We start from the raw sequence: 57,671 nt of genomic DNA, 5'->3' as shown, positions 1-57,671 counted from the left end.
GGCTCCACGTTCCGCGCGCGCAGGTGGTCGGCGATGAAGTTGCGGCAGTAGCGCAGGTCTTCCGGCGCGGCGAGGGGCGTTCCCTCGAGGTCGGCGATGCGGATGGACGTCGCGGCGGCCAGCGGATGGCTCTCCGTCACGGCCACGTGCAGCGGGAACGCCAGCAGCTTGACGCACGAGAGGCCCGGCTTGCCGGTGCGTCCCACGATGACGGCGGCGTCCACCACGCCCTCTTCGAGCGCGCCGAGGCAGGCGCCGCTGGAGTGGTAGGTCGTGGAAAGCTCGATACGCGGATGCGCTTTCGCGAACGCCGCGAAGTTGTGGGCGTGAATGACGTTGCCGCGGCAGGGCGAGCACGCCACGGCCAGCGAGATGCGGCCCTCGTCGGCTTCGACGCGCTCCTGATGGCGCGCAAGCGTTTCCAGGTCCAGCAGACACGACAACGCTTCCGATGCGCGTGCTGCGAACATGCGGCCGAAGTCGGTCGGCTTCACGCTGCGCCCCGATTTCTCGCACAGGTGCACGTGCAGCTCCCGCTCCAAGTCGCCCACCGATTTCGAGACGGCCTGAGGCGTGACGAACAGCTCCTTCGCAGCCATGGAGAAGCTTCCGTATTGCACGGTGGTCACGAAATATTCCAATTGGCTGATATTCATGACTGCGGCTCTTTCGGCGAAGGATCGTGGTTGTGCAGTAATCGTCACGACAGACAATTTATCATAAAACGTTAAATCTGTGGTGACGGCTTCGACGTTTTACGCCGACTGAATGCCCAGATCGACCGCTAATACGCGAAATGTAACGGCCACATTACATGATGGGGTGCTGTGGTATTTGAAAAGCCCCCTAGCAGCGAGGTTTGATTGAATGATAGTATTCCTTGGTGTACGGGGGAGGAACGGCCCCTACCATGCATGTCCGGGGGCGGCGCGATCACACGACGAGGAGCTGGTATGAGATTCACCGAAGAGGTAGTTCTGTTCGACTTCGCGGGAATCCCGATGGTGGGCTGCCTCGATACGGGCTACGCGATCGGCCTGACCGAGCAGGGCGGCGCGGTTTGCGCGCGCATGCTTGAGGAGGACGTTCCCGAGGACGAGGTGATCGCGGTGGATCCTGCGCTGCTCGAGCACCTGACGCGCGGCGGCTTCTTCCAGCGCGTCATGGCCGAGCCGCGCGCGGTTTCGGCGTACCTGCACGTCACGCAGCGCTGCAACCTCACGTGCGCGGGCTGCTACTCGCTCGACGAGCACCGCAACCGCTTGGCCGACGCGCCCCTGTCCGACATGAAGCGCGCGGTGGAAGGGCTTGCCGCCGCCGGATTGTCGCAGCTGATCATCTCGGGCGGCGAGCCGTTCCTGCGCGACGACCTCCCCGACATCGTGGAGCACGCGAAGCGCGCCTGCGGCATCGGCTCGGTCACCGTGCTGTCGAACGGCACGCGCATGACCGAGGAGGCGCTTGAGCGCCTGGCGCCGAACGTCGACTGCGTGTCGGTGTCGTTCGACGGCTGCTCGGCCGCCGCGCCGGCGTACATTCGCAGCGAGCAGCGCTTCGACGAGCTGGTGGAGGCCGTGCGCATGGTGCAGCGCGCCGGCATCCCCGCGCATATCATCCCCACGGTGCATGCGAAGAACGTGGACGATCTGGCTTCCTACGTGCAGCTTTCCCGCGATTTGGGCGCATCGCTCAACTTCAGCCTGCTCACGTGCGAGCCGAACGACGAGGTGCTGGGCGGCCTGCTGCCCGGCGAGTCCGAGCTGCGCATGCTCGGTCGCGCGCTGCTGACGCTCGACAACGGCAAGCCCCTTCCCGCGATGGACGCGCCCGTGGGCGTGAACCTCACGGTGAAGCGCAACTGCGGCGCCGGCTGCAAGTCGCTCAGCGTGGACGCCGACGGCACCGTCTACCCGTGCCACATGCTGCATCGTCCCGAGCTCGCCATGGGCAACGCGTTCACGGGCTCCGTGCTCGATGCGCTGCAAACCGACGTGTCCCGCATGTTCCAGGCGCTCGACGCCGCGCGGTTCGAGGACTGCGGAACGTGCCGTTACCTGCGAATCTGCGGGGGAGGCTGCCGAGCCCGCTCGCTGTTCGAATCAGGCACCCTGGAGGCGAAAGACTCCTACTGCCTGATGACCCAGGAATTCTACGACGTCCTGGGAAAAGCCATGTCCGAATCCCTAAAGCAAAGGAGGTGAAAGAATGCTGTTCTATAGCGAAGCGGAAACGCTGTCTGTTTGCTATCCTATCGGATTCAATGGTTCTTGTTTCGCGGTTGGGTTCTAAGCCGGCCGCAAACATTGTACTTACGTTCATCAAAGACCCCTTTCGTTAGATAATGAAAGGGGTCTTTGCGATACTATGATTTCAACTGGTAAGGTATTAGCTAGAGGGATGGAGACGCGAATGCTTGATGCGGAAACGGAAGCGACGGGATGCTTGCTCGTTAAAACCCGAAAAATATGTCGCTTTATCAGTTATGCAATGGTTGCTGTATTCGGCGTTCTTTGTATCTGGTGGTTGGTATCGATTGGCGTCATGATCTGCTCGTTGCTAAATCCTGGTTTTTCTGACAATCCCGTTAACGGGCTTACATTGGTTAACTACGTGCTTTGCGGTATTGCGATGGCGGCGATATGCGTTACCCTCATCAGAGTTTTCTCCGACACTTCTAAAGGGCAATCTCCTTTTACCATGCTGCATGTTCGGAGGCTAAGGCTGGTCGCGATCGCATTGCTGGCTTATGCTGTTTTGGAGTTTGGAATGACGTGCAGTGCGACTTTCATGAAACAAGGATGGATGGATGCTTCCGTAGGGGGCGCTTCCCCGACTTTGAATCTCTTCCCTTTGGTAGCTGCTGCGGTCGTCTTTGCTTTCTCTTTCGTATTCAAATACGGTGTCCTTCTGCAAAAGTTCTCGGACGAAACCTTGTAGGTGGGCTCGATGCCAATCGTTCTTCATCTCGACGAGATCATGGCGGACCGGCATATCTCGTTGAACGATCTTGCTGACAAAGTGGGGATCACCAACGTGAATCTCTCGCGCATCAAAACCGGCAAAATCAGGGCGGTCCGTTTCAGCACGCTCGACATGCTGTGCGAAGTGCTCAAATGCCAGCCGGGGGACATCCTCAAGCACGTCTCCGCCGCCGAGGCCGACGCCATGTTTCTCGACGACGAAGGCGAGCTGTAAGTCCCGTTCGTGTGAATTTTTCAAATCGGGAGCAATTGCCATTTGACAAACGGTCGCAATACAGGCAAAATATTGCCTCGCGCGAAAGCGTATTACTCCGTGGGGATGTAGCTCAGCTGGGAGAGCACCACGTTCGCAACGTGGGGGTCGAGGGTTCGAATCCCTTCATCTCCACCACGGAACCTTGATCGGGGGCGAAGCTACAGGCTTCGCCCCCGATTTTTATGTTTGAACATCCTGAATCTATCTAAGCATGCAAGAAAATTGAATACGTATTGCCATTTGTCATTGTGTCGCATTGGATATATATAAGGGACCTGCAAGAGGGGGTCGCAACCTGTCATCCGAAGAACCGGCTGACTCAAGGCGTGCTTCGAATCTAACTGATATACTCAGCGCATTAATTGGATTTTGAATGATGGGATGCATAATGAGGGTAAAGACGATAAGTGTTACAAATTTTCGATTGCTTGAAAATGTATCCATTTCTCTCGACCCGTCAAATACGCTTATTGTCGGGAGAAACAACACAGGGAAGACTTCCTTGACGGAGCTAATTAGGCGCATCTCGCACGTTGGATCATCTTTTCGCCTAGAGGACTTCAGCTTAAAAGCAATCGATGGCTTTTGGGCAGCGTATGTAAAGTTCCTAGAAGGGTTTGATGAAAACGTTGTAAGGTCCTTCGTTCCCTATATTGGCATGAAGATGGAAATTGACTACGCAGAGGACGATTTCTATGGACTTTTAAGTGAGCTGATCATTGACCTGGACCCAGATAATTTTACTGCAGTGTTGGATGTGTCCTATCGCTTGGAAAACGGTTCATTGGATCGGTTTTTTGGAGCTTTTGAGGAAGATGCATCCGCTTATGGAGGTGTCGCAAGCAAAGCTTTTTGCCGTACTCTTGCGGAACAAATTCCAAAACGGTTTGTATTGACCGGGGAAGCTGTTGATCCAACGGCGGGTTCGACAAACCGACGGAGCGTCGATATGGATTTCGTAAGAAAGCTGCTAATGTGTAGCTTTATAACGGCGCAGCGCGGACTTGATGATTCAACGCTCAAGGAAAAAGACGTATTGGGGAAAGTTCTACTCGCCCTTTTTTCGTCGATCCAAAAAGATGAAGTTCTTCCGAGCGATCAGCAGGCGAGGGAGGACATTGCAGAGACTATAGATTCGATTCAGGGAATGATAGATGCGAGCTATAATGATCAAGTTAGTGGCCTGCTTCCAGCTTTATCGTTATTTGGTTACCCTGGATTAAGCGACCCAGGGATTCATACTGAAACTACTATCGACCCAAGTAGTTTTTTGAAGGCTCATACTAGAATATGTTATGCAAAATCGGATTGTGAGGGGATTAGCCTTCCTGAAACGTACAGTGGTCTGGGAACGCGAAATCTACTTTACATTCTTTTTCAGTTGTATCGCTATTTTAAGGACTACGCCGCGTCGCAGCCTCGTCCACTAATTCACCTAGTCTTTATCGAGGAGCCTGAAGCGCACCTTCATCCTCAAATGCAGGAAATTTTTATAAGACAGATTGTCAAGATAGCTGATGAGTTTAAAACGACATTTGAAATAAAAGAATGGCCAGTTCAATTTATTGTCACGACGCATTCAACGCACATTGCTAATGCTGCACATTTCGACACCATTCGATACTTTATCCACAAAGACTCAAATGGATCTGGAACGAGAGTAAAAGATCTGAGTACGGGCTTGGGTGGTCCAGATGCCGAAGCAGATCGAGATTTTCTGCAGAAATATCTAACACTAACCCGATGCGATCTTTTCTTTGCTGACAAGGCAATTTTAGTAGAAGGACAGTCGGAGCACCTCTTGCTGCCTCGAATGCTGGCAATGATTGATGAATGTGCCGGTAGCCGTTTGTCTGCTGAATACATATCGATAGTCGAGGTCGGCGGCGCATATGTTCATAAATTCTTTTCTCTTCTAGATTTTCTTGAATTGAAAACTCTTGTAATAACAGACTTAGATTCAGTAAAGACCATGATTGGAAGCGATGGAGAAAAATCTAAGCAGAAATGCCAAGTTTCCGAAGGCGAAGATACAAGTAATGAGGGGCTAAAAAAATGGTTCTCTATTGACGGTGAGCCTCAATGCACCTTTGCTCAAATTTGGGGCAAAGGGGCAGATGAGAAAACGACAGGATATCGAAGGATAGCATTTCAGATTCCAGAAGAGGGGACAACGTGGTGTGCTAGGAGTTTTGAAGATGCATTCATTCTTGCAAATCCAGGGTTGTTCGATCTTTCTTCGGAGGACGACGATCTGGAAAGAAAAGCTTTCGAGAAAGCGAATAAGTCAAGTATGAAAAAGTTAGACTTTGCCATACGCTACGCAGTCCTCGAATCCACTTGGGAGATTCCAATTTATATAAAAGAAGGCCTTAAGTGGCTATGCAGCAATTCTACTGTAGGCACGTTGGGTGAAGGTGAAGTTGATGGTTGAAGTTGATTCGGGTACTCACGAAATTGTTGACGAAGCTTACATCCGGGCGAAAAAGTGTATAGACGAATGTAAGTCTTTCGTATTCGAAGCAGGAGCCGGATCGGGCAAAACCTATTCTCTCGTGCAATGCTTGAAGTATATCATCAACGATAAAGCAATCTCCCTGCTCGATAAAGGGCAAAGAATCGCATGCATAACATATACGAATGTTGCAAAAAACGAGATTGAAGATAGGACGGATTCCCATCCCTGCGTTTACGCTAGCACGATCCACAGCTTCTGCTGGTCCCTCATGTGCGGCTTCCAGTCGGAGATGCGAACCTTGCTTCCGTCTATTGGGAAATGGGCGGAACGTATCGAGGAATTTGAAGGTGGATTCTCAAACCAGGCTATTTTGTATGATTTAGGTTGGCCGAGTATAGACGAAAATCTGATCACCCTACATCATGACGATGTCCTTGCGCTTGCAAAAGCTTTGCTAGAGAAACAAAAATTTCAAAGGGTAGTTTATTCGAAATACCCAATTATTTTTATCGATGAATATCAAGACACAGATCAGGGTTTTATGGAAGCGATTCTTTCAGTCATAGAGACGACCGAAAACGCAATACTTCTTGGACTGTTCGGTGATCATTGGCAGAGAATATACGGAAGCAAGACGTGTGGAAAAGTTTCGAGTCCGTCTCTTGAGGTAATTAACAAGCAATCGAATTTCCGTTCTGCTAAACCTGTTGTTGAGGTCCTTAATCGCATTCGTCCAGATTTGCTCCAGCTTCCAGAAAAAGCCGATGTATCTGGTGAAGTCAGGGTGTTCCATACAAACGGTTGGAATGGAGTTAGAAGAACTGGCTCGCATTGGAGTGGTGATTTGCCTGTCGAAGATGCCCACAATGCCCTGTCCTTTGTTAAGGAGGAATTGGCTAAAAATGGTTGGGGCCAAGAAATAAAAATATTGATGCTAACCCACAAATTATTAGCTAGCGAACAAGGTTATCTGCATCTTGCCGAAGTTTTTCCTAATTCTGAAAAGTACATTAAACGAGAAGACCCGTATATGGCCTTTTTTATTGATGTTATTGAGGCATTTTGCGATGAATACCTCGCTTTCCACTATGGAAAGGCATTCTCAATTATGGAAGCTTTCCTCATAAAAAGCCAAACATCAGAGGATAAGCGGAAGACCAAGCAGGAGGTTGACCAGCTTATTGAGATTAGAGAAGTTGGCAATATTTCTGATGTAATCGAGTTCATTGATCATGCTTATTCTTTAAAGCTTCCCCAAAGGCTGATCGAGCAGGAACGGATTTACCGAGAGATATTGGAAATTTCACTTGACGAGCGAGACGACAAGCAATCAAAAATTGCGAATAGGAGATCAGGGCTTGGTGAGGTTTCTTATAAAGAAGTAATCGAAGTTTCAAAATTTGTTAATGAATTTACTCCCTTTTCCACCAATCATGGGGTCAAGGGAGCGGAATTCACAAATGTGCTTGTGGTGATAGGGAGAGGCTGGAATCAATACAATTTTAATCAAATGCTCGAATGGATGAGCGACCAAGTTCCAACGAGCCAAGAAGCGACATTTGAGAGAAATAGGAATCTTTTTTATGTCGCTTGCTCCCGAGCCAAGAAGCGACTGTCGATACTCTTTACGCAAGAGTTAAGTGCAAACGCTATCGACACCCTCAATCGCCTTTTTGGGCATGACAATGTTTTCGATATTGCGGAATCGGGAAGAATAGGACAAGTGTAAAAGGATACATCACCACTTTAGTATCTAAACTAATGAGGATTGTTTGCGGATGGCTTGGGAGAGCACCACGTTCGCAACGTGGGGGTCGAGGGTTCGAATCCCTTCATCTCCACCACGGAACCTTGATCGGGGAGGCCAATGGCCTCCCCGATTTTTTGTGTTGGGGTATACTACGCTCTGACCTGCGATTCGATACTGAAAGTTGTCACGCGATCTGCGAAAAAGAAGCCGGAAGTTGGTTGAGCGAGCGCCGAGGCGCCCGCACTATAGGGGCATCGATCGCACAAACGAAGGATGGACCCATGAGCTTTCGCGACAACATGCAACATCTGCGCGCCACGCGCAACATGACGCAGGAGCAGCTTGCCATGCTGCTGGGCGTCAGCCGCCAATCGGTGTCGAAATGGGAGGCCGAGCGCGCATACCCGGAAATGGACAAGCTGCTGCGCATGTGCGCCCTGTTTGAATGCACGCTCGACGAGCTGGTGTGCGGCGACCTGACCGCGCGCCCGGCCGCCGAGGCGTCCAGCGTGCCGGCGGGGAAGCCGCAGGACGTGACCGGCTACGACCAGGCTATGCGCACGTTCGCGTGGAAGCTCCCGCTCGGCATCGCCGTCATCATCCTGGGCGCCGCGCTGGCGCTGTTGCTGTCCGATCCCGCGCTCATGCCGACGCTTGAGGTGCGCAACTTCGCAACTGCGCTCGTGTTCGTCGGCGCGGCCGCCGGGCTCGCGCTCATCCTTCCCGCGTCGTTCGAGCGCAGCGCGTTCCGCAAGGCGCACCCCTTCGTCGACGACTTCTACACGGCCGACCAGAAAATCCAAGCCCGAACGACCCTTTCGACGGGCCTCGTGGCAGGCATCGCCCTCGTCTTGGCGGGGATGGCTGCGACCATCGTGCTGCAAGCGGACGTGTGGCTCGCAAGCGCGGTGTTCTTCATGTGCGCTGCGGTCGGCGTGTTCGTCATCGTGCGCAGCTGCCTGCTGGGATCGCGCTGCAACCTCGCGCGCTACAACCGCAGGTCGCTCGGCGGCATGAGCGAGGAGCAGATCGAGGCCATGGGCGACGACGACCTCGCCGAGCGCGCCCGTCGTGCCAGGCGCGAGAACGGCACCTACGCGGCCGTCATGTGCGTGGCGACGGCGGTCGGCCTCGTGCTGGCATTCACGCCCGCGGCGGCCTTCTTCTTGCTGGCGTGGCCCGTCGGCGGCATCGTATGCGCCGCGATCAAGGCGTTCCGTTCCGCGCGGAGCAGCCGCTAAGGCGTCTCGCGCGCCATTTCAAACCGCTCGTCCATATGGTTCAACACAAAGCGAAGGCTCCTTCGCCCCGGTCAATGATGTCAAAATCCAAAGGAGAACGCATGGGCACTGAGAGAGAACGCATGGGCACTGAGAGAGAACGCATGGGCACGGCAGGAGAGCGTACGCGTGCCACCGTCGTCGCACACGAGGTGAAGAAATCGTTCAGCGCGGGGAGGGGGCGCAAGCGGCGGGTCGTCGACGTGCTGCGCGGCGTCAGCCTGCGCGTCGAGCCCGGCGAGATGGTCAGCATCGTGGGGCCCAGCGGCTCGGGGAAGTCGACGCTGCTGTACTGCCTGTCGGGGCTGGAATCGGCCGACGCCGGCTCCATCGAGGTGATGGGCCGACAGGTCGTGCGCGCAAACCGCACGGCGCTGTTCAAGACGCGCCGCGACCACGTGGGCTTCATCTTCCAGTCGTACAACCTCATACCCTCGCTGAGCGCGGGGGAGAACGTGTCGCTTCCCGCGCGCCTGGCGGGCCGTCCGCTCTCTGCAGACCGGACGCGCGCGGTGCTCGAAAGCGTCGGCCTGGGCGGTCGGGAGAAGAGCCGCCCCGGCGACCTGTCGGGCGGCGAGCAGCAGCGCGTGGCCATCGCCCGCGCGCTCGCGGGCGGCGCGGACGTGATCTTCGCCGACGAGCCCACCGGCGCGCTGGACTCGCGCAACGGCCGCGAGGTGCTGGGCATGCTGCGCGGCATCGCCGACGACCCGCAGCGCTCGGTGGTGATGGTGACCCACGACCTGGAAGCCGCGTCGCTGGCCGACCGCGTCCTCGTGTTGAAGGACGGTCGGGTGGTCGCGGAATTGGGGCGCTCGAGCGCGGCCCAGATATTCAATGCGTTGGAGGAGAAGGGGGAGCGGGCATGATGCGGCTCGTGTTCTCGGACTTGCGCGACCACGCCGTCACGTGGCTCGGCGCGTTCTTCGTGGCGGTAGGCTGCGGCTACATCGGCGGCTGGGCGGCGTCGATCGAGGCGACGGCGACCGCCTATCGGAACCTCCAGAATGTCAGCTCGGTGGTGATCGCGTTCTCGGTGGTCGCCGCCGTGATCGTGCTCGCGTCGGCCGCGAACCTGACCGTGTCGGTGCAGCGGCGCTCCTACGCCTTGTGGCAGCTGGCGAACGTGAAGCCGCGGCTGGTGAGCGCGGTGGTGCTCGCCCAGCTGGCCGTGGTGTCGATGGTGGGCGCCGCGTGCGGCACGCTGCTCGCAGCGGTCACGTTCGTGCCGCTGTTCCCGCTCGTGTTCGGTGCGCGCGGCGAATATGCGCAGGTGGTTCCCGAAGTGGGCGCGACGACGATGCCCGCCGTCTGGCTCGTGGTGACCGGCGTGTTCCTGCTCGGAGGGTTGAAGGGCGCCCGCAGCGCGGGCACCACGCCGCCGCTCACCGTGCTGCGCGAGCCGGAACCCAAGCGCGCGGGCATGACGTGGTTGCGTGCGCTGCTGTTCGCCGCGCTTGCCGTCTGCACCGGATGGGTCGTCTCGATCATGGCGGGATCCACCCCCGACGTGGTCATGAACTACTCGCTCTACGTGCCCATCCTCATGGTGGCGACGGTGGCGCCCCTCGCGCCCCTCGTGTTCTCGGCCGTGCTGAGGGCGTGGACGGCGCTCGTGCCGCAAGCGCGCTGGAACGCCTGGTATCTCGCGCGGCACACCGCGCGCTACGGGTTGAGCACCAGCACCTCGGTCGAGACGCCCGTCATGGTGGGCTTCGGCTTGGTTGCGGGCATCTATTCCAGCGTCAGCGTGTGGGCCGCATGGGCGCGGCTCCAAGCCGACGTCGATTTCAACGGCATCGACTTCACCACGGCTCTCCTCATGTTCGGCGGCCCCATCCTCCTGTGCGCCATCGGCGCAGCGGTGAGCGTGGTCATGACGTCGCGCTCGCGCACCCGCGACGTCGCCCTGCTCATCGCGAGCGGGGCGCGCCCCCAGACGATGCTGGGGGCCGCCGTCTGCGAGGCGCTCATCCACGCGGTCACCGCCACGCTTGTGGGCGCGGCGGCCGTGGTCGCGTCCAACGCAACCATCGCCTACGCGGTGGGGCTGCCCCTGTTCGCGAACCTCGCGTTCGGCGAGGGGCTCGTCGTCTCGCTCGCGGGCTTCGTCCTCGTCCTGACGGCGACGCTCGTTCCCACCTGCGCCGCCCTCAACAAGGAGCCCGCCGCGGTTCTCACGCTGTAGGAGTAGCCGCGCGCCCCGCGCCCCGCCGCGCGCCCCGCACCGCGCCCCTCCCCAAGCCGCGCGGCGGCGCCCCGCACCGCGCGACCCCTCCCCGCTAGAGCCCCGCCGCCTCGCGCGCCTGGTCTTTCGCGAGCGGCTTCTCCTTCAGGAGCAGCATGAGCACCGTCCCGATGATCGCCAGCGGCACCATGGCTACGAACATGGGAACGAGGGCGTCGGTGTACGCGCCGCCGATGGCGCGCTGCAGCTCGCCCGGCAGCATGTGCACGATGCCCGGCGTGATGGAGTTCGCCTCGACGCCCAGCGCCTCGAGACCGCCGAAGCTCGCCAGCTTCTCGGAGAGCGTGCTGGCCAGCCCCCTCGTGAAGATGGCGCCCGCCACCGAGGCGCCCAGCGTGGTGCCCACTTCGCGGAAGAAGTTGGTGGCGGCGGTGACCGTGCCCACCTCCGAGGCGGGGAACTCGTTCTGCACGATCAGCACGAGGATCTCGAAGCTTAGCCCCATGCCGAAGCCGAGGACCACGAGGAACCCTCCGACGATCAGCACCACCGACGTGTCCTGCGTGATGGTGGTCATCGCCACGAGGCCGGCGATGACCAGCGCGAAGCTCACGATCATGAGCTTCTTGTAGCGGCCGTTCCTGCTCACCAGGAAGCCGGACACCAGCGACGAGACGAGGTAGACCACGCTCATCGGGATCTCCATGTAGCCCGCGGTGGTGGCGTTCATGCCGTGCACGATCTGGAAGAACGTCGGCAGGTAGGTCATGGAGGCCATGAGCGCGAACATGACGAACAGACCGGCGAGGGTGGACAGCACGAACGTGCGGTTCTTGAAGATGGACAGGGGCATGAGCGGGGTCTTCGCGCGGCGCTCGGCCAGCACGAACAGCGCGGAGAACGCCGCCACTCCTATAAACAGCCCGATGATCTGGGGAGAATCCCAGTCGTAGCGCACGCCGCCCCACGAGGTTGCCAGCACGAGCGCCACCACGGCGGCCGTGATGAACACGGTGCCCCACACGTCGAACGACGCCAGCGACTCCCTGTGCTGCGGTTTGGGGAGGAAGCGGACGGCCGCGATGGCCGCCACGAGCGCGAGGGGCACGTTGATCCAGAACGCCCAGTGCCAGCTCAGGTGATCGGTGAACAGCCCGCCCAGCAACGGCCCCACCAGCATGGGCAGCACGAAGGCCACGCCCATGACGCCCATGTACTTGCCGCGGTCGCGCGCGGGGACCACGTCGGCGATGATGGCCTGCGCCAAGATCATCAGCCCGCCGCCTCCCAGTCCTTGGATGCCGCGTCCCGCGATGAGCATCCCCATGTTCGACGCCAGCGCGCATACCACCGACCCGACGGTGAACAGCGCAAGCGCGAAGATGAACAGCCCCTTGCGCCCGACGAGGTCGCCCACCTTGCCGTAGACGGGCATCACGACGGTGGCCGTCAGCACGTAGGCCGTCGTCACCCACAGCATCTGGTTCACGCCGCCCAAATCGCCCACGATGGTGGGCAGGGCGGTGGACACGATGGTCTGGTCGAGCGCTGCCGCCACCATGGCGATGACGAGGCCGACGAACACCGCCAGCACCGAGCGCTTCGGCAGGTGCGTGTAGTGCTTTCCGTGATGATGGTCGGTCGCCGCCTGCGCGTCCAACGCGTTGTCCTTGCTTCCCATGCGGCCACTCCTTTCTCGATGGTAGTCCGAAATCAGACTAATTAGTCCGGTTTCGGACTATATCAGAAGGAGCGGACCGGCGGATGCATCGGCTCGGCTTTCACAAAAGGCACACGCGCGCAGGTGCGCGGGCGGGTTCTCGTTTGCTACACTGCGTTCCATGGACCCGATGGACGCACAGGCTTCTTCCGACGCGGCTCCCGCGAAGCGGGGACGGACGCTCGCCATGATGGCGAAGTACGTCGGCGTCTCGGCAAGCCAGACGGTGGTGGAGCTGGCGGTGTTCGCGTTGCTGGGGCTGGTGCTCGACCGGCAGATCGCCAACGCGGCGGCCATTGCGTGCTCGGCCACCTATCAATTCCTCATGAACCGCTCCGTCACGTTCAAATCGTCCAGCAGCATGGGGCGCAGCGTCGCGCTGTTCGTGCTGCTGTGGCTGTGGAACCTGGCGTTCAGCAGCTTCGTGCTGGCCCATGCGCCGGCGCTCGGCGTGGACCCGCTGCTTGCGAAGCTCGGGTGCATGGCGTGCCAAGGCGTGTGGGGCTGGCTGCTTTCCCGCTACGTCATCTTCCGATAAGGCGTGCGGCAAGGCCGGCGAGGACGGCAAGGACGGATCGCGCGTTTTCTCCGCGTTTCAAAAAATCGTTGACCATAAAACTTCACATTGAGCCTGATCGCGGCGCTTTACCATTCTGACCTGCGAATAGTTAGATAGGGTTTTTCCCTAGGAGGTTGGTGGGAATCCCCCAAGAACGTTGATCCTCGCACATTTCGTTAAGAAAGGTTGTATATTTTGTGGAGGAGAGATCGTCAGTCGAAGGGAGGAGAATGTATGGCTAAGACTAAGAGGAACAAACTTGCCGTCTGGACCGCCTCCGTGTGCGCGTTTGGTATGGTCATGGGGTTGGTCGCATGCGCGCCCCAGGCAACTACAGACGACAAGACGGACCAGAAGGCAGACGAGAACAAAACGGTTCAGGTGGAAACGCCTGAGGCGGACAAGTTCGGCGTTGTCGTTGCCGAGTCGTGGAAGGACGCATATCCGGATCAGTACGCATCGTACCTGGAGAACGAGTCCAATTCGCCCGATTCCGGCAAGCACAACTACCTGGAGCTGTACCCGGCTCTGAACACCATGTACAAGGGCTACGCGTTCGCGCTGGGCTACGACGAGGCGTCGAGCCACCTGTACACGCTGCAGAGCGTGAAGGAAACCCCGCGTACCACGAAGAAGGAACAGCTCGCCGGTTGCATCACCTGCAAGACCCCGCAGTTCACCGCTCTGGCGAACGAAGAGGGCGACTCCGTGTACAAGGAGAAGTTCAATGATATGATTGGCGAGTTTGACGAGCCGATCAGTTGCTACAACTGCCACGAGAACGACCCGCAGTCGATCAGCACGCCTGGCACGTACTTCGTGAAGGCCCTGGGCAACGACGCCGGCGAGAGCTCGAGCGTACCCATGAGCGCGCAGGCATGCGGCCAGTGCCACAACGAGTATTATTTCGATGGCGAGACCAAGGTCACCTCGAACCCTTATACGGGTCTCAAGGAAATGACCCCGGACGCTATCCTGGCTTACTACGACGATATGAACTTCAAGGACTGGAACCACGCTGACACGTTCGCTCCGATGATCAAGGTTCAGCATCCCGAGTTCGAGACGAACTACGGCGGCGACCAGTCCCCCATGGCCAAGCAGGGCTACAGCTGCTCCGATTGCCACATGGGCACGGTTGAGGGCGAGAACGGCGAGTACACGTCCCACAACTGGACGAGCCCGCTCGAGAACAAGCAGCTCATCGAGAACGACTGCAGCAAGTGCCATGACGACCTGGAGAAGAAGGTCAAGGACATCCAGGCCAGCGAAGAAGAGCGCGTGACCTCGATCAGCGAGAAGATCGAGGACATGACCGGCAAGATCGCCGAGAAGTACGCCGACGAGATCGCCGCCATGAAGGCTGCCAGCGAGGCCAAGACCGACATCCCCGCTGCGTCCGAGGAGCTTGCCAAGCTGCAGACGCTCCAGCGCAACGCTCAGTTCTACTGGGATTTCGTGATGGTTGAAAACAGCGAGGGAGCGCATAACTCCAAGCTGACCGACGAGACGCTCGACAAGGCCGAGGCCGCTGTCGACGAAGCTCTGACGATGCTCGCATAGCCGACAACGACGTTCTCTCCAACGTCTTTCGAGGGATGGGGAAAGGAAGCCTGGCTTCCTTTCCCCATCTTGGGAGTTTCGACCCCTTTGCTTGAAAAATCTGCCGAAAAGGGCTTTATCACACGAAAAACGGGGGCAATCCGGGCTAATTCCCCCCAAATGGGTGATAGGTTTTTTGTCGGTTGACCGGTAGTATGCTTGTGGTAAAGTGCTTGTGTTTCCGTTTGGCACCGAAATCGATGCCAACTTGTAACGGAGACGACGGAAATACAAGACGAGAAAATCGAAAGGGGGTTAGAGAGCATGAGCGAAGAGGAAACCAAAGTGGAAGCCGCCACTGAGGCACCTGCGACTGAAGGCTCTACGACCGAGGAAGCCGCTCCCAAGAAAAAGGGAAAGAAGTGGCCCATCGTCGTGGGTGTTGTCGTGGTTGTCTTGATTGCAGCCGGTGCCGGCTTCTGGGTTTGGCACGAGCAGCCGAGCTTCTGCGCCGCCATCTGCCACACGCCGATGGACGAGTACCTTGAAACGTACGAGCAGGAAGCGGGCACGACGGGCGTCGACAAGTGGGGCAACGAAGTGAGCAACACGAACGCGATGCTGGCCGTTTCGCACAAGACTCAGGGCAAGGACTGCATGTCTTGCCATGTGCCTACGCTGAGCGAGCAGATGTCCGAGGGCTTGAACTGGGTTACCGGCAACTACGTGTATCCGCTTGAAGAGCGCGACACGGAGATGCTGACCGAGGCGCGCGGTCTTGACAGCGACGAGTTCTGCCTGAACGAGAGCTGCCACAACCTGACGCGCGACGACCTGATCAAGGCCACGAGCGACATGGAGTTCAATCCGCACCAGGCGCAGCACGGCGAGATCGAGTGCAGCGAGTGCCACAAGGCGCACCGCGCTTCCGTGATGTACTGCACGCAGTGCCACAGCGAAGCCGAAGTGCCGGAGGGCTGGCTGACCGTTGCCGAGGCCAACAAGCTTTCGACGGCGGCGTAAGCCACCAAGCACCACCGCTCGTTCGCGAGCAGAGAACTGAATAAGCAAGAGGGAGCCCGCCGAAGCGCAATCGTACGCTTGGACGGGCTCCTTTTGTCAAAGGTCCGAAGAACGAAATGGTGGCTGCACAGCTCCCGCATCGAGGCGCATCGAGCGCCGCGCATGGTGAATCTTTGAATTCCGTGCCATTGCGCTCCTCGGAACTTTGAGGTACGTGAAAATGACGGTTGGAGAGAGACAAATAAGGAGGCGAGCGTGAACGCGAAAACGAAGCGCCGCATGGTTGTGGTGACCGGGGTCATCGTCATCGTGCTGGTGGTCATTTTGGCCGTCGTGGGCGGGGCGAGTTCCGCGAAGACCGTGTCGGTGGCGGAGGCTGCAACGGGGAACTACGCGGACCAGAAAATCCAAGTGAGCGGCAACGTCGTCGAGAACTCGTTCGTGACCGAGGACAACGTGCTGACGTTCGACATTTACGATCCGAACGGGGACGCATCCCAGCAGCTTCACGTGCGCTTCGAGGGTGGCGTTTCCGCCACGTTCGGCAACGACGTGACGGCGATCTGCACGGGCAAGATCGGCCAGGACGGCGTGCTCAACGCCAGCGAGCTGGTGACGAAGTGCCCGTCCAAGTACGAGAACGCCACGGACGCGCTCACGGTCTCCCAGTTGACGGGTTATGGTGACGAGGTCGTCGACAAGCCGGTGAAGGTGTCCGGCGCGGTGAAGGAAGGCACGCTGAAGGCGGCGGGCGAGGGCGATCGCTTCGTGCTCGTCGATCCCGAAAACGGCGAAGAGCTTTCCGTGGAGTTCGACGACGCGATCTCGGACGAGGTGAAGGACGGCTCGTCGCTCGTCCTGACCGGCTCCTTGAACGCGCAGGGCAAGTTCACCGCGACCGAAGTGGCCCTCGAGGGCTAAGTCGCTCCCCATGAAATGAGGGGCGGCTTCCCGCCGCCCCCGAAAGGATAGTACATGCCAACAATAGGTTTGATCGGACTGCTCGTCGCGTTCGCCGGCGTAGCGGTATCCGTCGTGTGCCTGATTGCGGGGGCGATCCTGTCCCGCAAGAAGCCCGGCGGCGTGGGGGAAACGCTGACGTGGGGCGGCCATGTCGCCGTGCTCCTGTCCATGGCGGCCCTCACCGTATGCTGCGCCATCCTGGTGTACTGCTTCTTCTCGGGCGATATGAGCATCGAGTACGTGCTGCGCTACCACAGCGACTCCTCGAGCGACCTCGCCTGGCTCTACAAGCTGTCGGGCCTGTGGGCCGGCCGCGAAGGCTCGCTGCTGTTCTGGGCGTGGCTCATCTCGCTGTTCAACTCCGTGGTTGCCGTGCGCAACATGAAGTCGGGCCGCAAGCTTGATTCCATGGCCCTGCTCGTGTCGCAGCTCGTCATGGCCGCGTTCGTGGGCGTGCTGCTGTTCTCCGAGAGCAACATGCCGTTCACGGCCACGCCGGCCAAGTACTTTGACGGCTCGGGCAACCTGACGAGCGCCGCGTCGGTGCTCGGCATGAACACGCTGCTCGAGCACTGGGCCATGGCCATCCACCCACCCACCCTGTTCGTGGGTTACGCGGGCCTCACCATTCCGTTCGCGTACGCTATCGCCGCCATCATCGTGAACGACTCCTCCAAGGAGTGGGTCGTGCGCTCGCAGCGCTACACGCTGTTCTCCTGGTTCTTCCTGGGCGTGGGCATCGGTCTGGGCGCCATCTGGGCGTACGTCGTGCTCGGCTGGGGCGGCTACTGGGGTTGGGACCCCGTCGAGAACGCCAGCTTGCTGTCGTGGATCGTCGGCGTGGCGCTCATCCACAGCTTTACCGTGTACCGCCAGCGCGGCGCCTTCAAGCGCTGGTCGGTGATGTGCGCGTGCCTGACGTTCGCGTTCGTCATCGTGGGCACGTTCATCTCGCGCTCGGGCCTCGTGCAGTCGGTGCACGCCTTCGAGGGCGACCCGGTGTCGCTCGCGCTGTTCGGCGTGCTCATCGGCGCCTCCATCCTGGCCGGCATCGTGGGCCTCGTCGTGCGGTGGAAGAGCTTCGGCCCGGCCGGCTCCGGTGCCGACGACGTGGAGAACATGCTGTCGAAAGATGCCGCCTACTACTTCAACAACGTCATCATGGTCGTGTTCGCCGTCCTGCTGACGTACATGACCATCTCCTCGGCGCTGCCCTCGCAGCTGCCGTTCGGCGGCCAGTCGGTGTCTGCCGGCACGTACAACGCTATCGCGCGCCCGCTCGGCGTGATCTACCTGGCCATCCTCGCCGTGTGCCCGCTGCTTTCGTGGGGCCGCACCGAGGGCAAGCAGTTCTGGAAGCGCGCCCGCATCCCGGCCGTCTGTGCCGTCGTGCTGTTCGCCGTGCTCATGTTCTACTTCGTCACCTACCTGCTGCCCAGCTACAACGCCATCCTGGCGGCGGGCGGCACCGAGGCCGACGGCCTCCTGGAGCAGGGCCCGTCGTGGTACTACAACGGCGTGGCCGTGGTGGGCCTGCTGGTGGCCAGCCTGCTGTTCTTCAACTCGCTGTTCATGCTGGGCCGCGCCATCCGCGGGTACCAGAAGGGCCACGGCGGCAACGTGCTGGCGTCCGCCTGGGGCATGCTGGTGAATCGCGCGTCCACGTTCGGCGGCTTCGTCGCCCACCTGGGCATGGCCGTGATCCTCGTGGGCCTCATCGGCTCGTCCATGTACGTGACCGAGAAGACGGGGTACGTGAAGTACGACGAGGAGACCGACTCGGCTCCCGAATCGTTCGTCATCCAGGACTTCGAGCTGCGCTACACCGGCAACGTCATCGACCCGCAGCCGAACGACGACGACATCCTGTACACGGTGAACTTCGACGTGTACAAGGACGGCGAGTTCGTCGGCGCGGTGAGCCCCACCGTGCAGTTCGTCCAGTCCACGCAGCAGCAGAAGCTCGTGGCCAGCGTCATCTCGTTCCCGACCGAGGACCTGTTCGTGGTGTACCGCGGCGTGAACTCCGACGGCGACTTCTCGATGGACGTGCGCGTGAACCCGCTGATCTCGCAGGTGTGGATCGGCTTCGGCCTGCTGATGGCGGGCGTGCTCATCGCCACCGTCGGCCGACGTGGCGCGAAGCGCAAGCTGGCTGACGGCACGGAGGCGCCGAAGGGCGTCGACGCCGACGCCGTGGTGGTCGAGGTGGCCGAGAAGACCGAGAAGCTCGAACCCGCGAAAGACGAGGCGTAACCCGTCATGGAGGCCGTGGTGGAACCCGCGATCAAGACCAAGAAGCTCTCGAAGGTGTTCGGCAACCGCCGGGCCGTCGACAACGTGTCGATCGAGGTGCCGCAGGGCGCGTTCCTGTCCATCTTCGGGCCGAACGGCGCGGGCAAGACGACGCTGCTGCGCGTGCTGTCCACGCTGTCGCGGGCCACGTCGGGGGAAGCCCTGCTCATGGGCGTGGACCTGAAGGAAGATCCCGACAAGGCGCGCGACCACATCGGCCTCATCTCGCATAACTCGATGCTCTACCCCGACCTGACGGCAGAGCAGAACCTGTTGATCTACGCGCGCCTCTACGGGGTGGAGAACCCCGAGGCGCGCGTCCTCGAGCTGCTGGAGGCGGTGGAGCTCAAGCATCGCCGCCTCGACGTGGTGCGCACGTTCTCGCGCGGCATGACGCAGCGCCTGTCCATCGCCCGCGCGCTCATCCACGATCCCGGCGTCGTGTTCCTGGACGAGCCGTACTCGGGCCTCGACCCGCACGCGGTGGAGATCTTCGACGGCCTCATCGAGCAGCAGCGCGAAGACCGCACGTTTGTCATGGTGAGCCACGACCTGCAGAAGGGCTTCGCCATGTGCACGCACGCACTCGTGCTGGCGAAGGGCAAGGTGGTGGCGTTCGACGAGAAGGGCGCGTTCGACTTCGACGAGTTCGCGGCCCTGTACCGTTCGACGGTTGGCATGGGGGTGGCGTAAATGGCGGTCACGCTGAAGAAGCCCTCGACGTTCCAGCAGTACAAGACGCTGCTGCGCAAGGACCTGGAGCAGGAGTTCCGCACGAAGGAGATGCTCACGTCCATGGGCATCTACGCGCTGCTCGTGATCATCGTGTACGGCGCGGCGCTCGCGCAGACCTCGCAGACCACCGACGTGCTGCAGATGAGCGGCGGCCTCCTGTGGGCGCTCATCGTGTTCACGTCGCTGCTGGGGCTCAACCGCTCGTTCGCGCACGAGAAGGAGCAGGGCTGCCTCGAGGGCATCCTGCTCGTGCCGATGGACCGCTCGGTCGTCTTCCTGGCGAAGGCGACGTCGAACCTGCTGTTCCTGCTGGTGGTGGAAGTGATCGCCGTGCCGCTGTTCTATTTCTTCTTCCTGACCACCACCACGCCCTCGGAGAGCTTCTGGCTGCTCGTGGTGCCCCTGCTCATCGGCACCATCGGCGTGGCGGGCATCGGCACGTTGCTGTCCACCATCACCATCAACACGCGCGGCAAGGACGTCATGCTGGCCGTGCTGTTCATCCCGCTCATATTCCCGCTGCTGTACGCCTGCGTGTCTGCGACGACCGCGGCCATCGTGGGTGCGGAGGGGTATGCGGACGTGATGCTGACGTCGTTGGCGCTGGCCGGCGGCTACGACGTGATCATGATCCTCGTATCGTGGGTCCTGTATGATTTTGTGATTAGCGCTTGAGAGAAAAGGAGCGGTATGACTGAGGAAACGAAAAAGGCGCTCAAGCTTCCGGAGGCGGGCCAATGGCCCGACCGGATCGCGCCGGCGGTGCTCATTGCGGGCGCCGTGCTGTCGACGATCGGCTTCTTGCTGGCGTTCCTTTGGGCATCGCCCGTCAACGGCGCCGCGGTGAACGGCGTCGAGATGATCGGCGGCCAGATGGTGACCAACGTGCTGCTGTTGTCGCAGAAGATCTTCTACTTCCACATGCCGGTTGCCATCACGTCATTCGTGGCGCTTGCGTTCGCGGGCTACTACGCCGTGCGCTTCCTCATGACGAAGAACCGCCGATTCGACACCTGCTCGAAGATCGCGATGGAGATAGCGCTGCTGTTCGTCGCGTGCACCATGATCACGGGCGATCTGTGGACGCGGTTCGAGTGGGGCGTGTGGTGGACCTGGGATCCGCGTCTGACGACGTACCTCATCCTCATGCTCATCATCATCGCGTACTTCATCCTGCGCAACGCCATCGACGAGCCCGAGCGGCGCGCGACGTACGGGGCGGTGCTCAGCATCATCGCCCTCATCGACGTGCCGATCTGCTTCATGGTGACGCGCCTCATCCCCTCGAGCATCCATCCGGTGGTCGTGCGCGAGGGCGGCATGTCGGGCGATATGGGCATCACGCTCATGTTCTGCCTCGCCGGCATCCTCATGGTCGGGTACGCGCTGTACCGCTTCCGCTTCCGCCAGGTCCGCCTGACCGAACGCGTCGAAGCGCTGAAGGAGCAGTTGGAAGATTAAGGGTTCCGCCGCGGGCAACGCGGTTGAGCATGCGAAGGAAGGTTGATTGATATGAATTCGGTTCTCGCTGAGATATACAGCACCATCGTCCCGTCGATGCCGTTCGTCATCGGGGCGTATGCGCTCATGTGGGTGGCTATCCTGGTGTACGTGCTCATCATCATGCTGAGCTACAAAAAGGCCGAGGCGCAGATGACGGTTCTGGAAGAGGCCGTCGCGGAGCTGCAGGCGAAGCAGTAGCATGGCGACGGGCTTTTCGCTCGTGCTACAATAGCTGAACGCAATGAACGAGGCGCCGCTTTTGCGGCGCTTCGCGTACGTTATCGAGAAAGGTTCGTCGTATGAAGGCTCTCATTCCCGCTGCCGGCCTCGGCACGCGCTTCCTGCCCGCCACGAAAGCGCAGCCGAAGGAAATGCTGCTCGTGGTGGATCGTCCGGCCATCCAGTACGTGGTGGAGGAGGGCCTCGCGTCGGACGCCGACGAGGTGGTCATCATCAACAGCCGCGAGAAGAGGGCCATCGAGGATCACTTCACGCCGAACCCGGAGCTCGTGGAGCTGCTGCGGGCGCGCGGGAAGGACTCGTACGCCGACGCGGTGGAGCGCGTGGGCAACTACAACGTGAGTTACGTGTACCAGGACGAGGCGCTGGGCCTGGGGCATGCGGTGCGCTGCGCGCACGAGAAGACGGGCGACGAGCCGTTTTACGTGCTGCTGGGCGACGTGCTGGTGCCTGACAACAAGATGCTGCCGCGCATGCAGGAGGTATCCGACGCGCACGGCGGCGCCAGCGTCATCGCGGTCATGCCGGTGCCGGACGACCAGGTGAGCCGCTTCGGCGTCATCGCCGGTGCGGCCGTGTCCGACGACGTGTGGAAGGTGGACGCGCTGGTGGAGAAGCCGGCGCTCGAGGATGCGCCCTCGAACCTGGCCGTGTTCGGCCGCTACCTGCTGAGCGCGCGCGTGATGGAGCTGCTGGCCGACGTGGAGCCCGGCGTGGGCGGCGAGATCCAGCTGACCGACGCGCTCGACGCCGTGCTGCGCGAGGAGGAGATGTACGCGCTGGTCATCGACCCCGCCGACGGCTTCGACACCGGCACCGTGGAAAGCTGGCTCGAAACGAACAACGTGCTGTTCGCCCGCAAGAACGGGTAGAGATCGGCACGAGCTCTGCCGGAAGAACGCAACGCATGAACGCGAAGGGGGCCGCTCAAGCGGCCTCCTTCGCGTTCATGGTTCATCCGAAAAAAGAGATTGGCCCGGGGAGAGGGGAGCTCCACCGGGCCGCAAGGAGGGGGATGCGGTACCTATTGGGTACCGACTCTGCTTTAAGGGGTAAGCAGATGCAAACTGAAAGGAGGGGAGCCTTTCGCTTGCTGTAGCCATTATAGAAGCTGGAGTTGATCATCGTATGTCGTGCGGATGCATGTTTTATGGATCGGCGACCCCGTAGGTAACGGATGGGTAACCAAGGCGAACATGCGCCCGCCCATCACCCCGCGAAGCGCTTTCCCCTTACGCCGTCAGATGGTCGATCGTGCGCTTGATACAGGTGTGGGCGTAGTTCCAGTAGGGGTCGAGCGCGCTTTGCATGATGTCCTGGTGCGTGTGGCCGAAGTGCCACTGAAGCCGACCGAAGATGCCCATGACGTGATATTCCGCCAGGAAATTCAAGACGTCGGGCGGGATGACCTTGCTGCCCAGCATGTACCGGATATCGTCCTTCACCGCCGGAACGTACAGCTGCACCAGATAGGCGAACAGGTTGTTGTACGAGCGCTTGTCGATGCGGAACATGTTGGCGTAGTAATCGCGATTGTCCACCCAATGATACGAGATGGTCTTGAAGTACGGGCCCTGCGCCAGGAACCGGTCCTCCGTCTCGATCCGCACGTAGAACGGCCAGTCGCTGTAAGGGTCGTGCAGTTCGGGATGGGGCTTGACCAAGGTGCACCCGGCGAACTCCGTCTCCACGGTGCGCTTGAACGACGAGCGGAATATCCAGATGATGAGATCGTCGACGTTCTCGAAATAGTAGTAGAACGTCTTGCGCTCGCAACCCATGGCATTGGTGATGTCCACGACGCTTACGCGACGGTTGGGCGGGGAATCCGTGACCAGGCGCATGAACGTGGCGGCGAACTCGTGCTTCCGGGCATCCTTGACGCTCACTGACCATCACTCCTTGCGAAGGACGTTTGGTTTTCTGGGAGAGTCGGAAGTGGTTGATTGCCCCATTATAAAAGGGTGCATAAAAAACCTTCCCGAGAACTGTCACCCAGTTCCTCGAATGTGGTTCTTGATACCCTGAAAATCAACCCACTTTGAGCGAACTGGTCATAGTTTCAGCCGATCAGAACCCATTTTCAAAAGTGTGGTCATATTTGTTCACATGCACAATTTCATATACTCCAATCACCTCGAGGACGGCGGGTCGCACCCGCCCAAAGGGCGCAGGGCGCGCCCGTATCTTTCATCGAGAAGGAGGAGAGACATGGCTGGAGGAACGTACGATTTCGTGGTGCTCGGAGGCGGCCATAACGGTCTGCTGACCACCGCCTACCTGGCGAAGGCGGGATTCAAGGTGTGCTGTCTGGAAGCCAACGACGAGTTCGGCGGCGGCACGCGTTCGCAGGAGATCGCGCCCGGCTACATCGCCGACACCGGCGGCATGGTGCACAACATGATCTCGAAGACGCCCATCGTTCGCGGCGACGAGCTGGGGCTGTTCTCGAAATACGGCTTGGAATACTGCTACCTCGATTCGCTGTTCTGCTCGATTTTCCCGGACGACACGAACCTCGTCATGACGAAGGACATCGACCAGTCGTGTCAGAACATCGCGAAGTTCTCCGAAAAGGATGCCGAGACCTACCTCGAATTCAACCGGTACATGACCAAGATGCTGTCGGTGGCCGGCATCGGCTCCCAGTCCCCGCCGCCTCCGTACGGCGCCATGATGAACGTCATGGGCATGAGCCCCGAGGGACGCGAGTTCCAGCGCGTTCTCAACTCGTCGGCGCAGCAGATCGTCGAGGAGTGGTTCGAAAGCGAGCAGGCGCGCGTCACGTTCACCCGCTGGTGCACCGAGATGATGATCGACCCGCGCGCCATCGGCACCGCGTCGCTGCTGTACTTCACGGCGGGCTTGCACGATCCGGCGAATCCCGGCGCGCCCTTCCCGAAGGGCGGCTGCATCAACTTCGTGAACGCCCTCAAGGCGTGCTGCGAGGACAACGGCGCCGATCTGTTCGAGAACGCGTGGGTCGACGAGATCACCGTGGCTGGAGGCGAGGTCAAGAGCGTGCGCACGAAGAACGGCGATGAGTACCTCGCGGAGAACGCGGTGATCAGCACCATCAACATCAAGGACGTGTTCGACATGCTGGGCGACGACGCCCCGGCCGAGGACGCCCATTACGTCAAGATACTCAAGCACTGTGACTTCATGGCGCTCAACCAGGCCTTCGCCCTGAGCAAGGTGCCCGAGTTCAAGACGGGCCCCGAAGTGAACAAGACGTTCTGCATCGAAGCCGCGCCGTGGGAGCCCGAGTACCTCGAGACGTTCAGCGAATACACGCTGGGCGGGTTCAATCCGAAGCTGCCCCTCATCACCATCCCGTCGCTCACCGACCCCACGCGCTGCCCCGAAGGCCACAGCGTGGTGAACGTGTACAGCTACGCGCCGTGGAACCTCGACGGCGACTGGCGCAACTGGGAGACGCGCGGCGACGAGCTGAAGAAGCAGGTGTGGGACTTCTTCAAGAGCATGACGACGAACATCACCGACGACGACATCATCGCCAAATGGGGCCTCACGCCGCTCGAGTACACGGAATGGGACCCGGCGTTCAAGCATGGCGACATCGGCCAGATCGGCATGCAGCCCAGCCAGATGTACGACATGCGGCCCATCGTCGGCAAGGGGCATCTGTATCACGGCGATATCGAGAACCTGTACTTCCTCGGCAGCTCCAGCCATCCCGGCGGCGGTATCGCGGCAGGTGCGCGTGCGGGCGTGCAGAAGGTGCTCGAAGACTACGGCGTGGACTTCCGCGACGTGGTGAAGTAGCCGTTCGGTCGGGGAGGGGCGACGCGTTTCGCCGCCCCTCCCCGTCGATTGCCGAAAAGGAGGTGAATCATGGCTGGAAAGCCTCAGAAGAAGCCCTCGATCGTGGCGCGCACCGAGGACGGGAGCCCCGTCGTCGAAGTGTTCGGCATGAAGTTCGACGGGGAGAAGCTGATCATGGACTGCAAAGCCCTCGACAGCATGCGCATGGACGTGGTGATCGGCGCCGACGACATCGCGGCGGGTTGGCCGGTCATCTGGGAGAACAAGTCGCCGATCATGGCGTTCGGCAGACGCGTTCCGAAGGCGGTTCGGGCATGGAAGAAGGAGCAGAAGAAAGGGGCCTCATCGGGAAGGTGACGCCGCTCTCGAATGAGAGGAGGATGGTATGGGAACTTCGCAGGGAAAGAAGAGCTTCTTTCCGTATCTCGTGGTGGCGACGGGGATCGTCGGGTGCTTCGCGCCTTGCGCGCTAGCCCTCAGCTGCGCAGGCATTTTCTTCACGCCGGTGAGCGAGGCGCTGGGAGTGGGCAGGGGCGTGTTCGCGCTCTACCTCACCATCATGCTGCTGGCAACGACGATCGCGCTGCCGTTCGAGGGCAAGCTGATGGAGACGAAGGACTTGCGCGTGGTCCTGTCGGCGGCCGTGGTGCTGATCGGCGTGCCGCTTGTCTGCATGTCGTTCTTCACGGCGGTGTGGCAGTTCTACGTGGCCGGCGCGTTCATGGGCGTCGGGTTGGCGGCGTTGCTGATCCTGTCGGTTCCGACGCTGATCAATCGGTGGTTCCGGAAGAACGTGGGCTTCTACATCGGCTTGTGCATGGCGTTCACGGGCATTGGCGGCGTGGTGTTCAACCTGGTGGGAGGCGCTCTCATCGCCAGCGGCCCCGACGGATGGCGCATGGGGTACCTGGTGTTCGGCGTCATCGCGCTGGTTTTGGCGCTGCCGTTCACGCTGTTCTGCGTGCGCAGCTTTCCCGGCGACAAGGGGCTGGAGCCGGTGGGGGCGGCAGAGGCCGTTCCGGGAAGCGCGGGGGTCGAGGCCGCGAGCGGTGCGACGGCCGCCGTCGCCCTGAGGACGGCGGCGTTCTTCCTCGTCGCCGTTTTCGCCGGGCTCATCAACCTGGCCATCAATTTCTACCAGTACCTGCCGTCGTACGCGACGTCGCTCACCCAGTATCCCGACGTCGTGGCCATTTCCGCGACCTTGGCGTCGGCGGCGATGCTCGGCCAGGCCATCGGCAAGGTGGTGCTCGGCATCATCAACGACAAGGCCAGCGTGTACGTCGGCCTGTTCGTGTCCACCGGGTGCGGCGCGCTCGGCCTCGCCGTCATGTGGCTGGTTCCGGGCTCGGTGCCGGCCATGTTGGCGGGAGGGTTCGCGTTCGGCGTGTTCTACGCGAGCGCGACCGTGCTGGCGCCGCTCATGGTGCGCACGATCTTCGGCACGCGCGAGTATTCGACCATCTATTCGCGCATCGCGATGGTGGGGTCGCTGGCGGGCGCGTTCGCCGCGAGCGTATGGGGCTTCATCGTCGACGCGGCGGGATTCTCGAACGTGTTCATCATCGGCATCGCCGGCGCGATCCTCGTGGCGCTGTTCGGCGTCCTCGCCCTCAACGCCCGGAAGAACGTCCCGCAGCACTAGCATGACGCTGCCGCCGCGCCTCAGGCGCGGCGGCACATGCTACACCACGTTCTGCGGATGCCCCTCGACGAAGGCGCCTACGTTGGCGGCTACCGTGGCCAGCAGGCGGGCGCGGGCCTCGTGGGTGGCCCAGGCGATGTGGGGCGTCACGACGATGTTGAGGCCCTGCGCCTGCAGCAGGGGGTTGTCGGCGCGCATGGGCTCCACCGACACGACGTCGGCCGCGAAGCCGGCCAGCTTGCCCGAGCGCAGCGCGTCCACTGCGGCCTGCTCGTCCACGAGCGTGCCGCGCGCGGTGTTCAGCAGGTAGGCACCCTCCTTCATGCGGGCGATGGTGCGCGCGTTCATCATGCGGTCGGTCGCGGGCGTGGCCGGCACGTGCAGGCTCACCACGTCCGAGGCGGCCAGCAGCTCGTCGAGGTCCACCTGGCGCACGCCGTCGCCTTCGAACTGCGGTTTCGCCGAGCGGTTCTCGAACACCACGAGCATGCCGAAGGCGCGGGCGATGCGGCATACGGCCTGCCCGATGCTTCCCATGCCCACGATGCCCAGCGTCTTGCCCGCCAGCTCCACGAGCGGCGTGTTCCAGAACGAGAAATCCTTGGCGCGCGTCCAGCCGCCGTCCATGACCAGCTGGGAGTGCTCGCCCACGTGCAGGCACAGCTCCAGCAGCAGGGCGAACGTCATCTGCGCCACGTCGGGCGTGGAGTAGGCCGGCACGTTCGACACCGTCACCCCGCGCTCGCGCGCCGCGTCGAGGTCCACGACGTTGTAGCCGGTGGACGTGAGCGCGATCATCTTGAGGTTCGGCGCCCATCTGAGCGCCTCGGCGTCCCAGACCACCTTGCTCGACACGGCGATGTCGGCCTCGGCCACCCGCTGCGCCAGCTGGTCGCGCGGCGTGCGGTCGTACACGGTGACGGCGCCGTACGATTCGAGAGCGTCCCAGCTGAGGTCGCCGGGGTTGTTCACGTATCCTTCGAGAACCACGATGTTCAGGGGCTTCATAGGCGTTCCTTCCCGAGAAAAAAGGATTGGCCCGGGGAGAGGGGAGCTCCACCGGGCCACAAGGAGGGGATGATGCGGTACCTATTGGGTACCGACTCTGCTTTAAGGGGTAAGCAGATGCAAACTGGAAAGGAGGGGAGCCTTTCGTTTGCTGAAGCCATTATAAAAGTTGACATTGAATATCATATGACGTACACGTGCACGTTTTGTGAATTGGGGGCCTCGAAAGTAACAGATAGGTAAACATGACGCAAAAACATAGGGAAAAACCCGTTCGCCCCTTGACAGGCCAGGCCTACGCGGATGCGCCCGCGCCTTCGTCGCAGTCGATCGTGCAGTCGATGCCGGCGGCCACGGGCACGAACTCCTCCGCGGCGGCGGGGTCCTCGATCGCACCCGATCCGCGGCGCAGGTACGCCCGCACGGCCTGCAGCGCGGCCATATGCTCGGGCGCCAGCGTGCCGTCGGCGCGGTCGCGCTGCAAGCCTGCCGCGAGCATGCCGAGGAAGCGCGCGGACACTACGGCCACGATGGTGGTGGTCAGCAGCAGCTGCACGCCGTCGATCTGCTGGGCGACCCAGGCGACGTCGGCGTAACCCGCATCGGCGAAGGCCGTTGCGAAGCCGCTCGTGGCCAGCAGCCCCACGGCCATGGGAAACGTCATGCCCGCGTAGCCGGGATGGAACTGCACGCTGAAGAACTTCGGCAGCTTCACGATCACGTAGCCCAGCGACACCGCGACGCAGGCGAACAGCAGCGCCAGCACGACGAGGTTCGGCTCGGCGAAGGCGTTGACGTACGACACGAGGCACATGCTGCACGGCCCCAGCATGATGGCCTGCGAGTGCATCATGGCCTCGGCGACCTCGCAGCGCTTCATGCGCCACAGCATGAACGGCGTCACCGCCACGTAGATGACGATGCCCCACACCACGATGCCCGCCGCCAGCGGCTCGGGCATGAACTGCATGCCGGCCACGGTGGACACCATCACGCCGTTCGTGGTGACGTACCAGCTGGGCATGAACGTCTTCCATTCGAAGCGCCGCAGGAAGAAGCGGACGAAGAACACCGCGACGTGCACTGCCAGCACGCCGAGCATCGTGAAGAACACCGCCTCGGCCGCCGTCCACAGCGCGGGAACGAGCTGCGCGTAGAACACGCACAGCACCATGATGAGCATGGGCACCGTGGGGTACAGCGCCGCCAGCATGGGGTTTGCGTACTCGGCCGCGACGACGCTTCTGAGGTGGAACGCGATCTTCAAACAGTACGCCAGCGCCACGAGCGTGGCCACGATGACGGCGATCCAATGGATGAGCGGGTAGCCCAGCGTCTCGTAGAATCCGCTCAGCACGAGCAGTCCCAGCGTGGCAGGCACTACGGGCAGCGGCAAACGCGACACCTTGTCTTTGAGGTACGCCATGGAGCCCCCCCCCCCCCCTTTTTTTCGCAGCTTCTCTCTGCATTCCGCTCATCATCATACACCCGGAAGCAACCAGAACAAATGTTTCACGTGAAACAATGCGCGCGTCCGATCGCGCGCGTGCGGCCCGGGGGAGGGAGGGGCCCGGGCCGCACGTGAGAAGGGCGTCGAAGCGCGGAGCCGTCAGATCTTGCGAGCTGCCAGGTTCCCCGCCGTGATGGCTTCGGCGATGTTGAACGGCCTGTCGCAGTCGCCGACGGAGTAGACCTCCATGCCGGACAGCGCGTCGGCGATGCTCGTGTCGGGCAGCATGTCGAGCGCTTCGATGACCGTGTCGCACGGGTAGGTCATGTCCACGCCCGTGTCGCAGCTGATGGTGATGCTGCCTCCGTCCAGCGATTTCACCGAGGCGTTGGGCCATACGCGCGTGCCGCGGGTGTACAGCATGGGGATGACGAAGCCCTTGATGTGGTCCGACTGGCCTTTGTCCAGGGCCGTGAGCGGCAGCGGCGAGGCGATGGTCACGTGCTTCCCCTCCGCGACGAGGCGCAGCGCTACGTCGACGGCTTGCGCGTTCTCTCCGACGACGGTCACCTCCTGGCCGATGTCGGCCATGAGGAAGTCGTCGATGGAGACGACGTCCGTGCCGTCCGCGCTCTGCAATCCCAAGGTGTCGCGCACGCCGCCCGTGGCCACCACCACGGCGTCGGGGCTCTGCTGCTTCACGAAGTCGGCGTCCACCTCCTGGCCCGTGACCACCTTGACGCCGGTCACTTCCAGCTGGCGCGCGAGGTAGTCCCGCGTGCGGGCGATGTTCTCGTGCGGGCCCTTCACGTTCGCGGCGAACTCCAGCAGGCCGCCGACGCTGCCCTTCCGCTCGTACAGCGTGACGTCGTACCCGCGCAGCGCCGCCACGCGCGCCGCCTCCATGCCGGCGGGGCCGCCGCCCACCACCATCACGCTCTTGCTGCCGGTGCCGGCGGGCAGGTCGGGGCCTTCGGGCATCTGCTCGGTGTAGGCGCGCATGTGCGCGGCGTTCATGCGGCAGTGCTCGTAGAACGCTCCGTCCTCGTCGAGGTCGAAGTGGCAATGCAGGCAGCGGTTGCAGGGGCGGATCTCGTCGAGGCGGTTTTCGCGCAGCTTGACGATGTACTCGGGATCCACCATGAACGGGCGGTTCATCAGGTAGAAGTCGGCCTTGCCGTCCTTGAGCGCCTGCTCGAAGAAGTCGGGCGCATGGGCGGGATCCATGTAGGTGACCGTGCCCACGGGGATGCTCACGGCGTCTTTGAACTCCCGGGCGACGTCCAGCAGCATGCCGCAGCCCGAATGGTTGGCGATGAGCTTGCCTTCGAAGTGCCGCGAGAAGTCGAACTGGTTGCCGTAGCCGGTGGCCCCGTCGATCCCGTAGCCGGTGAAGTACATATCGGAGGCGAACTCGGCAGGATGGTTGTTGAAGGGCCCGAGGCGCACGTGGAGGCTGTCGGCGCCCGCCTTCTCCAACAGCTTCGCCATCTGGAGGTTCTCCTCCACGGTGGTCAGCGTGGCGTTCTGGCCGAGGTCGTAGTCGTTCTCCTCGAGGGCGTTGATCAGCACCTGCACGGGGAAGTCGGCGCCGCATGCCGCTTTGATGCCCTCGATGATCTCATTGACGAAGCGCGTGCGGTTCTCGAAGCTCTGCGGGCCGTACTCGTCGGTGCGCTCGTTGCGGTTGCGCGAGAGGAACGCCTGGCCGATGTTGTTGCCGGCGGCGTTGATCTCAACCGCGTCGAAGCCCTGTTCCTGCAAGAACTTCGCCGCGTCGACGAAGTCGGCCTGCACGAGGTGCACTTCGTCGAGCGTGAGGTCGTGGGCGTTCGCGCATTCGAACTGGGCTGCGGTGGTGGCGTCGAAGCCGCTGAACGAGGCGCCCATGAGCGACAGCTGATAGCCGCAATAGCTGCCGGCCTCGTGGATGGCGTCCGCGACTTGCGCGAGGTCGGCGTTCTCGCGCGTGCGCACCTTGTACGAGGCGGGGTAGTGCTCGAGCAGGCTGGCGTAGTCCTCCACCCACATGAGCTCGACGCCGCCCTTCGCCCAGTGCGTGTATTCCGCGATGGTCATCTCGGTGGTCCAGAAGGGCAGGTACGCCGAGCCCGCTGCCGATTTCACCATGCGGTTGTGCAGGGTGAGCGGGCCGAACGACCAGTCGCTGAACAGCGTGGTGCCCTCCCAGTCGGTGATGGAGTTGGCCGTGTAGTCGTAGTCCTGCGGGTTGAGCTGTGCGAGCGCGGTTTGCGGCGTGAGGTTGCCTGCGGCACCCGATGCGACGGCATCGCTTCCCGCTGCGGCCGCGGTTCCTTCCGTTTTGGGCGCGCAGCCGGCGAGCCCGCTTCCGGCGACGGTCGCTCCCACCGCGCTGAGCACGGCTCCCTTCAGAAACGAACGGCGTGATACTTCGGTTCCCATGATTCCCCTTTCCTTGGTGCGTGCGATTCGTCCTGCTCGGACTCCTCCATTCAACCAAGGTTGCGGGGCGGCGTGAAGAATCGACGGGTTTAGGGGATGCGCCTTCTCGGTGCACCCGGACGTGCGAGTTGGGCGTGCGCGCGCATGAAGTCGATCGTGCGCTGCTCGATGTCGGAATAGGAGCGGTCGAGGTACAGGAAGTCGAGCTGCCAGCAGAACGACTCGTCGGGGAAGGGGATGAGCGCCACATGGTCTTCGGCAACCTGGTCCAGGCAGTTTTCCGGAACGATGCTGGCTCCGTGCCCGCGCTTGACCTCCCTGAGGATCACGTCGTAGTCCTTGTACTGGTGGTTGGCGCGCAGCGTCATGCCGTGCGATGCGAACAGCGCCGCGAGCGCCCGATCTTCGGGCAGGTCGTCGCCCAGCGTGAGGAACGTGAGCGATTGGAGGTCCTCGAGCGTGCAGCCTTCGAGGGGGAATGCGACCAGATCGCGGGCGACAGCGACGTACGTGGGATAGCCGATGAGCGGGATGCGAAGCAGGTTGCGGTCGCGCGGCGCGCCCGAGCAGATGACGAAGTCGACCTCGCCGCCCTCCAGCAGCTCGAGGCAATGTGCGACGGAATGCTTCTCCACGTGGTGCTCGGCGTGCGGGTTCGCGTCCTCGAGGCGCTCGAGGAAATCCTCGGGAAGGGCCGTGGCCACCCCGTACGCGAACGCGAGGCGCAGGTGCTGGCGCTGGTTGGCGAGGTAGTCGTCGCGCGCTTGCAGCATGCTGCGATAGTCGCCGATGCAGGTTCTCGCCTTCGGGTACAGCAGCTGCGCGAACTCCGTCGGCTCGACGCCGGCGGCATCGCGCTCGAACAGCGCGGCGCCCAGCTCGCCCTCCAGGCTCTTGATCGCTTTGCCGAACGCCTGGCGCGAAACGAACGCACGCTCGGCCGCCTTGGCGAACGAGCGCGTGTCGTACGCATGGCAGAACCACTCAAGCTGGTGAAGATTCATCCCCGATCATCCCCGATCATCCCCTTCGTCTCCCAGGGCCAGTATACCCGATTTCGCGAGCGAACAAATGTTTCACGTGAAACATACGGGCTGCCGCGGCGCGGCGCAGCGCGATGGGAGCGGGGACGGAGGGGGGCGGGCGGAGGAGGGCGGCGTGCGCGGCCCCAAGAAACAGATCGGCCCGGGGAGAGGGGAGCTCCACCGGGCCACAAGGAGGGGGATGATGCGACGCTTGCGCATCGCTCTGCTTCTAAGGGGGTAAAGCAGAGGCAAACTGAAAGGAGGGGAGCCTTTCGTTCACAAAACCCAGTATACGAGACGTTCGCGCACATCGTATGACGTGGGCGTGCGCGTTTTGTGAAACGGAACGCTCCTGAGTAACGGTTCGTTAACGGGGGTCTGGGACGGGGTCGTCGCCGCGTCGCCGAGCGGCCCCAAGAAACAGATCGGCCCGGGGAGAGGGGAGCTCCACCGGGCCACAAGGAGGGGGATGTGCGGCACCGAAGTGCCGCCACTGCTTTGTAAGGGGAAAAGCAGTACAAACTGAAAGGAGGGGAATCTTTCGTTTGCAGGACCCAGTATAAAAGTAAGCCTTGAAGAACACGTGATCGACTCATGTTCGTCCTGTGAAACGGCGGCGAAGCATCGGTGAACGTCGCGCCCCCTTCCGTCCGCCGGCCCGACCGCACCGTTCGCGCGCGGAGCTTTTTGGTATCATGGGAAGCCTGACGAAAGGATGCTTCCATGCCCGATATCGCTCTGCGCTTTCATAAGGATATGCTCGTGCTGTCTTCGCCGGTGGCCGCGGTGCTGGCCCGCCAGGGGTTCGACGTCGAGCACGATCTCGAATTCGCCAACCTCGTCGAGCCGGAGGCGGTGCGCGACGCGCTGCGCCTCAACAAGGTGGCGGGCGCGCAGTGCCTCGTGGCGAACACGGCCAGCATCACGCCGGCGCGCCTGGCGCATCGCGGCATGGAGGATCGCGCGGTCGAGATCGTGCGCACGGGCCTCGCGGTGGCGCGCGAGCTGAAGCCCCAGCACCTGCTCGTGGAGGTCGGTCCCTGCGGGCTGCCCCTCGATCCTGCCAGCAAGTCGTCGCTCAACGAGAACCGCGACCAGTACGCCCGCGCCGCCCGCGCCTGCGACGGCCAGGAGTTCGACGCGTTCTTCCTCAACGGGTTCGCCAGTCCGGCCGACCTCAAGTGCGCGCTCATGGGCGTGCGCCAGGTCAGCGGCGCGCCGGTGTTCGCGTCGGTGGACGTCGACGCCGACGGCATGCTGCCCGACGGCCGCCACGCGTTCGAGGACGCGCTCGCCGTCATGGTGGACTACGAGGCGAGCGTGGCCGGCTTCGCCACCGCGGCGCCCCTCGAGGCCGCTGCGACGTTCGCCCGCCGCGCGAGCGGGGCGGGCCGGCTGCCCGTGCTCGCCCAGCTGATCGTGCGCGAGCACAACCCGAAGCAGGGCGACGCCACGCCCGAGAACCCGTACTTCTGCCCCGACGCGCTGGTGGCCGCCGCCACGCAGCTGCGCGCGGCCGGGGCCCAGTTCCTGCGTGCCGTCGGCGCGGCCACGCCGGCCTACGCGGGCGCGCTCGCGGCGGCCAGCGAGGGCTTCGACGTCGTGCGCCCGGACGTGGAGGAGTAGCATGGCCTCGTCGAACGTGGTCCGCAGCCCGCACTACGGCGCGCTGCAAGACGTGGTTGACTCGCTGTACCTCGGGCTGGGCCCGAAGGAGAAGCTGCGCCGGCTCGACATCGTCGTGGCGGCCGAGGCCGCCGACCTGCCCGCCGACCTCACCGAGATCGTGTGCCTGCTGCCGCCTGGGAACTACACGCGCCAGCGGCTGTGCGATCAGTTGAACTCGGCCATCGGCGGGCACGCGTGGGGGCAGGTGTACGGCACCGTCCAATAGCGCGTTCGCCGGCGTGTAACGACTCGGTTTCGCCGTCGTGCGCGCTCCGTGGAATAAATGTGAATCGAGGCTCGCGTTATGTGTGAGCCTGGCGTTTCCGCACTTTACCCCCTTGCGCGTCGCATCCGACGCAGGTACTATATGTTCACTTTCCGAACACAAACCACCACTACATATTGTGGAAAACAGGGCGCAGATCGTGTGGAAACCCTGCGCACAAACCGGGCGAAACCACAGCTCGCCACGGTAAAACGACGAACCGAGAAGAAGCACGAAGAGAGGACTCGAAGCATGGTCACGACCATCATGAAGCGCGACGGCCGAACGGTGGAATTCAAGCAGGACAAGATCGCCGAGGCGGTGGAGCGCGCGTTTCAGGCGTGCGGCGCCATGCAGGATCGCGCGGCGGCCGAGGATATCGCGCAGCGCGTGGTGGACAAGCTCGAAGAGGGCGCCATCGAGGGTACGCCGTCGGTCGAGGGCGTACAGGACCTCGTGGAGGAGACGCTCATCGAGTCCGGCTTCGTGCAGACGGCCAAGTCCTACATCCTGTACCGCGCCGAGCGCAGCCGCTCGCGCGACGTGAACAGCCGCCTCATCCAGACGCTCAAAGACATCACGTTCTCCAAGGCGTCGGACTCCGACATGAAGCGCGAGAACGCCAACATCGATGCCGACACCGCCATGGGCACCATGCTCAAGTACGGCTCCGAGTCGGCCAAGCAGTTCTACGAGATGTGCGTCATCGATCCGAAGTTCGCCCGCGCCCATCGCGAGGGCGACATCCACATCCACGACATGGACTTCTACACGCTGACCACCACGTGCTGCCAGATCGAGCTGAAGAAGCTGTTCAAGGGCGGCTTCTCCACGGGCCACGGCGTGCTGCGCGAGCCGAACGACATCGCCAGCTACGCGGCGCTGGCCTGCATCGCCATCCAGAGCAACCAGAACGACCAGCACGGCGGACAGGCCATCTGCGACTTCGACTACGGTCTGGCCGAGGGCGTGCGCAAGACGTACCGCCGCCTGTACAAGAAGCACCTGGCCGAGGCCGTGGACCTGCTGGTCGGCGAGGCCGTGGAGGATGCCCGCGCGTTCGCACAGGACACCCTTGCGCGCATCGAGGCCGAGACGGGCGTCTGGGCGAGCCTGACGATGGACGAGGGCTTCGAGGCCGCCGTGCGCGCGGCGCTCGTGGAGGCCGGCGCCACCGAGGAGGCCGCCGACAAGGCCGTGGCCTACGCGGCCAAGAACGCCATGGGCGACACCGACCGCACGACGTTCCAGGCCATGGAGGCGCTCGTGCACAACCTGAACACCATGCACAGCCGCGCCGGCGCGCAGACGCCGTTCAGCTCGGTGAACTACGGCATGGACACCACCCCCGAGGGACGCATGGTCGTGAAGAACATGCTGCTGGCCACCGAGGAAGGCCTCGGCTCCGGCGAGACGCCCATCTTCCCCGTGCAGATCTTCCGCGTGAAGGAAGGCGTGAACTACAACCCCGAGGACCCGAACTACGACCTGTTCAAGCTGGCCATGCACTGCTCCGCGAAGCGCCTGTTCCCGAACTTCAGCTTCATCGACGCGCCGTTCAACGCGCAGTACTACAAAGGCACGCCCGAGACGGAGATCGCCTACATGGGTTGCCGCACGCGCGTCATGGGCAACGTGTACGATCCCGATCGCGAGATCGCGCCCGGCCGCGGCAACCTCAGCTTCACGTCCATCAACCTGCCGCGCCTGGCCATCCGCTCGAAGGGCGACCTCGACCTGTTCTTCGACCTGCTCGACGCGAAGCTGGCGCTGGCGGTGGGGCAGCTCGACGAGCGCTTCGAGATCCAGGCCCGCAAGCACGTGTACAACGCCCCGTTCCTCATGGGCCAGGGCGTGTGGATCGACTCCGAGAAGCTGGCGCCCACCGACGAGCAGCGCGAGGTGCTGAAGCACGGCACGCTGTCGCTGGGCTTCATTGGCCTGGCCGAGACGCTCGTGGCGCTGACGGGCAAGCACCATGGCGAGTCGAAGGCGTCGCAGAACCTCGGCCTCGAGATCATCGGCCACATGCGCTCGTACCTCGATCGCATCTCGCAGGAGCGCGGGTTGAACTACGGCCTCATCGCCACGCCGGCCGAAGGCCTGTCCGGCCGCTTCGTGCGCATGGACCGTGAGCGCTACGGCTCCATCCCGGGCGTCACCGACCGCGACTACTACACGAACGGCTTCCACGTGCCGGTGTACTACGATATCAGCGCGTTCGACAAGATCGAGATCGAGGCGCCGTACCATGCGCTGACGAACGCGGGCCACATCTCGTACGTGGAGCTCGACGGCGATCCCACCGAGAACCTCGAGGCGTTTGAGGCCGTTATCCGCCACATGAAGGACAGCGGCATCGGCTACGGCTCGGTGAACCACCCGGTGGACCGCGACCCCGTGTGCGGCTACAACGGCATCATCGGCGACGTGTGTCCCAAGTGCGGCCGCACCGAGGCCGAGCACGGCTCGTCCTTCGAGCGCATCCGCCGCATCACCGGCTACCTCGTGGGCACCCTCGACCGCTTCAACGACGCCAAGCGCGCCGAAGAGGGCGATCGGGTGAAGCACCAGATGTAGCATCCTGGCGCGGCGAAGGCGCACGGGTTCACGCGTCTTTGCCGCGCCGATCGCACGCCGCGCCCATCGCGAATCGGCGCGGCCTACGCTTTCGGCTCGCATGATGTTGCCCGCGCCCAAGAAAGCCAGAAAGCTCAGAAAGGCACTCCCTCTCCATGACCCCACCCACCACCATTCGCCTCTACGGCACGGCCCCGGACTCCATCGTCGATGGGCCGGGGCTGCGCTACGCCGTGTTCGTGCAGGGCTGCTCGCATGCGTGCCCCGGGTGCCACAACCCCGACAGCCAGCCGTGCGCGGGCGGCACGGTGCGCGCGATCGAGGACGTGGCAGCCGACATCGCGGCCAACAAGCTGGTGCAGGGCGTCACCATCTCGGGCGGCGAGCCGTTCGAGCAGGCGGCCGCGTGCGCCCAGCTGGCGCGCCGCGTGCGCGAGCGAGGGTTGAACGTGTGGACGTACTCGGGCTACCGCTACGAGCAGCTGGAGGCCGGCTTCCCCGATGCGGCCGCGCGCGATCTGCTCGACCAGACCGACGTGCTGGTGGACGGCCCGTTCGTGCAGGCGCAGCATTCCTTCGATCTGCCGTGGCGCGGCTCCCGCAACCAACGGTTGATTGACGTTCCCGCTACCCGAACCCACGGGCGCATCGTTTTATGGGAAACTCACGAAGACTTCCCTGAAAAGCCCCCGTCGTGGTGAGGTGCCCCCTCCTTCCCTTGGCGGCGGCATGGTCGGCATGGTAGGATAACGGCATGGAACAGCTTCAAAACGACATCGACGCCCTTGTGCGCACCGACTGGGTGACCACGGCCGTCTCGGCGGTGGTCATTCTTGCGATCACGGCCATCGTCGCGCGCCTGACGAGGCGTTTCCTTCGTCGCGTGCTCGAGATCAACGAAGAGCGCGACCTTCCCTCAAGCTCCATCTTCATCAACATCGCCCGCGGGGCCGTGTGGATCACCGGCGTGTGCATCATGCTGTCCACCTGCTTCCGCGTTGACGTGAGCGCCGCCATCACCGCGCTCGGCATCGGCGGCATCGCCATCTCGCTGGGCTTCCAGGACACGCTGTCGAACCTCATCGGCGGCCTGCAGGTCAGCTTGCTGCGCATCATCAAGCCGGGCGACAACATCGAGGTGGGCTCGTCCACGGGCGTGGTGAAGGACATCACCTGGCGCCACACCACCATCCGCAACAGCGCGGGCGAGGAAGTGCTCATCCCCAACTCCATCATCAGCAAGACCGCCCTCACGCATCTACCGCCCACGAACCAGGTGAGCCTGGCCGTGGTGGTCACCACCGAGGGCCAGCACCTCGACGAGGTGGCCACGGCCATCGAGCACGAGGCGGGCGAGGCGGCGGCCACCGTCGGCAAGGTGGTCAAGGAGCCGAAGCTCACGTTCTCCGAGATCACCGCCCAGGGCTACGCGGGCTCCATCTCGTTCAGCATGGCCGACAGCCGCACCGTCGGCCGCGCCACCGACGCGGTGCTGCGCGCCGTGGCCCCGTTGACCCGCACGGCCGCGCCCGAGCGTGCCGAGCAAGTGCTGGAAGACGCGCAGAAGGAAGCCGACGAAGCCGCGGCGCAGGGGGCCGACGGCTCCGCGAAGCCGAAGCCCAAGCCCAAACCCAAGCCGGCCCCCAAGCAGAAGCAGAAGTCGAGCTTCCGCAAGCGCATGGCGCGGGCGCTGCGCATCGGGAAAGAGGAGCAATCGTGAGCGAGGAGGCGATGAGAACCATGTCCGAAACGCGTTTGACCGAAGGTCCGCTGCATCACCTCGACGGAGCGCTGGCCGAGTGCGGATGGGCCACGTCGCTCGTGCGCACGTACGACCGCGATCGCATCAAGGCGCCGAAGTACCGCATCAAGGAGTGGGACTACTACCTGGTGAACGACGACGAGTTCGCCGTGGCGCTCACCGTGGGCGACATGGGCTACGTCGGGCTCATCTCGGCCTCGGTGATGGACTTCGCCCAGGCCACATCCCATACGGCGAGCGTCATCGCGCCGTTTCCGCTCGGCCGCTTCAAGCTGCCCGCGTCCTCGGCGGAAGGCGTCACCGCGTTCGAGAACAACCGCGTGTCGTTTCGCTTTGAAGTCGCCGAGGGGCAGCGCCGCCTCAAGGTGTGGTTCGCGAACTTCGACGATAACGACGACCTGACGTTCGAGGCCGTGCTCGACGAGGAGCCGCGCGACTCGATGGTGATCAGCACGCCGTGGGCCGAAGACCCGCTCGCGTTCTACTACAACCAGAAGATCGTGGCCATGCAGGCGCGCGGCAGCTTCAAGAAAGGCCTGCTCGTGCACGGGTTCTGTCCGGAGAACTCGTTCGGCTTGCTCGACTGGGGGCGCGGCGTGTGGACGCGCGACAACACCTGGTACTGGGCCGTGGCGCAGGGGTGGCAAGGAGGCCGCCGCTTCGGGCTCAATCTGGGGTACGGGTTCGGCGACACGTCGGCCGCCTCCGAGAACATGGTGTTCGTCGACGGCGTGGCGCACAAGCTCCACCGCGTCGACTTCGGCATCTCCGAGAAGACGGGCGGCGCGCACGCGAAGAAGACGGCCGACCGCTACCAGCTCATGCAGCCCTGGCACATGACCGACGACGAGGGGCGGCTCGACCTCGTGTTCACCCCGCTGCTCGACCGCGTGGACTGGATGGATTTCAAGCTGATCCGCTCGGACCAGCACCAGGTGTTCGGGCGCTTCGACGGCACGGTGGTGCTCGACGACGGCTCCGCGCTGCCCGTGGGGAATCTCCTCGGGTCCGCCGAGGTCATCCACAACGTGTACTGACGCAGCGTCGTCCAGCTGCCCGGACCGGGCGCCTGGACAGGCGGAAGATCGCGTTCGCGCTTGCTTTTGAGGCGTCTGCTCGTAAGGTAAAGGCGAGCCGCAGGGAGCTGGTTGCTCCCCACGGCTCTCGAATCGCTTCGGCGGTTTGGCTACTTGGTTCCGGCTCCTTGTCCTTGCGGATCGGGAGCCGCTAACGCCGATCCCGCGCCGATCCGACGCCGATCCGACGCGGGGCGCATCCTCGCGGTGCTCGCTAGTCGTCGACGCCGATGATGACCGACGACGCCTTGACGATGGCGTACGCCTCTTGGCCCACTTCCAGATCGAGATCCTTGAGCGAGCCCATCGAGATCGTCGACGTGATCAGCTGGCCCCCGTCCAGCTCGAGGATGACGATGGCGTTCACCGCGCCCGGATGGATGGCGGTGACGGTGCCCTTGAGCGTGTTGCGTGCGGAAAGTTTCATGATGCCCCTTTCGTGCCGGTATTCCCTCCGTTACCCATTGTACCGTGGCCGCTTGCGCGCGCACCCGTCGCGCACGCCCAAACTTTACTCAGATTTGATCGGCTTCCGACACTCCTTTGATGCTGGTTCCTCATCATGGTTGACGCAGCGGGCCGCGGGCCCGCGTTCAAGCGAACACCATGCGCCTTCGGGGCGCCAACGAAAGGAACGGGCAACATGAAGAAACGACTGCTGATGGTGGCGATGGGGGCCGTGCTCGCGTTCGGCCTGCTGGGCGTCGCGGGCTGCGCAGGCGGAAACGGCGCGGCTGCGACGGGCGGAAGCGACGGCTCGTCGGCCTCGACGAGCCCCTCGGGCCAGATCTCGGTGTACTCGCGCGAGGACGGCTCCGGCACGCGCGGCGCGTTCATCGAGCTGTTCGGCATCGAGGAGAAGGACGCGAACGGCGACAAGGTCGACATGACCACCCCGTCGGCGGCCATCACGAACTCCACGTCGGTCATGATGACGTCGGTGTCCGGCGACGAGAACGGCATCGGCTACATCTCGCTCGGCTCGCTGAACGACACGGTGAAGGCGCTCAGCATCGACGGTGCCGAGGCGACGGCCGAGAACGTGAAGAACGGCGAGTACAAGGTGTCCCGTCCGTTCAACATCGTGACGAAGGACGGCGTGTCCGACGTGGCGCAGGACTTCATCGACTACATCATGAGCGCCGAGGGCCAAAAGGTGGTCGAGGACAACGGCTGCATCTCCGTGGCTGACAGCGCGGGCTCCTACACGGCTTCCGGCAAGTCCGGCAAGATCGTCATCGCCGGCTCCTCTTCGGTGACTCCGGTCATGGAGAAGCTGTCCGAGGCGTACAAGGCCCTTAACCCCGACGTCACCATCGAGGTCAACCAGTCCGACTCCACCACCGGCGTGAACATGGCCGCCGAGGGCACCTGCGACATCGGCATGGTCTCCCGCGAGCTCAAGGACTCCGAGAGCAACGTGAAGGCCACGGTCATCGCGCAGGACGGCATCGCCGTCATCGTGAACCCGGGCTCGTCGCTGGACAACCTGACGTCCGACCAGGTGAAGGGCATCTACACCGGCGAGCTGACCACCTGGGAAGACGCGCTGGCGTAAGGTAGCACCCTCTTGGCGCGGGATGGGGCTTGCGGATCAGCGAGCCCCTACCGCGCCGATTCGTAACGCGCGCGGGGTGCGGTCGGCGCGATGAAGCGCCCTGATTCCTCGTGGCACCTCGCGCCATGAGGGGCTTGAACGAGTCGCCCCTCACAGAAAACCAAGGAGCTTTCATGTCCCACCCGCACATAAAGGAAGGCATCGCGAAGGCGCTGTTCGTGGGAGCCGCGGGGATTTCGATCCTCGCGGTTGCCCTCATCTGCGTCTTCCTGTTCGCCAACGGCGTGCCGGCCATCGCGCAGATCGGCCTGCCGGAATTCCTCTTCGGCACCACGTGGCGGCCGGCCAACGACATCTACGGCATCTTCCCCATGATCATCGGCAGCATCTACGTGACGGCCGGCGCCATCGTCGTGGGCGTGCCCACGGGCCTCTTGTGCGCCATCTTCTTGTCGCGGTTCGCCAACGGCAAGGTCGCGGCCGTGCTCAAGCCCGGCGTCGAGCTGCTTGCCGGCATCCCGTCGGTCGTGTACGGCTTCTTCGGCCTCGTGCTCATCGTGCCGTTCATCCGCACGAACATGCCGGGCAACGGCCTGTCGCTGCTGGCGGCGGCCGTGCTTCTGGGCATCATGATCCTGCCCACCATCATCACCGTGGCGCAGAGCGCACTCGATGCCGTGCCGAAGAAGTACTACGAAGGCGCGCTGGCGCTGGGCGCCGACCACGAGCGCACGGTGTTCCGCGTCATCGTGCCCGCCGCCACCTCCGGCATCATGGCCGGCGTGGTGCTGGGCGTGGGGCGCGCCATCGGCGAGACGATGGCCGTCATCATGGTGGCCGGCAACCAGCCCCTCATTCCCGAGAGCCTCTTCAACGGCGTGCGCACCATGACGGCGAACATCGTGCTGGAGATGGGCTACGCGGCCGACCTGCACCGCGGCGCGCTCGTGGCCACCGGCGTGGTGCTGTTCGTGTTCATCTTGGCTATCACCATGTTGTTCAACGTCATCAAGAAGCGAGGTGAGATGAAGTAATGAGCCCGAAACTCACCGTAGCCTACGAGGCCGGTTCGACCCCCGCGGCTCCCGCCGATTCCGACGACCGCATCGACGCCCTGTTCGCCGTCGCCGAAACGCGCCAGCGCAAAACGCGCCGCGTCGTGTCGGCGCTGCTGCGGCTGCTCGTGTACCTGGGCGCGCTGCTCACCACGGCGGTGCTGCTGTTCCTCGTGGGCTACATCCTGGTCAACGGCGTGCCGTACCTCACGCCCAGCCTGTTCGCCTGGGAGTACACCTCCGACAACGTCTCGCTCATGCCGGCGCTCGTCAACACGCTGCTCATGGCGGGGCTCTCGCTGCTCATGGCGGTGCCCGTCGGCGTAGGATCGGCCATCTACCTGGTGGAATACGCACCGCGCGGCAGCCGCTTCGTCGCCATCGTGCGCACCACCACCGAGACGCTGCAGGGCATCCCCTCCATCATCTACGGCCTGTTCGGCATGCTGTTCTTCGTGACGGCGCTGCATTGGAACCTGTCGCTCATGGCGGGCGCGTGCACGCTGGCCATCATGGTGCTGCCCGTGGTCATGCGCACCACCGAGGAAGCGCTCATCGCCGTGCCCGACGCCTACCGCGAGGGCGGCTTCGGCTTGGGCGCGGGCCGTTTGCGCACGGTGTTCCGCTGTGTGCTGCCCTCGGCGGTCCCCGGCATCCTGGGCGGCGTCATCCTCGCGCTCGGCCGCTGCGTGGGCGAGGTGGCGGCCCTTATTTTCACGGCGGGCTCCATCGCTCAGATCCCGAACTTCCTCGAGCAGGGCGGCATGGCGCTGTTCGACTCGACGCGCACCCTGGCCGTGCACATGTACGTGCTGGCCAGCGAAGGCCTGCACGTGAACGAAACGTACGCAACGGCGGTGGTGCTGCTGGTCATGGTGGTGGTGCTGAACCTCCTGGCCACGTTCGCCGCGAAGAAGATGAGCAAAGGAAACCAAGATGACTAACGCTACCGTAGAGAAGTCGGCGCCGCGCGCCGCAACCCCCGCGACCGTGCATTCCTACCTGCCGCAGACCCGCGAGCGCGCGGCCGGACGCAACGGCCGGCAGGCCCCCGCCGACGCGCCCGTGAAGATGGGCGTGCACAACCTCGATCTGTTCTACAAGGACTTCCACGCGCTGAAGGACATCAACCTCGAGTTCCCCCAGAACCAGGTGACGGCGCTCATCGGCCCGTCGGGCTGTGGCAAGTCCACGCTGCTGAAAAGCCTCAACCGCATGAACGACCTCGTGGCGGGCTGCCGCATCGAAGGCGAGATCACGCTCGACGGCGCAGACGCCTACCGCTCCATCGACGTGAACAACCTGCGCCGCCGCGTGGGCATGGTGTTCCAGCAGCCCAACCCCTTCCCGATGAGCGTATACGACAACGTGGCGTTCGGCCCGCGCACGCACGGCATCAAGAGGCGCGAGGATCTCGACGCCATCGTGGAGCAGAGCCTGCGCGACGCCGCCATCTGGGACGAGCTGAAGGACCGCCTGAAGAAGAACGCGCTGGGCCTGTCCGGCGGCCAGCAGCAGCGCCTGTGCATCGCCCGCGCGCTGGCGGTGCGCCCGGAAGTGCTGCTCATGGACGAGTCCACGAGCGCGCTCGATCCCATCTCCACCGCGAAGATCGAGGACCTCGTGGGCGAGCTCAAGAGCAAGTACACGGTCATCATGGTGACGCACAACATGCTGCAGGCGCTGCGCGTGTCCGACAAGACCGCGTTCTTCCTGTTGGGCGAGATGGTGGAGTCCGGCTCGACCGACGACATCTTCACGAACCCGACCGACCCCCGCACCGCGGATTACGTCGCCGGGCGCTTCGGGTAGCGGCACGCGCCGCGCCCGGCGTCCGCTGCCCCGCGTGCGGCGTCCGGCGGGCCGCCCCGCGTCCGGCGCGGCCCGTCGCTTCCGCAACACTTTACGCAAATTTGACTCGTCCGGCGCTGCGGTCGCTTTCCGGCTGCTTTACAATGAGCCGAAACGGTTGGAACGTTCCACGGGAGCCCCCACGATGATTTACTACGTTGAAGACGATACCAACATCCGCGACCTGACGGTGTACGCGCTCAAGCAGGCCGGTTTCGAGGCCGCGGGCTTCCCTGCGGCGGGCGAGTTCTTCGCCGCCTGCAAGGAACGCCTCCCCGAGCTGGTGCTGCTCGACATCATGCTGCCCGAGATCGACGGGCTGGAAATCCTCCACATGCTGCGCGAGAACCCCGCGACGAAGCACCTGCCCGTGATGATGCTCACGGCCAAGGGCACCGAGTTCGACACGGTGAGCGGCCTCGACGCCGGCGCCGACGACTACCTGGCCAAGCCCTTCGGCATGATGGAGCTGGTCAGCCGCGTGAACGCGCTCATGCGCCGCGCCTCGGCGCCGCCCGTGGTGGCCGACGACGAGCTGGCGTGCGGCCCCATCGAGCTGTGCGTGTCGGCCCACACCGTGCAGGTGGCGGGCGAGCCCATCACGCTCACGCTCAAGGAGTTCGACCTGCTGCACACCCTGCTGCAGAACCAGGGGCACGTGTTGTCGCGCAGCCAGCTGCTCGAAGACGTGTGGGGCATGACGTACGTGGGCGAGACGCGCACGGTGGACGTGCACGTGCAAACGCTGCGCCAGAAGCTGGCCGCAGCGCAGGAGGGGGCCGACGCCCTCGTCCGCACGGTCCGCGGCGTCGGCTACTGCATCAAGCCCGCTTCGTGAGCACGCGCATGAGCCCCACCCATTTCAAGGTGAAGAACCTGTCCGGCAAGATATTCACGAGCGTCCTCGTGTTCACGCTGGCCATCATCATGGCGCTGTCCGTGACCATGACCACCATCTACTACCTGTCCTACGAGCACGACGCCGAAACCGAGCTGGCCGCCAGCGCCCAGGACGCCGCGCGCTACCTGAACGCCACGCCGTCGTCCGACAACGCGCCGGCGCTGAAAGAGCAGTTCAGCGGCTTGACGCGCTACACGCTCATCGCCGAGGACGGTACGGTGCTGTTCGACAGCGCCGCCGACACCGACGCCATGGAGAACCATGCCGACCGTCCCGAAGTGCAGGAGGCCGCCGCCCAGGGCGAGGCCGTCACCATGCGCTACTCCGAAACGCTCGGCACCGACACCGTGTACGCCGCCGTGAAGCTCGACGACGGCAGCATCGTGCGCCTGTCCGAGACGCGCCACTCGCTGCTGTCGTTCCTCAGCGAGATGCTCATGCCCGTGCTCGTGGCGCTGGCCGTGGCGGTGGTGCTCGTGTTCCTGCTGTCGAAGATGCTCACGCGCCGCATCATGAAGCCCATCGACGCGCTCGATTTCGCCAACCCGCTGGACAACGAGATCTACGAGGAGATGGACCCGCTGCTCATCCGCATCGACGAGCAGCAGCGTCAGCTGAAAGCCCAGAACAGCGAGCTGGCCGAGGCTGAGAACATGCGCCGCGACTTCTCGAGCAACGTGAGCCACGAGATGAAGACGCCCCTGCAGGTGATCTCGGGCTACGCCGAGCTCATGAAGAACGACATGGTGCAGCCGGCCGACCGCCAGAAGTTCGCCGCGCTCATCTACGACGAGGCGCAGACCATGCGCTCGCTCATCAACGACGTGCTGACGCTGTCGAAGCTGGACGAGTCGGCCTTCGAGAACGACGGCGCGGCGGCCATCAACCTGTACGTGGTGGCGCAGCGCGTGGCGGGCCGTCTGGCCAGCTTCGCGGCCGACCAGCACGTGGAGGTGCAGGTGGAGGGCGCGTCGGCGTGCATCGCGGGCAGCGAGACGCTGGCCGAGGAGATGCTGTACAACCTCATCGAGAACGGCATCCGCTACAACCACGAAGGCGGCAGCGTCACCATGAAGGTGGGGTCGGAGCGCGTGGAGGGCTCGCCTGCGGGAGCCGAGGCGTGGCAGACGGTCGTGCGCGTCAGCGACACGGGGCCGGGCATTCCCGCGGAGCTGCACGACAAGGTGTTCGAGCGCTTCTTCCGCGTGGACAAGAGCCGCTCGAAGGAGACGGGCGGCACGGGGCTCGGCCTGGCCATCGTCAAGCATGCCGTCATGTACCACGGGGGCGCCATCGAGGTGGAGAGCGCCGAGGGGCAGGGCACCACGTTCGTGCTGCGGTTCCCCAGCGCCTGAGGCCGCCCCCGCATCGCGCGGGCCCCGCGCGGGGCCCGCGGCTTTCCTGAAGCGATATCGCTTTCCTTGCCTGCGTATCTGAGAACCGCGCTATACTAGGACAAAGTACTATTTATTTGTTCCGTATGGCCGCTCGCACGAGGTTCGCAACGTAGACAAGGGTTCTGGATGGCTGACTACAACGACGATCTGAACTACCCCGATCCGTTTTACATCTCGGATATCGAAACGTACGAGCTTCTCTACGTGAACGAGGCCGGCCGCCGCCTGTTCAAGGTGCCGCTCGACGCCGACCTGGACGGCGTCGCGTGCTACGAGTTCTTGCAGGGCCGTCACGATCCTTGTCCCTTTTGCACGAACCACCTGCTCAGCGTTGACAAAAGCTACGTGTGGGAGTTCACGAACCCCCTGACGAAGCACCGCCACCTGCTCAACGACCGCCTCATCAACTGGGGCGGCAAGCTGGTGCGCCTCGAGGTGGGCTTCGATCTCACCGATCAAAAAGAAGAGGGCATGCGCTTTCGGAACCTGCACAAGAACGAGCAGATCATCCTCGAGATAGCCAACGACCTGTACCGGGCGACCGACCCGCAGCGCGCCTCCGACAGCATGCTCGAGCGCCTCGGCGCGGAGCTCCATGCCGAGCGCGCCTACATTTTCTCGGCCCATAACAGCCTGTTCGACAACACGTACGAGTGGTGCGCGGAAGGGGTTGCGCCCGAAATCGGGAACCTGCAGGGCATCGACTACGCGAACTTCTCGCGGTGGCTCGACCTGTTCGGCCGCAACGAATGCGTGCTCATCGAGGACCTGAGCCTGCTGAAGGGCACCATCGACGATTTCGAATACGAGACGCTCGCCCAGCAGGGGATCGTCACCCTCGTCGTGTCGCCCATCGAGCGCGACGGCGAGCTGGTGGGCTTCCTGGGGCTGGACAACCCGCCGGTCGAGCTCATTCGCGACATCGCGCCGCTGCTGCGCACGCTGTGCTACTTCTACTCCATGACGCTGCAGCGCATCGAGAACGAGCGGCAGCTGGTGACGATGAGCTATCACGATTCGCTGACCGGCCTGTACAACCGCAATCGCTACAACGAGGACGTGCGGGCGCTCGAGAAGCTGGCCCGTCCGTTCGGCGCCATCTTCCTCGACGTCAACGGCATGAAGGAGATCAACGACCGGGGCGGCCATGCCGAGGGCGATCGCCTGCTGCAGATGTGCTCCGAGACGATGCGGCGCGTGCTGGGCGGCGCGGCGCGAATCTACCGCGTGGGCGGCGACGAGTTCGTGGCCACCGTGGTGGACACCGACGAGGAGGGGTTCCGCGCGCTCGTGGACAGCTTGCAGCGCGCATTCGCCGAAACGCCGTCCTGCAACGTCGCCATCGGCGCGCAGTGGACCGCGCGCTCGGACGAGATCGACCGGGCGCTGTTCGACGCCGACGAGGCCATGTACCGCGACAAGCGCAGGTTCTACCGCAGCAAGTACACGTCGGACCTGGCGGGCGCCCGCCATCCGCGCAGCGGACGCTACCACGAGGCGGGCAGCGGCGCGCCAAGCGAGAGCTTCGAGCGCGGCGCGTCGTTCATGAACGTGCTGGGCTTCGGATTCGCGCGCCAGCTGATGGACGAGGACTTCTCGGTCATCGCGTCCAACGACCTCTACGCCGCGCTCGTCGGCGACGACGCGGCCAGCCGCCGTGCCGTCGGGGCCCTCGCTTCGCGCGCCTTCGAGGCGGGGGAGCGGAGCTTCTGCGGTCCCGTGCGCGTGAGCCGTCGCGGCGAGCCCGCATGGGTCGAGGTGATCGGCACGTTCGCCGAGGAAGCGGTGGAGGGCACGCCGGTGGTGTGCGTGGCGTACATCGACCTCGAGGACGCGCTCGCCACCATCGCCGCGGCGGAGTAGGGCGCCTACAGGTCCTCGAACAGCCGCCCCAGCGTCGTGCCCAGGCCGAGCGCGATCTTCTCCATGAAGTCGACGGTGGCGTTGCGGTTGCCGGCCTCCACCTTGGCGAGGTACGACCGGCCCACGCCCGTCATGAGCGCAAGCTGCTCCTGCGTCAGATTGTTCTGCTCGCGAAGCGCCCGAACGCGCTGTCCGACATTTTTCCTGGTTGTCTGAGTCATAGGCAAAGAGTACGGTCTGGTGCGGTATACTAAGTGTCCTATAGGGCACAATATGCAGAGGTGCCCCAGAAGATGCAGGGAGGCATCGAAGGAGGGTCCGCATGATCCAAGACGAAGTGCTGTTCACGCCTCAATTGGCGACGGTGGTGGTCGATCTGCATCGTCGCATCGGCGAAACGATCGCCGAGGTGTGCGGGGTGTCGTATCTCGAATTCTGCCTGCTTTCGTCGGTGCGGTCCCATGGCGGTTCGTTGCTGCTGGCCGATTTCCCTCGCAACGCCCTCGCCAATGAGAATACGGTGGTGGTGGCCGCGAACGCGCTCGCACGCACGGGCTTCGTCGACAAGGGGCGCTGCTCGAACGACGGGCGGCTGACCGTCCTCAGGGAGCGTGCCGAAGGGGCCCATGCGCTCGACCGGGGCTACGAAGGGGTGTACCGGAGCCTGCGGTCTTCGGTGTGGGCGAACCATACGGACGAAGACGTCGAGGAGATCATGCGCTCCTTCCCGTCGGTGGCGGAGAAGCTGGGCATCGGCATCGAGGAGATCAACCGGCTGTGCCATCGAGTGCTCACCCCTGCGTACCTCATGATCGTCGCGGCGTTGCTGCGGCGATGGGCGCGTGTCGTCGCGCAGTACGCCGGCCTGTCATTCGCTGAATATCGGTGCCTCGCGGTGCTCGAAGCGCGTCCTGCGCCGTTATCGTGCGCAACCCTCGCGGAGACGCTCATGCTCGAGCGCACCTCCGTCTCCGCTCTGGTGGCGAAGCTTTCCCGCAAGGAACTGGTGTCGTACGGCTCCGGCGTCGATCGTCGCCACAAGGTGATCGCCCTCACCGAAAAGGGGGAAGTGAGCGCCGCGCTGGTCACGGGCAAGCTGGGCCGCATCACCGCCGAGCTGTACGCCGGGGTTGACGCCTCGCTCAAATCCAAGACGAACGAATTGCACATGCGCATGCACGCAACGTACGCTCGCTCGTGAAGCCCTCCTGAATCGAACCAGGTCAAACGCCTCTATTCCCCGTGCATTCTCCCGAATTGCATGATGCGTCGCATCATGTGAAAACGTTTGTAACCGATTGGATACACCCCGTACACTTGAGGCACGGAACCACGGGGAAACGAGGGGAACCATGAAAAGGGAAGAACGAGGAACGGCCGTTTCGCCGATGCGGGTCGCGACGTTCGCGGTGCTCGCGCTTGCGATGCTGGCGCTGGCGCTTGCGGGTTGCGCGCCGAAGGCGAACGACGGCGAAGCTTCGACGAACGACGACGAGGCGGCTGCGGTGCAGGTTGACTTCTCCTGGTCGGAGACGAGCGATTGCGGCATGTGCCATGCGAAGGAGCAGTCGTCGTTTGAAGACGCAACCTGTGCGGCCTCTCAGCACGAGGGGACGGCATGCGCCGTATGCCACGCCGACGCCTCGACGCTCGCCTCGGCCCACGAGGGGGCGACGGCGGAGAAAGCGGCGAAGGCCGTGTTGAAGAGCACGGCGGTGGACGCGGCAACGTGCGAAAGCTGCCATGCGCTCGACGAGGTCGCAGCCGCCACGGCAGACGTGGAGGTGCTCACCGACACGAACGGCACCGTGGTCAACCCGCATGCGCTGCCGGAGTCGGCCGACCATGCCGAAGTGACCTGCACGAGCTGCCATCAGACGCATGTCTCGGGCGCCACCATCGAGAAAAAGGCCCAGCGCGTATGCGCAAGCTGCCATCACGCCGACGTATACGAATGCTACACCTGCCACAGCTAGAACGCGCATGAGGGACGACACGGCGTCGCCGTGAAACCCCGCCGCGCCCGAGATCGGTCGTGGCGGCATATCGGAGGAAGGGAAAGGTACGATCATGGGGAACGACACACGCTTTACCCGCAGGAACTTCTTGAAGGGAACCGGCGTCGCGGCGATCGCGATGGCGGGCGGCGCCCTCGCCGGCTGCTCGACGGGCGGCGGCTCGGCAACTGCGGCAACCGAGCCGGCATCGGGCGGCGCATCCGTCGCCTGGACGAAGGAGGCCGACGTCGTCGTGTGCGGCTACGGCGCGGCCGGCGCCTCCTGCGCCATCGAGGCGGCAGCCAACGGCGCGTCGGTGATCATCCTCGAGAAAGCTGCGCTGCCGGGCGGTTCGATGGCGCGGTGCGGCGGCGCCATCATGGGCGCACCGACGAAGATCCAGCAGGCGCTCGGCATCGACGACAGCGCCGATGCGCTGTACGACTGGGTCATGACCTGCACGGACGGCACGTGCAGCAAAGAGATCGCCCGTGCGTACGCCGACGTGGCCGGACCGAACGTCGACTGGCTCGACGCGCTTGCGGAGGAGTACCTGGGCCAGCCGTGCTTCGAAGTCGCCATGGCCGAGGCCAACAGCGCGGTAGACGAGGGACGCCACAACGGCGCCGTGGGCGGCTGCCTTGACGCGACGGGTTGCGAGTACGAGAAGTTCGGCGTCAAGCAGGAAGAGGCCGTCCCGCGCACCCACTGGGCGACGGCCTCTCCCGACAACACCGCCAACTCCGGCCCCGAGCTGTTCGACCCGTTGCTGGCGTGCATCGAGAAGCAGGACAACATCGAGGCCGTCTTCAACACCGCGCTCGTGAAGCTCGTGACGAACGCCGACGGCGCGGTCGTCGGCGTGGAGGCCAGCGGCCCCGATGGCACCGTGTTCTACAAGGCGAACAAGGGCGTCATGCTGGCCACGGGCGGATTCCCGGCCGGTTTGGAGATGCAGGAGCGCTTCTGCCAAGACGCCCTCGACTACGGCACCTACATGTGCAAGGACTGCACGGGCGACGGTGTGCTGGCCGCGATGGCCGTGGGCGCCGACCTGTACAACATGTGCAACTACTATCCCATCGAGGTGGCGCAGCAGTACCACTACAACGTGCAGTACAACGACGTGTACAACAGCTGGGACATGGACGCCGACGGCTACATGGAAGTGCCGGCCATGAATCTGGCCGAGACGCACGGCGGCCTCGTCATCAACACCGACGCCCAGGTGCTCGACGTGTGGGGCGAGCCTATCCCGCACCTGTACTGCTCCGGTTGCGACACCGGCTCCAACATCTTCGGCGTTCCGGGCAACTACCCCGGGTGCGGCTGCTACGTGAGCTTCTCGTTCGCGTTCGGGCGCATCGCCGGCAAGCATATGGCCGACTCGGAAGCCGTCGCCTAGGCGCTCCCTCGCCTGCGCGGCATCCCTCCCTGCTGCGCGACCTGCACGGCTTCCCAAAAGGAAAGGGGCTGCAACGTCGACGTTGCAGCCCCTTCGTTCGTTTTTCGAAGCCCTACCCCCGGCCAGAAGGATGAACCCACCTTAAAAGGTGGGTGCTCGCAGCCCGCTTCCTGGCTTTCGTGTCAACAGACACGAATCCCCATTTCACGCGCGATCTTGAGCTCCCTCATGTATCAGCATCGGTCCATCGCAAAGTATGGCTACGAGGGCAGGACCTATCTCTGAGTATATGGGTAGCACCGTCAAAATAAAGTCTTGACATCCGGTTGTTTCGTCGAATCCACAAACATGAGTAGGCAAACAGGCGTTCGCATGGTACGATACGCGGCATGGATACGCTATTTACTGAAATGGAAAACGAGCGAAAGTCGGAAGTTGCGCCCCTCGCGGTGCGCATGCGCCCGCGCACGCTCGAAGAGGTGGTCGGCCAGGACGAGGCGGTGGGCCCCGGCTCGTGGCTGCGCAACGCCATCGAGCAGGACCAGCTGAGCTCGGTCATCCTGTTCGGACCCGCCGGCACCGGCAAAACCTCGCTCGCGCACGTCATCGCCGAAACGACGAAGGCCACGTTCGTGGAGGTGTCCGCCATCGGCGGCACCGTGTCGGACCTGCGCCGCGAGATCGATGCGGCCGACAAACGCCTGTCGGCGTTCGGCCTGCGCACCATCCTGTTTGTCGACGAGATCCACCGGTTCAACCGCAGCCAGCAGGACGCGCTGCTGCACGCCGTGGAAGATCGCGTGCTCGTGCTGGTGGGCGCCACCACGGAGAACCCGTTCTTCGAGGTGAACTCGGCGCTGATCAGCCGCTCGCGCGTCGTGGAGCTGCACGGGCTGTCGGACGAGGAGATCGTCAATCTCGTCCAGCGTGCGCTCGGCGACGAGCGCGGCCTGGGCGGCCGCTACAAGCTCGACGACAGGGCGCGCGACGCCATCGTGCTTTTGGCGGGCGGCGACGGGCGCGCGGCGCTCACCACGCTCGAGCTGGCCGCCGGCATGGTGGAGCCCGGCACGGCGAAGAAGCCCGCGAAGATCACCGAGGACAACGTGCGCGCGGCCACCCCGCACCGATCGCTGCCGTACGACAAGAACAAGGACATGCACTACGACGTCATCTCGGCGTTCATCAAGTCCATGCGCGGCAGCGACCCCGACGCCGCCCTGTACTGGCTCGCCCGCATGATCGACGGGGGAGAGGACCCGAAGTTCATCGCGCGCCGCATGTTCATCGCCGCGTCGGAGGACATCGGCAACGCCGATCCGCAGGCGCTCCTCATCGCCGAAGCCGCGTTCAAGTCGGCCGAGGTCATCGGCTATCCCGAGTGCCGCATCAACCTGGCGCAGGCCGCCATCTACCTCGCCCTCGCTCCCAAGAGCAACGCGGCCGAGGCCGGCATCGACGCCGCGCTGGCCGAGGTGCGCAAGGGCCCGTCGCGCAACGTGCCCGACCACCTGCGTGATCGGCACCGTCCCGGGTCGGAGAACTACGGCGCGTACCGGTACCCGCACAGCTATCCCAGCGGGTGGGTGGACCAGCAGTACCTGCCCGACGGCCTGCAGCGCGGTTGCTTCTATCGCTCCAGCGATCGCGGCTGGGAGGCCTACCGCAGCGACACGTTTGCGCGCGACCGCTTGGATTCCGGAGAAAACCCCACGTCGCGCGGAAAGTAACCGATTGCCTACTCCTATGGAAGCAGGGTGAAAAGTTGACCTCGGTCTGTATATCATCCAAGGTGCTCGTGCTATAGTGATGGCTTCGGAAACAGGAGGCATACCGTGGATGTAAGCGAAATTCTCAGCATAGCGTTGCCCGTGATCTACGTGATCGTGGGCGCGGTGCTGGTGTGGCTCGTCGTCGAGCTTGTCATGACCGTCCGCAAGACGCGCAAAACGGTCGACGAACTGCAGAAACAGGTCGAGCCCACGCTGGCCAGCGTGGAGCGCATCACGGCGTCGCTCGAGCCCGTCGCGGCGAAGGTCGACCCGCTCGTGGAGCGCGTGTCGCTGACGGTGGACGCCGCCAACCTCGAGATCATGCGCGTCGACCAGATCCTCGAAGACGTGAACGAGATCACCGACTCGGTGTCCTCGGCCGTCGAGGCGGTGGACACGGTGACGAACGCCCCGGTGGAGCTTGTGAACAACGTCACCGCGCGCGTGCGCAACGCGTTCAAGTCGCGCAAAGCGAGCGACGAGTCGGTGGCTTTGGGCCAGGCGAAGGCCGAGCGCGCCGAAGGCGAGCCCGCAGCCGCGGCTCCCGCCGACCGCCCGTCGTACGACCGCCCCGTCGAGCCCGCGTCGGCTCCCGCGTCCGAGCGCCCCGCTTCCGCCCCGAACACCGAGGTTCCCGTTTCGGCCACCGACGTGGTCAAAGGCGTGGTAACCACCTCGGTGAAGGCCGCGCAGGAAGCCGTGGCCGATCAGCGCGAGCAGCGTGCCGAGCAGCGCGCCGAGCGCGAGGAGAAGGCCGAGGCCAAGCGCGCCGCCGCCGACAAGACCTCCGAAGCGGCCGCCAGCATGGCGGACGCCGTGACCACCGCCGCGAACGCCGACGCCGCTGCCGCGCAGCAGTACTTCACGTACGGCGCGAGCGCGAACACGGAGCAGGGCAAGTAGGCGACGGCACACGGCACGAAAGGGCGGCTTGGTGGACACTCCCCAACCCGAATCGAAAAAAACCGATAAAGCGAAGCGCAGCTTCCTCGTAGTCTGGACGATCGTGGGCGGCATCCTGCTCACGGCCGTGCTCGTCTACCTGTTCAACATCCTCAGCGTGCCGGTGGGCATCGTCATCTGGGCCACCGTCATCGTGTTCTGCCTGCGCGGCCCCGTGAACAAGCTGGAGAAGCTGGGCGTGCCGCGCGTGGCGGGCACCACCATCGCCTACGTGCTCATGTTCCTGCTGCTCGTCTTCGTGGGCTTCCTGCTGTTCTCCCCGGCCTTCGGCTTGGGCGGCCAGTTCACCAACCTCATCGAAAGCGTCCCCGGCTACGTGCAGACCATCATCGGCTGGGGCAACGACCTGTATTCCCGCTACGCCGACCTGCTGTCCAACAGCACGGTGCAGGAATGGCTGACCCAGGCGCTCAAGGCGCTGGGCGATTGGGCGTCCTCGTTCGTGCGCGACAGCACCACGGGCGTCGTGGCCATCGGCACGGGCGTGGTGAACAGCTTCGTGGCCATCGGCTTCGCGCTGGTGGTGGCATTCTGGATCCTCATGGAGCTGCCCGACCTCGGCCGCGAGTGCCTGCGCCTGGTGGGCCCGAAGCGCCAGGAAGATCTCGAGATGCTGCACGTCACGTTCACGCGTGTCATGGGCGGCTACATCAAGGGCACCCTGCTGCAGTGCGCGGTCATCGGCGTGGGCTGCGGCGTGCTGTTCGGCGTCATCGGCGTCCCGAACTACGCGGCGCTCGGCGGCATCGCCGGCCTCTTGAACATCATCCCCATCGTCGGTCCCTGGCTGGGCGGCGCGCTGGCGGCCATCGTCGGCGTGTTCGTGAGTCCCTGGATCGCCCTGATCGCGCTTTTGGGCACCATCGCCATCCAGCAGATCGTGTACACGTTCGTGTCGCCGAAGATCATGGCGAACTCGGTGGACGTGCACCCGGCGCTCACCCTCATCGCCTTGATGGCGGGTTCCGCCATCGGCGGCGCCATGAGCGGCTTCATGGGCTCGCTTGTGGGCATGTTGGCATCGATCCCCGCCGTCGCCGTCGCGAAGGCCGTTTTCGTGTATTATTTCGAAAAACGAACCGGCCGGCGCCTCGTGTCCGAGGACGGCGTGTTCTTCCAGGGCAGCACCGGCGCCGACGGGGCCATCGACCCCATCGCCGACGCCACGGCGCCCCATCCCGACGTGTCCGCGGCGTTCGAGCGCGTCGAACAGCGCAAGGCGGAAGCGGAGAAGAAGGCGCAGCATCGCAAGAAACGCTGATCGACCGATCGGCGTGCAGCGATCGCAGGCGTGTGGGGGAACGCGGGCGCCGAGGCGCCCGCGCGTCGATAGTGGAGCAGCGGGCCGCGCAACGCGGCCCCCGAGGAGATAGAAAGACACGACTATGAAGTACATGACCAGCGCGGAGATCCGCGAGAAGTACCTGAGCTTTTTCGAGGAGAAGGGCTGCAAGCGCTGGCCCTCGTCCTCGCTCATCCCCGACGACCCGTCGCTGCTGCTGACGAGCGCCGGCATGGTGCAGTTCAAGCCCTACTTCCTGCAGCAGAAGCACCTCGAGGCCCCCTACATCGGCACGACGACGGTGCAGAAGTGTGTGCGCACGAACGACATCGACATCATCGGCACCACGGGCCGTCACCAGAGCTTCTTCGAGATGCTGGGCAACTTCAGCTTCGGCGAGTACTTCAAGGAGGAGATGTGCGCGTGGGCGTACGAGTTCTCCACCGAGGTGCTGGGGCTGCCGGCCGAGCGCCTGTACTTCACCGTGTACCTCGACGACGACGAGACTATCGAGATCTGGAAGAAGCTCGGCGTGCCCGACGACCACATCTCGCGCCTCGGCGAAGAGGACAACTTCTGGCGCGCCGGGCCCACCGGCCCGTGTGGACCGTGCTCGGAGATCTACTTCGACCAGGGCGAGGAGTTCGGCTGCGGCAGCCCCGACTGCGCGCCGGGCTGCGACTGCGACCGCTTCCTGGAGTACTGGAACCTCGTGTTCACCCAGTACGACGGCCAGGAGGACGGCTCGTTCGTGCCGCTGCCGAAGAAGAACATCGACACCGGCATGGGCCTCGAGCGCATCGCCGCCATCCTGCAGGGCGTTCAGTCCAACTACGAGACCGACGTGCTGCGCAGCCTCGTGGCGGTGGGCGAGCGCCTGACCGGCACCGTGTACGGCAGCGATTCGGCCACCGATCTGTCGCTGCGCATCATGGCCGACCACAGCCGCGCCGTGGCGTTCATGATCGCCGACGGCATCCTGCCTTCCAACGAGGGTCGCGGCTACGTGCTGCGCCGCTTGCTGCGCCGCGCCGTGATGAAGGGCCACCTGCTGGGCCTCGACAAGCCGTTCCTCAACGAGTACGTGGACGAGATCGTGAACCTCATGGGGCACGTATACCCCGAAATCGTGGAGAACCGCGAGCTCATGCGCCGCGTCATCCTGTCCGAGGAGGAGCGCTTCGGCGCGAACTTGCGTCAGGGCCGCGCCTTCCTCGACGAGGCGCTGGCCGAGCTCGAGGGCGACGTGCTGCCGGGTGACCGCGCCTTCACGCTGCATGACACGTACGGCTTCCCCGTCGAGGTCACGCGCGAACTGTGCGACGAGCGCGGCATCGAGGTGGACATGGAGGGCTTCGGTCGCTGCATGGACGAGCAGCGCGAACGCGCCCGCGCGGCCAACACGAAGGACGCCGAGGCGGCCTGGTCCACGTACGGCGGCG

General features: G+C 63.5%; 50 protein-coding genes and 2 tRNA genes (2 of these 52 running past the window's edge). 43 read left to right on the top strand and 9 right to left on the bottom strand.

Going from position 1 to position 57,671, the window contains the following annotated elements; all coding sequences use genetic code 11:
• Positions 1–656, bottom strand: partial view of a LysR family transcriptional regulator gene (locus GS424_RS14980; protein WP_160941266.1) — the 5' portion only. Its footprint begins 259 nt before the window's first position; only the first 656 of its 915 coding nucleotides appear in the window; its start codon is at positions 654–656; its stop codon lies beyond the left edge, outside the window.
• Between the two features lie 297 nt (positions 657–953).
• Here GS424_RS14980 and GS424_RS14975 point away from each other — a divergent pair, with 297 nt between their 5' ends.
• The 10 genes from GS424_RS14975 (at position 954) to GS424_RS14930 (ending at position 10,913) form a co-directional block, all read left to right on the top strand.
• Positions 954–2,201: a radical SAM/SPASM domain-containing protein gene (locus GS424_RS14975; RefSeq protein ID WP_160941265.1), complete on the top strand. Its 1,248-nt coding sequence runs from the start codon at positions 954–956 to the stop codon at positions 2,199–2,201.
• 208 nt (positions 2,202–2,409) lie between these two features.
• Complete coding sequence (locus GS424_RS14970; protein WP_160941264.1) at positions 2,410–2,937, top strand: DUF2975 domain-containing protein; 528 nt, start codon at positions 2,410–2,412, stop codon at positions 2,935–2,937.
• 9 nt (positions 2,938–2,946) lie between these two features.
• Positions 2,947–3,195, top strand: a complete 249-nt coding sequence (locus GS424_RS14965) for a helix-turn-helix domain-containing protein (protein WP_154332991.1) — start codon at positions 2,947–2,949, stop codon at positions 3,193–3,195.
• A gap of 101 nt (positions 3,196–3,296) precedes the next feature.
• Positions 3,297–3,372: transfer RNA gene (locus GS424_RS14960), tRNA-Ala, on the top strand.
• A 238-nt stretch (positions 3,373–3,610) separates the two neighbouring features.
• Positions 3,611–5,671 (top strand): ATP-dependent nuclease, encoded by a 2,061-nt coding sequence (locus GS424_RS14955; RefSeq protein WP_342354563.1) that lies wholly within the window; start codon positions 3,611–3,613, stop codon positions 5,669–5,671.
• Entirely contained in the window at positions 5,664–7,424 is a 1,761-nt protein-coding gene (locus tag GS424_RS14950) for a UvrD-helicase domain-containing protein (protein WP_160941262.1), read from the top strand. The genes GS424_RS14955 and GS424_RS14950 overlap by 8 nt, the downstream gene beginning before the upstream one ends.
• Before the next feature lie 47 nt (positions 7,425–7,471).
• Positions 7,472–7,539, top strand: a tRNA-Ala gene (locus GS424_RS14945).
• Positions 7,540–7,726: 187 nt separating this feature from the next.
• Positions 7,727–8,686, top strand: a complete 960-nt coding sequence (locus GS424_RS14940) for a helix-turn-helix transcriptional regulator (protein ID WP_160941261.1) — start codon at positions 7,727–7,729, stop codon at positions 8,684–8,686.
• A 101-nt stretch (positions 8,687–8,787) separates the two neighbouring features.
• Positions 8,788–9,594, top strand: coding sequence for an ABC transporter ATP-binding protein (locus tag GS424_RS14935; protein ID WP_244977575.1), 807 nt, complete (start codon positions 8,788–8,790; stop codon positions 9,592–9,594).
• The gene (locus GS424_RS14930; RefSeq protein WP_160941260.1) at positions 9,591–10,913 is read left to right on the top strand and encodes an FtsX-like permease family protein; all 1,323 of its coding nucleotides are present in this window, start codon (positions 9,591–9,593) and stop codon (positions 10,911–10,913) included. The genes GS424_RS14935 and GS424_RS14930 overlap by 4 nt, the downstream gene beginning before the upstream one ends.
• A gap of 94 nt (positions 10,914–11,007) precedes the next feature.
• Here the strand turns inward: GS424_RS14930 and GS424_RS14925 are convergent, their stop codons facing one another.
• Positions 11,008–12,594: an MDR family MFS transporter gene (locus tag GS424_RS14925; protein ID WP_160941259.1), complete on the bottom strand. Its 1,587-nt coding sequence runs from the start codon at positions 12,592–12,594 to the stop codon at positions 11,008–11,010.
• A gap of 169 nt (positions 12,595–12,763) precedes the next feature.
• Between GS424_RS14925 and GS424_RS14920 the strand changes: the two genes are divergently transcribed.
• The 10 genes from GS424_RS14920 (at position 12,764) to GS424_RS14875 (ending at position 22,365) form a co-directional block, all read left to right on the top strand.
• A complete protein-coding gene (locus tag GS424_RS14920; RefSeq protein WP_218958871.1) occupies positions 12,764–13,171 on the top strand; it encodes a GtrA family protein in 408 nt (135 codons plus the stop codon).
• Positions 13,172–13,426: 255 nt separating this feature from the next.
• The gene (locus tag GS424_RS14915) at positions 13,427–14,755 is read left to right on the top strand and encodes an ammonia-forming cytochrome c nitrite reductase subunit c552 (RefSeq protein WP_160941257.1); all 1,329 of its coding nucleotides are present in this window, start codon (positions 13,427–13,429) and stop codon (positions 14,753–14,755) included.
• 303 nt (positions 14,756–15,058) lie between these two features.
• Positions 15,059–15,757, top strand: coding sequence for a cytochrome c-type protein Cgr1 (gene cgr1, locus GS424_RS14910; RefSeq protein ID WP_160941256.1), 699 nt, complete (start codon positions 15,059–15,061; stop codon positions 15,755–15,757).
• A 255-nt stretch (positions 15,758–16,012) separates the two neighbouring features.
• Entirely contained in the window at positions 16,013–16,678 is a 666-nt protein-coding gene (locus GS424_RS14905) for a cytochrome c maturation protein CcmE domain-containing protein (RefSeq protein ID WP_160941255.1), read from the top strand.
• Between the two features lie 54 nt (positions 16,679–16,732).
• Positions 16,733–18,976, top strand: a complete 2,244-nt coding sequence (locus GS424_RS14900; protein ID WP_244977574.1) for a heme lyase CcmF/NrfE family subunit — start codon at positions 16,733–16,735, stop codon at positions 18,974–18,976.
• A 15-nt stretch (positions 18,977–18,991) separates the two neighbouring features.
• Positions 18,992–19,708, top strand: coding sequence for an ABC transporter ATP-binding protein (locus GS424_RS14895; protein WP_483400356.1), 717 nt, complete (start codon positions 18,992–18,994; stop codon positions 19,706–19,708).
• On the top strand, positions 19,709–20,425 hold the full coding sequence (locus GS424_RS14890) for a heme exporter protein CcmB (RefSeq protein ID WP_160941253.1): 717 nt from the start codon (positions 19,709–19,711) through the stop codon (positions 20,423–20,425).
• A gap of 15 nt (positions 20,426–20,440) precedes the next feature.
• Positions 20,441–21,211: a cytochrome c biogenesis protein gene (locus tag GS424_RS14885; protein WP_160941252.1), complete on the top strand. Its 771-nt coding sequence runs from the start codon at positions 20,441–20,443 to the stop codon at positions 21,209–21,211.
• A gap of 51 nt (positions 21,212–21,262) precedes the next feature.
• On the top strand, positions 21,263–21,451 hold the full coding sequence (locus GS424_RS14880) for a hypothetical protein (protein WP_160941251.1): 189 nt from the start codon (positions 21,263–21,265) through the stop codon (positions 21,449–21,451).
• 101 nt (positions 21,452–21,552) lie between these two features.
• The gene (locus GS424_RS14875) at positions 21,553–22,365 is read left to right on the top strand and encodes a UTP--glucose-1-phosphate uridylyltransferase (RefSeq protein WP_160941250.1); all 813 of its coding nucleotides are present in this window, start codon (positions 21,553–21,555) and stop codon (positions 22,363–22,365) included.
• A 360-nt stretch (positions 22,366–22,725) separates the two neighbouring features.
• On the opposite strand, the gene GS424_RS14870 is transcribed toward GS424_RS14875, so the two are convergent.
• Entirely contained in the window at positions 22,726–23,382 is a 657-nt protein-coding gene (locus GS424_RS14870; protein WP_160941249.1) for a hypothetical protein, read from the bottom strand.
• A 322-nt stretch (positions 23,383–23,704) separates the two neighbouring features.
• Here GS424_RS14870 and GS424_RS14865 point away from each other — a divergent pair, with 322 nt between their 5' ends.
• The 3 genes from GS424_RS14865 (at position 23,705) to GS424_RS14855 (ending at position 26,927) form a co-directional block, all read left to right on the top strand.
• The gene (locus GS424_RS14865; RefSeq protein WP_160941248.1) at positions 23,705–25,282 is read left to right on the top strand and encodes a phytoene desaturase family protein; all 1,578 of its coding nucleotides are present in this window, start codon (positions 23,705–23,707) and stop codon (positions 25,280–25,282) included.
• Positions 25,283–25,351: 69 nt separating this feature from the next.
• Complete coding sequence (locus GS424_RS14860) at positions 25,352–25,639, top strand: hypothetical protein (RefSeq protein ID WP_160941247.1); 288 nt, start codon at positions 25,352–25,354, stop codon at positions 25,637–25,639.
• Positions 25,640–25,667: 28 nt separating this feature from the next.
• Positions 25,668–26,927, top strand: a complete 1,260-nt coding sequence (locus GS424_RS14855) for an MFS transporter (RefSeq protein ID WP_160941246.1) — start codon at positions 25,668–25,670, stop codon at positions 26,925–26,927.
• Positions 26,928–26,966: 39 nt separating this feature from the next.
• Here the strand turns inward: GS424_RS14855 and GS424_RS14850 are convergent, their stop codons facing one another.
• The 4 genes from GS424_RS14850 to GS424_RS14835 all read right to left on the bottom strand — a co-directional run bounded on the left by GS424_RS14850 (position 26,967) and on the right by GS424_RS14835 (position 32,813).
• Entirely contained in the window at positions 26,967–27,935 is a 969-nt protein-coding gene (locus tag GS424_RS14850; RefSeq protein WP_244977573.1) for a D-2-hydroxyacid dehydrogenase, read from the bottom strand.
• 295 nt (positions 27,936–28,230) lie between these two features.
• Positions 28,231–29,361 carry a TDT family transporter gene (locus GS424_RS14845; protein ID WP_160941245.1) on the bottom strand — a complete coding sequence of 377 codons (1,131 nt, stop codon included), beginning with the start codon at positions 29,359–29,361 and terminating at the stop codon, positions 28,231–28,233.
• 183 nt (positions 29,362–29,544) lie between these two features.
• Positions 29,545–31,809 (bottom strand): oxidoreductase, encoded by a 2,265-nt coding sequence (locus GS424_RS14840; RefSeq protein WP_160941244.1) that lies wholly within the window; start codon positions 31,807–31,809, stop codon positions 29,545–29,547.
• 89 nt (positions 31,810–31,898) lie between these two features.
• Entirely contained in the window at positions 31,899–32,813 is a 915-nt protein-coding gene (locus GS424_RS14835) for a LysR family transcriptional regulator (protein WP_160941243.1), read from the bottom strand.
• Positions 32,814–33,557: 744 nt separating this feature from the next.
• On the opposite strand from GS424_RS14835, the gene GS424_RS14830 reads away from it, so the two are divergent.
• The 6 genes from GS424_RS14830 to GS424_RS14805 all read left to right on the top strand — a co-directional run bounded on the left by GS424_RS14830 (position 33,558) and on the right by GS424_RS14805 (position 40,146).
• Positions 33,558–34,460, top strand: coding sequence for a homocysteine S-methyltransferase family protein (locus GS424_RS14830; protein WP_160941242.1), 903 nt, complete (start codon positions 33,558–33,560; stop codon positions 34,458–34,460).
• A gap of 1 nt (position 34,461) precedes the next feature.
• Positions 34,462–34,728, top strand: a complete 267-nt coding sequence (locus GS424_RS14825; RefSeq protein WP_160941241.1) for a hypothetical protein — start codon at positions 34,462–34,464, stop codon at positions 34,726–34,728.
• A gap of 291 nt (positions 34,729–35,019) precedes the next feature.
• Positions 35,020–37,347 carry an anaerobic ribonucleoside triphosphate reductase gene (locus tag GS424_RS14820; protein WP_160941240.1) on the top strand — a complete coding sequence of 776 codons (2,328 nt, stop codon included), beginning with the start codon at positions 35,020–35,022 and terminating at the stop codon, positions 37,345–37,347.
• A gap of 155 nt (positions 37,348–37,502) precedes the next feature.
• On the top strand, positions 37,503–38,048 hold the full coding sequence (gene nrdG, locus GS424_RS14815; RefSeq protein ID WP_160941239.1) for an anaerobic ribonucleoside-triphosphate reductase activating protein: 546 nt from the start codon (positions 37,503–37,505) through the stop codon (positions 38,046–38,048).
• A gap of 53 nt (positions 38,049–38,101) precedes the next feature.
• Entirely contained in the window at positions 38,102–39,067 is a 966-nt protein-coding gene (locus GS424_RS14810) for a mechanosensitive ion channel family protein (RefSeq protein WP_160941238.1), read from the top strand.
• A complete protein-coding gene (locus GS424_RS14805) occupies positions 39,064–40,146 on the top strand; it encodes a DUF2804 domain-containing protein (protein ID WP_160941237.1) in 1,083 nt (360 codons plus the stop codon). The genes GS424_RS14810 and GS424_RS14805 overlap by 4 nt, the downstream gene beginning before the upstream one ends.
• A gap of 253 nt (positions 40,147–40,399) precedes the next feature.
• Here the strand turns inward: GS424_RS14805 and GS424_RS14800 are convergent, their stop codons facing one another.
• Positions 40,400–40,612 carry a TOBE domain-containing protein gene (locus tag GS424_RS14800; protein ID WP_154333021.1) on the bottom strand — a complete coding sequence of 71 codons (213 nt, stop codon included), beginning with the start codon at positions 40,610–40,612 and terminating at the stop codon, positions 40,400–40,402.
• A 216-nt stretch (positions 40,613–40,828) separates the two neighbouring features.
• Here GS424_RS14800 and GS424_RS14795 point away from each other — a divergent pair, with 216 nt between their 5' ends.
• The 7 genes from GS424_RS14795 to GS424_RS14765 all read left to right on the top strand — a co-directional run bounded on the left by GS424_RS14795 (position 40,829) and on the right by GS424_RS14765 (position 48,810).
• Positions 40,829–41,743, top strand: a complete 915-nt coding sequence (locus tag GS424_RS14795) for a substrate-binding domain-containing protein (RefSeq protein WP_160941236.1) — start codon at positions 40,829–40,831, stop codon at positions 41,741–41,743.
• A gap of 173 nt (positions 41,744–41,916) precedes the next feature.
• A complete protein-coding gene (gene pstC, locus GS424_RS14790) occupies positions 41,917–42,777 on the top strand; it encodes a phosphate ABC transporter permease subunit PstC (RefSeq protein ID WP_160941235.1) in 861 nt (286 codons plus the stop codon).
• Positions 42,777–43,742 (top strand): phosphate ABC transporter permease PstA, encoded by a 966-nt coding sequence (gene pstA / locus GS424_RS14785; protein ID WP_154333024.1) that lies wholly within the window; start codon positions 42,777–42,779, stop codon positions 43,740–43,742. The genes pstC and pstA overlap by 1 nt, the downstream gene beginning before the upstream one ends.
• Positions 43,735–44,610 carry a phosphate ABC transporter ATP-binding protein PstB gene (gene pstB, locus GS424_RS14780; protein ID WP_160941234.1) on the top strand — a complete coding sequence of 292 codons (876 nt, stop codon included), beginning with the start codon at positions 43,735–43,737 and terminating at the stop codon, positions 44,608–44,610. The genes pstA and pstB overlap by 8 nt, the downstream gene beginning before the upstream one ends.
• A 184-nt stretch (positions 44,611–44,794) precedes the next feature.
• The gene (locus tag GS424_RS14775) at positions 44,795–45,487 is read left to right on the top strand and encodes a response regulator transcription factor (RefSeq protein ID WP_160941233.1); all 693 of its coding nucleotides are present in this window, start codon (positions 44,795–44,797) and stop codon (positions 45,485–45,487) included.
• A gap of 8 nt (positions 45,488–45,495) precedes the next feature.
• The gene (locus GS424_RS14770) at positions 45,496–46,905 is read left to right on the top strand and encodes a sensor histidine kinase (protein ID WP_160941232.1); all 1,410 of its coding nucleotides are present in this window, start codon (positions 45,496–45,498) and stop codon (positions 46,903–46,905) included.
• A gap of 168 nt (positions 46,906–47,073) precedes the next feature.
• Positions 47,074–48,810 carry a GGDEF domain-containing protein gene (locus tag GS424_RS14765; protein ID WP_160941231.1) on the top strand — a complete coding sequence of 579 codons (1,737 nt, stop codon included), beginning with the start codon at positions 47,074–47,076 and terminating at the stop codon, positions 48,808–48,810.
• 5 nt (positions 48,811–48,815) lie between these two features.
• On the opposite strand, the gene GS424_RS14760 is transcribed toward GS424_RS14765, so the two are convergent.
• Positions 48,816–49,031 (bottom strand): helix-turn-helix domain-containing protein, encoded by a 216-nt coding sequence (locus tag GS424_RS14760; RefSeq protein ID WP_154333030.1) that lies wholly within the window; start codon positions 49,029–49,031, stop codon positions 48,816–48,818.
• Positions 49,032–49,132: 101 nt separating this feature from the next.
• Between GS424_RS14760 and GS424_RS14755 the strand changes: the two genes are divergently transcribed.
• From GS424_RS14755 to alaS, 7 genes are all read left to right on the top strand, one after another.
• Entirely contained in the window at positions 49,133–50,011 is an 879-nt protein-coding gene (locus GS424_RS14755; protein WP_160941230.1) for a MarR family winged helix-turn-helix transcriptional regulator, read from the top strand.
• Between the two features lie 187 nt (positions 50,012–50,198).
• On the top strand, positions 50,199–50,786 hold the full coding sequence (locus GS424_RS14750) for a cytochrome c3 family protein (RefSeq protein ID WP_160941229.1): 588 nt from the start codon (positions 50,199–50,201) through the stop codon (positions 50,784–50,786).
• A gap of 94 nt (positions 50,787–50,880) precedes the next feature.
• The gene (locus tag GS424_RS14745; protein ID WP_160941228.1) at positions 50,881–52,212 is read left to right on the top strand and encodes an FAD-dependent oxidoreductase; all 1,332 of its coding nucleotides are present in this window, start codon (positions 50,881–50,883) and stop codon (positions 52,210–52,212) included.
• Between the two features lie 389 nt (positions 52,213–52,601).
• Positions 52,602–53,942: a replication-associated recombination protein A gene (locus GS424_RS14740; RefSeq protein WP_154333034.1), complete on the top strand. Its 1,341-nt coding sequence runs from the start codon at positions 52,602–52,604 to the stop codon at positions 53,940–53,942.
• Positions 53,943–54,047: 105 nt separating this feature from the next.
• On the top strand, positions 54,048–54,887 hold the full coding sequence (locus GS424_RS14735; RefSeq protein ID WP_160941227.1) for a DUF948 domain-containing protein: 840 nt from the start codon (positions 54,048–54,050) through the stop codon (positions 54,885–54,887).
• Between the two features lie 31 nt (positions 54,888–54,918).
• Positions 54,919–56,208: an AI-2E family transporter gene (locus GS424_RS14730; RefSeq protein ID WP_160941226.1), complete on the top strand. Its 1,290-nt coding sequence runs from the start codon at positions 54,919–54,921 to the stop codon at positions 56,206–56,208.
• Positions 56,209–56,332: 124 nt separating this feature from the next.
• Positions 56,333–57,671, top strand: the 5' portion of a protein-coding gene (gene alaS, locus GS424_RS14725; RefSeq protein ID WP_160941225.1) for an alanine--tRNA ligase. It continues 1,298 nt past the right edge of the window; the window shows 1,339 of its 2,637 coding nt (coding positions 1–1,339); it begins with the start codon at positions 56,333–56,335; its stop codon lies off the right edge, out of view.

Origin of the sequence: Eggerthella guodeyinii (genome assembly GCF_009834925.2) — a bacterium.
Classification (GTDB): Bacteria; Actinomycetota; Coriobacteriia; order Coriobacteriales; family Eggerthellaceae; genus Eggerthella; species Eggerthella guodeyinii.
The sequence above is the reverse complement of the archived record's forward strand: the minus strand, read 5'-3'. Positions and strand labels throughout refer to the sequence as shown.

Excerpts from the sequence above, each read along its gene's own strand:
- GS424_RS14900 (WP_244977574.1), top strand. The coding sequence starts at position 16,733 with ATGCCAACAATAGGTTTGATCGGACTGCTCGTCGCGTTCGCCGGCGTA.
- GS424_RS14740 (WP_154333034.1), top strand. The coding sequence starts at position 52,602 with ATGGATACGCTATTTACTGAAATGGAAAACGAGCGAAAGTCGGAAGTT.
- GS424_RS14950 (WP_160941262.1), top strand. The coding sequence starts at position 5,664 with ATGGTTGAAGTTGATTCGGGTACTCACGAAATTGTTGACGAAGCTTAC.
- pstC (WP_160941235.1), top strand. The coding sequence starts at position 41,917 with ATGTCCCACCCGCACATAAAGGAAGGCATCGCGAAGGCGCTGTTCGTG.
- pstA (WP_154333024.1), top strand. The coding sequence starts at position 42,777 with ATGAGCCCGAAACTCACCGTAGCCTACGAGGCCGGTTCGACCCCCGCG.
- GS424_RS14770 (WP_160941232.1), top strand. The coding sequence starts at position 45,496 with ATGAGCCCCACCCATTTCAAGGTGAAGAACCTGTCCGGCAAGATATTC.
- GS424_RS14915 (WP_160941257.1), top strand. The coding sequence starts at position 13,427 with ATGGCTAAGACTAAGAGGAACAAACTTGCCGTCTGGACCGCCTCCGTG.
- GS424_RS14975 (WP_160941265.1), top strand. The coding sequence starts at position 954 with ATGAGATTCACCGAAGAGGTAGTTCTGTTCGACTTCGCGGGAATCCCG.
- GS424_RS14955 (WP_342354563.1), top strand. The coding sequence starts at position 3,611 with ATGATGGGATGCATAATGAGGGTAAAGACGATAAGTGTTACAAATTTT.
- GS424_RS14830 (WP_160941242.1), top strand. The coding sequence starts at position 33,558 with ATGCCCGATATCGCTCTGCGCTTTCATAAGGATATGCTCGTGCTGTCT.
- GS424_RS14795 (WP_160941236.1), top strand. The coding sequence starts at position 40,829 with ATGAAGAAACGACTGCTGATGGTGGCGATGGGGGCCGTGCTCGCGTTC.
- GS424_RS14970 (WP_160941264.1), top strand. The coding sequence starts at position 2,410 with ATGCTTGATGCGGAAACGGAAGCGACGGGATGCTTGCTCGTTAAAACC.
- GS424_RS14935 (WP_244977575.1), top strand. The coding sequence starts at position 8,788 with ATGGGCACTGAGAGAGAACGCATGGGCACTGAGAGAGAACGCATGGGC.
- GS424_RS14845 (WP_160941245.1), bottom strand. The coding sequence starts at position 29,361 with ATGGCGTACCTCAAAGACAAGGTGTCGCGTTTGCCGCTGCCCGTAGTG.
- GS424_RS14850 (WP_244977573.1), bottom strand. The coding sequence starts at position 27,935 with ATGAAGCCCCTGAACATCGTGGTTCTCGAAGGATACGTGAACAACCCC.
- GS424_RS14965 (WP_154332991.1), top strand. The coding sequence starts at position 2,947 with ATGCCAATCGTTCTTCATCTCGACGAGATCATGGCGGACCGGCATATC.
- GS424_RS14810 (WP_160941238.1), top strand. The coding sequence starts at position 38,102 with ATGGAACAGCTTCAAAACGACATCGACGCCCTTGTGCGCACCGACTGG.
- pstB (WP_160941234.1), top strand. The coding sequence starts at position 43,735 with ATGACTAACGCTACCGTAGAGAAGTCGGCGCCGCGCGCCGCAACCCCC.
- GS424_RS14890 (WP_160941253.1), top strand. The coding sequence starts at position 19,709 with ATGGCGGTCACGCTGAAGAAGCCCTCGACGTTCCAGCAGTACAAGACG.
- GS424_RS14755 (WP_160941230.1), top strand. The coding sequence starts at position 49,133 with ATGATCCAAGACGAAGTGCTGTTCACGCCTCAATTGGCGACGGTGGTG.
- GS424_RS14835 (WP_160941243.1), bottom strand. The coding sequence starts at position 32,813 with ATGAATCTTCACCAGCTTGAGTGGTTCTGCCATGCGTACGACACGCGC.
- GS424_RS14920 (WP_218958871.1), top strand. The coding sequence starts at position 12,764 with ATGGACGCACAGGCTTCTTCCGACGCGGCTCCCGCGAAGCGGGGACGG.
- GS424_RS14865 (WP_160941248.1), top strand. The coding sequence starts at position 23,705 with ATGGCTGGAGGAACGTACGATTTCGTGGTGCTCGGAGGCGGCCATAAC.
- GS424_RS14855 (WP_160941246.1), top strand. The coding sequence starts at position 25,668 with ATGGGAACTTCGCAGGGAAAGAAGAGCTTCTTTCCGTATCTCGTGGTG.
- GS424_RS14745 (WP_160941228.1), top strand. The coding sequence starts at position 50,881 with ATGGGGAACGACACACGCTTTACCCGCAGGAACTTCTTGAAGGGAACC.
- GS424_RS14800 (WP_154333021.1), bottom strand. The coding sequence starts at position 40,612 with ATGAAACTTTCCGCACGCAACACGCTCAAGGGCACCGTCACCGCCATC.
- GS424_RS14765 (WP_160941231.1), top strand. The coding sequence starts at position 47,074 with ATGGCTGACTACAACGACGATCTGAACTACCCCGATCCGTTTTACATC.
- GS424_RS14925 (WP_160941259.1), bottom strand. The coding sequence starts at position 12,594 with ATGGGAAGCAAGGACAACGCGTTGGACGCGCAGGCGGCGACCGACCAT.
- GS424_RS14840 (WP_160941244.1), bottom strand. The coding sequence starts at position 31,809 with ATGGGAACCGAAGTATCACGCCGTTCGTTTCTGAAGGGAGCCGTGCTC.
- GS424_RS14930 (WP_160941260.1), top strand. The coding sequence starts at position 9,591 with ATGATGCGGCTCGTGTTCTCGGACTTGCGCGACCACGCCGTCACGTGG.
- cgr1 (WP_160941256.1), top strand. The coding sequence starts at position 15,059 with ATGAGCGAAGAGGAAACCAAAGTGGAAGCCGCCACTGAGGCACCTGCG.
- GS424_RS14875 (WP_160941250.1), top strand. The coding sequence starts at position 21,553 with ATGAAGGCTCTCATTCCCGCTGCCGGCCTCGGCACGCGCTTCCTGCCC.
- GS424_RS14760 (WP_154333030.1), bottom strand. The coding sequence starts at position 49,031 with ATGACTCAGACAACCAGGAAAAATGTCGGACAGCGCGTTCGGGCGCTT.
- nrdG (WP_160941239.1), top strand. The coding sequence starts at position 37,503 with ATGACCCCACCCACCACCATTCGCCTCTACGGCACGGCCCCGGACTCC.
- GS424_RS14775 (WP_160941233.1), top strand. The coding sequence starts at position 44,795 with ATGATTTACTACGTTGAAGACGATACCAACATCCGCGACCTGACGGTG.
- GS424_RS14750 (WP_160941229.1), top strand. The coding sequence starts at position 50,199 with ATGCGGGTCGCGACGTTCGCGGTGCTCGCGCTTGCGATGCTGGCGCTG.
- GS424_RS14885 (WP_160941252.1), top strand. The coding sequence starts at position 20,441 with ATGACTGAGGAAACGAAAAAGGCGCTCAAGCTTCCGGAGGCGGGCCAA.
- GS424_RS14820 (WP_160941240.1), top strand. The coding sequence starts at position 35,020 with ATGGTCACGACCATCATGAAGCGCGACGGCCGAACGGTGGAATTCAAG.
- GS424_RS14825 (WP_160941241.1), top strand. The coding sequence starts at position 34,462 with ATGGCCTCGTCGAACGTGGTCCGCAGCCCGCACTACGGCGCGCTGCAA.
- GS424_RS14860 (WP_160941247.1), top strand. The coding sequence starts at position 25,352 with ATGGCTGGAAAGCCTCAGAAGAAGCCCTCGATCGTGGCGCGCACCGAG.
- GS424_RS14940 (WP_160941261.1), top strand. The coding sequence starts at position 7,727 with ATGAGCTTTCGCGACAACATGCAACATCTGCGCGCCACGCGCAACATG.
- GS424_RS14880 (WP_160941251.1), top strand. The coding sequence starts at position 21,263 with ATGAATTCGGTTCTCGCTGAGATATACAGCACCATCGTCCCGTCGATG.